General features: G+C 71.4%; 56 protein-coding genes and 4 pseudogenes (1 of these 60 only partly in view). 33 read left to right on the top strand and 27 right to left on the bottom strand.

All coding sequences use genetic code 11. The features are described from left to right. The 4 genes in view from ACFVJQ_RS22550 to ACFVJQ_RS22535 are tightly spaced (each overlapping or abutting the next) and all read right to left on the bottom strand, a layout consistent with a single transcriptional unit that may run on beyond the window. Nucleotides 1-354, bottom strand: partial view of a LacI family DNA-binding transcriptional regulator gene (locus tag ACFVJQ_RS22550; protein WP_385514093.1) — the beginning only. It extends 678 nt beyond the left edge of the window; only the first 354 of its 1032 coding nucleotides appear in the window; it begins with the start codon at nt 352-354; its stop codon lies beyond the left edge, outside the window. Next, a complete protein-coding gene (locus ACFVJQ_RS22545) occupies nt 351-1256 on the bottom strand; it encodes a carbohydrate ABC transporter permease (RefSeq protein ID WP_224740419.1) in 906 nt (301 codons plus the stop codon). The genes ACFVJQ_RS22550 and ACFVJQ_RS22545 overlap by 4 nt, the downstream gene beginning before the upstream one ends. After that, complete coding sequence (locus tag ACFVJQ_RS22540) at nt 1253-2179, bottom strand: carbohydrate ABC transporter permease (protein WP_385514094.1); 927 nt, start codon at nt 2177-2179, stop codon at nt 1253-1255. Before ACFVJQ_RS22540 ends, ACFVJQ_RS22545 begins: the two co-directional genes overlap by 4 nt. After that, nucleotides 2176-3492: an ABC transporter substrate-binding protein gene (locus tag ACFVJQ_RS22535; protein WP_385786181.1), complete on the bottom strand. Its 1317-nt coding sequence runs from the start codon at nt 3490-3492 to the stop codon at nt 2176-2178. Before ACFVJQ_RS22535 ends, ACFVJQ_RS22540 begins: the two co-directional genes overlap by 4 nt. A gap of 230 nt (nt 3493-3722) precedes the next feature. On the opposite strand from ACFVJQ_RS22535, the gene ACFVJQ_RS22530 reads away from it, so the two are divergent. The 7 genes from ACFVJQ_RS22530 to crcB (ACFVJQ_RS22500) all read left to right on the top strand — a co-directional run bounded on the left by ACFVJQ_RS22530 (nt 3723) and on the right by crcB (ACFVJQ_RS22500) (nt 10347). Then, complete coding sequence (locus ACFVJQ_RS22530) at nt 3723-5744, top strand: beta-galactosidase (RefSeq protein ID WP_385786178.1); 2022 nt, start codon at nt 3723-3725, stop codon at nt 5742-5744. Nucleotides 5745-5853: 109 nt separating this feature from the next. After that, nucleotides 5854-7416, top strand: coding sequence for a glycosyl hydrolase 53 family protein (locus ACFVJQ_RS22525; RefSeq protein ID WP_385786175.1), 1563 nt, complete (start codon nt 5854-5856; stop codon nt 7414-7416). A 256-nt stretch (nt 7417-7672) separates the two neighbouring features. Beyond that, the gene (locus ACFVJQ_RS22520; RefSeq protein ID WP_385514098.1) at nt 7673-7960 is read left to right on the top strand and encodes an ArsR family transcriptional regulator; all 288 of its coding nucleotides are present in this window, start codon (nt 7673-7675) and stop codon (nt 7958-7960) included. A gap of 63 nt (nt 7961-8023) precedes the next feature. Further along, nucleotides 8024-8986 (top strand): SMP-30/gluconolactonase/LRE family protein, encoded by a 963-nt coding sequence (locus ACFVJQ_RS22515; protein WP_385786172.1) that lies wholly within the window; start codon nt 8024-8026, stop codon nt 8984-8986. Nucleotides 8987-9149: 163 nt separating this feature from the next. After that, on the top strand, nt 9150-9611 hold the full coding sequence (crcB, locus tag ACFVJQ_RS22510; RefSeq protein ID WP_385514100.1) for a fluoride efflux transporter CrcB: 462 nt from the start codon (nt 9150-9152) through the stop codon (nt 9609-9611). Continuing rightward, nucleotides 9608-9976: a DUF190 domain-containing protein gene (locus ACFVJQ_RS22505; protein ID WP_385514101.1), complete on the top strand. Its 369-nt coding sequence runs from the start codon at nt 9608-9610 to the stop codon at nt 9974-9976. The genes crcB (ACFVJQ_RS22510) and ACFVJQ_RS22505 overlap by 4 nt, the downstream gene beginning before the upstream one ends. Then, a complete protein-coding gene (gene crcB / locus ACFVJQ_RS22500) occupies nt 9973-10347 on the top strand; it encodes a fluoride efflux transporter CrcB (protein ID WP_385514148.1) in 375 nt (124 codons plus the stop codon). The genes ACFVJQ_RS22505 and crcB (ACFVJQ_RS22500) overlap by 4 nt, the downstream gene beginning before the upstream one ends. Before the next feature lie 53 nt (nt 10348-10400). Here the strand turns inward: crcB (ACFVJQ_RS22500) and ACFVJQ_RS22495 are convergent, their stop codons facing one another. After that, complete coding sequence (locus ACFVJQ_RS22495) at nt 10401-11462, bottom strand: fatty acid desaturase family protein (RefSeq protein WP_385786168.1); 1062 nt, start codon at nt 11460-11462, stop codon at nt 10401-10403. Between the two features lie 208 nt (nt 11463-11670). Between ACFVJQ_RS22495 and ACFVJQ_RS22490 the strand changes: the two genes are divergently transcribed. The 7 genes from ACFVJQ_RS22490 to ACFVJQ_RS22460 all read left to right on the top strand — a co-directional run bounded on the left by ACFVJQ_RS22490 (nt 11671) and on the right by ACFVJQ_RS22460 (nt 18806). After that, nucleotides 11671-12345 (top strand): FadR/GntR family transcriptional regulator, encoded by a 675-nt coding sequence (locus ACFVJQ_RS22490; RefSeq protein WP_385514150.1) that lies wholly within the window; start codon nt 11671-11673, stop codon nt 12343-12345. Further along, a complete protein-coding gene (locus ACFVJQ_RS22485; RefSeq protein WP_385514102.1) occupies nt 12342-12500 on the top strand; it encodes a hypothetical protein in 159 nt (52 codons plus the stop codon). Before ACFVJQ_RS22490 ends, ACFVJQ_RS22485 begins: the two co-directional genes overlap by 4 nt. Before the next feature lie 44 nt (nt 12501-12544). Continuing rightward, nucleotides 12545-13561, top strand: coding sequence for an asparaginase (locus ACFVJQ_RS22480; RefSeq protein ID WP_385786405.1), 1017 nt, complete (start codon nt 12545-12547; stop codon nt 13559-13561). Nucleotides 13562-13593: 32 nt separating this feature from the next. After that, entirely contained in the window at nt 13594-15003 is a 1410-nt protein-coding gene (gene aspA / locus ACFVJQ_RS22475) for an aspartate ammonia-lyase (RefSeq protein WP_385786165.1), read from the top strand. Nucleotides 15004-15039: 36 nt separating this feature from the next. Beyond that, on the top strand, nt 15040-15972 hold the full coding sequence (locus tag ACFVJQ_RS22470; protein ID WP_385786402.1) for a glutaminase: 933 nt from the start codon (nt 15040-15042) through the stop codon (nt 15970-15972). Nucleotides 15973-16062: 90 nt separating this feature from the next. Further along, the gene (mptB, locus tag ACFVJQ_RS22465; protein ID WP_385786162.1) at nt 16063-17457 is read left to right on the top strand and encodes a polyprenol phosphomannose-dependent alpha 1,6 mannosyltransferase MptB; all 1395 of its coding nucleotides are present in this window, start codon (nt 16063-16065) and stop codon (nt 17455-17457) included. Continuing rightward, complete coding sequence (locus ACFVJQ_RS22460) at nt 17454-18806, top strand: glycosyltransferase 87 family protein (RefSeq protein ID WP_385786159.1); 1353 nt, start codon at nt 17454-17456, stop codon at nt 18804-18806. Before mptB ends, ACFVJQ_RS22460 begins: the two co-directional genes overlap by 4 nt. Nucleotides 18807-18889: 83 nt before the next feature. Here ACFVJQ_RS22460 and ACFVJQ_RS22455 read toward each other — a convergent pair. Both ACFVJQ_RS22455 and rho read right to left on the bottom strand, forming a co-directional pair. After that, nucleotides 18890-19726, bottom strand: a pseudogene (locus tag ACFVJQ_RS22455) (D-alanyl-D-alanine carboxypeptidase family protein); the annotation flags it as partial. A gap of 103 nt (nt 19727-19829) precedes the next feature. Continuing rightward, a complete protein-coding gene (gene rho, locus ACFVJQ_RS22450; RefSeq protein ID WP_385786156.1) occupies nt 19830-20975 on the bottom strand; it encodes a transcription termination factor Rho in 1146 nt (381 codons plus the stop codon). A gap of 395 nt (nt 20976-21370) precedes the next feature. Between rho and ACFVJQ_RS22445 the strand changes: the two genes are divergently transcribed. After that, nucleotides 21371-22096, top strand: coding sequence for a class I SAM-dependent methyltransferase (locus tag ACFVJQ_RS22445; protein WP_385786153.1), 726 nt, complete (start codon nt 21371-21373; stop codon nt 22094-22096). Nucleotides 22097-22150: 54 nt separating this feature from the next. On the opposite strand, the gene ACFVJQ_RS22440 is transcribed toward ACFVJQ_RS22445, so the two are convergent. From ACFVJQ_RS22440 to ACFVJQ_RS22420, 5 genes are all read right to left on the bottom strand, one after another. Next, the gene (locus ACFVJQ_RS22440; RefSeq protein ID WP_385786150.1) at nt 22151-23317 is read right to left on the bottom strand and encodes a serine hydrolase domain-containing protein; all 1167 of its coding nucleotides are present in this window, start codon (nt 23315-23317) and stop codon (nt 22151-22153) included. A gap of 98 nt (nt 23318-23415) precedes the next feature. Then, on the bottom strand, nt 23416-24384 hold the full coding sequence (locus tag ACFVJQ_RS22435) for an acetylxylan esterase (protein WP_385514109.1): 969 nt from the start codon (nt 24382-24384) through the stop codon (nt 23416-23418). A 149-nt stretch (nt 24385-24533) separates the two neighbouring features. Then, nucleotides 24534-25118 carry a hypothetical protein gene (locus tag ACFVJQ_RS22430; protein ID WP_385514110.1) on the bottom strand — a complete coding sequence of 195 codons (585 nt, stop codon included), beginning with the start codon at nt 25116-25118 and terminating at the stop codon, nt 24534-24536. Nucleotides 25119-25279: 161 nt separating this feature from the next. Next, complete coding sequence (locus ACFVJQ_RS22425) at nt 25280-26035, bottom strand: ferredoxin reductase (protein ID WP_385514111.1); 756 nt, start codon at nt 26033-26035, stop codon at nt 25280-25282. Continuing rightward, nucleotides 26028-26633 (bottom strand): sulfite oxidase-like oxidoreductase, encoded by a 606-nt coding sequence (locus ACFVJQ_RS22420; RefSeq protein ID WP_385786145.1) that lies wholly within the window; start codon nt 26631-26633, stop codon nt 26028-26030. The genes ACFVJQ_RS22425 and ACFVJQ_RS22420 overlap by 8 nt, the downstream gene beginning before the upstream one ends. 264 nt (nt 26634-26897) lie before the next feature. Here ACFVJQ_RS22420 and ACFVJQ_RS22415 point away from each other — a divergent pair, with 264 nt between their 5' ends. Next, complete coding sequence (locus ACFVJQ_RS22415; RefSeq protein ID WP_385514113.1) at nt 26898-27707, top strand: putative protein N(5)-glutamine methyltransferase; 810 nt, start codon at nt 26898-26900, stop codon at nt 27705-27707. A 6-nt stretch (nt 27708-27713) separates the two neighbouring features. Here the strand turns inward: ACFVJQ_RS22415 and ACFVJQ_RS22410 are convergent, their stop codons facing one another. After that, on the bottom strand, nt 27714-28559 hold the full coding sequence (locus ACFVJQ_RS22410; RefSeq protein WP_385786142.1) for an LLM class flavin-dependent oxidoreductase: 846 nt from the start codon (nt 28557-28559) through the stop codon (nt 27714-27716). Between the two features lie 253 nt (nt 28560-28812). On the opposite strand from ACFVJQ_RS22410, the gene ACFVJQ_RS22405 reads away from it, so the two are divergent. After that, a complete protein-coding gene (locus tag ACFVJQ_RS22405; RefSeq protein WP_385786139.1) occupies nt 28813-29754 on the top strand; it encodes a hypothetical protein in 942 nt (313 codons plus the stop codon). Nucleotides 29755-29767: 13 nt separating this feature from the next. Here ACFVJQ_RS22405 and ACFVJQ_RS22400 read toward each other — a convergent pair whose 3' ends face one another. Beyond that, nucleotides 29768-31846 carry a SpoIIE family protein phosphatase gene (locus ACFVJQ_RS22400; protein WP_385514116.1) on the bottom strand — a complete coding sequence of 693 codons (2079 nt, stop codon included), beginning with the start codon at nt 31844-31846 and terminating at the stop codon, nt 29768-29770. A 260-nt stretch (nt 31847-32106) separates the two neighbouring features. On the opposite strand from ACFVJQ_RS22400, the gene ACFVJQ_RS22395 reads away from it, so the two are divergent. The 4 genes from ACFVJQ_RS22395 (at nt 32107) to ACFVJQ_RS22380 (ending at nt 36175) form a co-directional block, all read left to right on the top strand. Continuing rightward, nucleotides 32107-32988, top strand: a complete 882-nt coding sequence (locus tag ACFVJQ_RS22395) for a hypothetical protein (RefSeq protein ID WP_385786135.1) — start codon at nt 32107-32109, stop codon at nt 32986-32988. A gap of 131 nt (nt 32989-33119) precedes the next feature. Next, nucleotides 33120-33491 carry a hypothetical protein gene (locus ACFVJQ_RS22390; RefSeq protein WP_385514118.1) on the top strand — a complete coding sequence of 124 codons (372 nt, stop codon included), beginning with the start codon at nt 33120-33122 and terminating at the stop codon, nt 33489-33491. 87 nt (nt 33492-33578) lie between these two features. After that, the gene (locus tag ACFVJQ_RS22385; RefSeq protein ID WP_385514119.1) at nt 33579-35594 is read left to right on the top strand and encodes an FAD-dependent oxidoreductase; all 2016 of its coding nucleotides are present in this window, start codon (nt 33579-33581) and stop codon (nt 35592-35594) included. A 29-nt stretch (nt 35595-35623) separates the two neighbouring features. Further along, nucleotides 35624-36175, top strand: coding sequence for a PadR family transcriptional regulator (locus ACFVJQ_RS22380; RefSeq protein ID WP_385514120.1), 552 nt, complete (start codon nt 35624-35626; stop codon nt 36173-36175). 13 nt (nt 36176-36188) lie between these two features. On the opposite strand, the gene ACFVJQ_RS22375 is transcribed toward ACFVJQ_RS22380, so the two are convergent. After that, nucleotides 36189-36722 carry a hypothetical protein gene (locus ACFVJQ_RS22375; RefSeq protein WP_385514121.1) on the bottom strand — a complete coding sequence of 178 codons (534 nt, stop codon included), beginning with the start codon at nt 36720-36722 and terminating at the stop codon, nt 36189-36191. A gap of 165 nt (nt 36723-36887) precedes the next feature. Continuing rightward, a complete protein-coding gene (locus ACFVJQ_RS22370; RefSeq protein WP_385514122.1) occupies nt 36888-37871 on the bottom strand; it encodes a fibronectin type III domain-containing protein in 984 nt (327 codons plus the stop codon). 369 nt (nt 37872-38240) lie between these two features. Between ACFVJQ_RS22370 and ACFVJQ_RS22365 the strand changes: the two genes are divergently transcribed. After that, nucleotides 38241-38951, top strand: coding sequence for a glycoside hydrolase family 75 protein (locus ACFVJQ_RS22365; protein ID WP_385514123.1), 711 nt, complete (start codon nt 38241-38243; stop codon nt 38949-38951). 7 nt (nt 38952-38958) lie between these two features. On the opposite strand, the gene ACFVJQ_RS22360 is transcribed toward ACFVJQ_RS22365, so the two are convergent. Further along, a complete protein-coding gene (locus ACFVJQ_RS22360) occupies nt 38959-39720 on the bottom strand; it encodes an SDR family NAD(P)-dependent oxidoreductase (RefSeq protein WP_385514124.1) in 762 nt (253 codons plus the stop codon). 133 nt (nt 39721-39853) lie between these two features. Here ACFVJQ_RS22360 and ACFVJQ_RS22355 point away from each other — a divergent pair, with 133 nt between their 5' ends. Next, on the top strand, nt 39854-40492 hold the full coding sequence (locus tag ACFVJQ_RS22355) for a TetR/AcrR family transcriptional regulator (protein ID WP_385786127.1): 639 nt from the start codon (nt 39854-39856) through the stop codon (nt 40490-40492). Between the two features lie 50 nt (nt 40493-40542). On the opposite strand, the gene ACFVJQ_RS22350 is transcribed toward ACFVJQ_RS22355, so the two are convergent. Genes ACFVJQ_RS22350 through dhaK form a run of 3 tightly spaced genes read right to left on the bottom strand, consistent with a single transcriptional unit; the run spans nt 40543 to nt 42598 of the window. Beyond that, nucleotides 40543-40953, bottom strand: coding sequence for a PTS-dependent dihydroxyacetone kinase phosphotransferase subunit DhaM (locus ACFVJQ_RS22350; RefSeq protein WP_385514126.1), 411 nt, complete (start codon nt 40951-40953; stop codon nt 40543-40545). Beyond that, nucleotides 40946-41545 carry a dihydroxyacetone kinase subunit DhaL gene (gene dhaL, locus ACFVJQ_RS22345; protein WP_385514127.1) on the bottom strand — a complete coding sequence of 200 codons (600 nt, stop codon included), beginning with the start codon at nt 41543-41545 and terminating at the stop codon, nt 40946-40948. The genes ACFVJQ_RS22350 and dhaL overlap by 8 nt, the downstream gene beginning before the upstream one ends. A gap of 60 nt (nt 41546-41605) precedes the next feature. Then, complete coding sequence (gene dhaK, locus ACFVJQ_RS22340) at nt 41606-42598, bottom strand: dihydroxyacetone kinase subunit DhaK (protein ID WP_385514128.1); 993 nt, start codon at nt 42596-42598, stop codon at nt 41606-41608. A 134-nt stretch (nt 42599-42732) separates the two neighbouring features. Between dhaK and ACFVJQ_RS22335 the strand changes: the two genes are divergently transcribed. Next, nucleotides 42733-43116, top strand: coding sequence for a hypothetical protein (locus ACFVJQ_RS22335; protein ID WP_385786123.1), 384 nt, complete (start codon nt 42733-42735; stop codon nt 43114-43116). A 77-nt stretch (nt 43117-43193) separates the two neighbouring features. Here ACFVJQ_RS22335 and ACFVJQ_RS22330 read toward each other — a convergent pair. Both ACFVJQ_RS22330 and ACFVJQ_RS22325 read right to left on the bottom strand, forming a co-directional pair. Further along, nucleotides 43194-43376 (bottom strand): annotated as a pseudogene (locus ACFVJQ_RS22330) (transposase family protein); the annotation flags it as partial. Between the two features lie 456 nt (nt 43377-43832). Further along, nucleotides 43833-44036 (bottom strand): cold-shock protein, encoded by a 204-nt coding sequence (locus ACFVJQ_RS22325; protein WP_129803571.1) that lies wholly within the window; start codon nt 44034-44036, stop codon nt 43833-43835. A 91-nt stretch (nt 44037-44127) separates the two neighbouring features. Here ACFVJQ_RS22325 and ACFVJQ_RS22320 point away from each other — a divergent pair. The 3 genes and pseudogenes from ACFVJQ_RS22320 to ACFVJQ_RS22310 all read left to right on the top strand — a co-directional run. Further along, a pseudogene (locus tag ACFVJQ_RS22320) lies at nt 44128-44454 on the top strand (hypothetical protein); the annotation flags it as partial. A 29-nt stretch (nt 44455-44483) separates the two neighbouring features. After that, nucleotides 44484-45155, top strand: a complete 672-nt coding sequence (locus ACFVJQ_RS22315; RefSeq protein WP_385514132.1) for a hypothetical protein — start codon at nt 44484-44486, stop codon at nt 45153-45155. A gap of 230 nt (nt 45156-45385) precedes the next feature. Next, complete coding sequence (locus ACFVJQ_RS22310) at nt 45386-46369, top strand: alpha/beta fold hydrolase (protein ID WP_385514133.1); 984 nt, start codon at nt 45386-45388, stop codon at nt 46367-46369. Between the two features lie 122 nt (nt 46370-46491). On the opposite strand, the gene ACFVJQ_RS22305 is transcribed toward ACFVJQ_RS22310, so the two are convergent. Both ACFVJQ_RS22305 and ACFVJQ_RS22300 read right to left on the bottom strand, forming a co-directional pair. Continuing rightward, the gene (locus tag ACFVJQ_RS22305) at nt 46492-47520 is read right to left on the bottom strand and encodes a hypothetical protein (RefSeq protein ID WP_385514153.1); all 1029 of its coding nucleotides are present in this window, start codon (nt 47518-47520) and stop codon (nt 46492-46494) included. Then, entirely contained in the window at nt 47408-48223 is an 816-nt protein-coding gene (locus tag ACFVJQ_RS22300) for an FAD-dependent oxidoreductase (protein WP_385514134.1), read from the bottom strand. Before ACFVJQ_RS22300 ends, ACFVJQ_RS22305 begins: the two co-directional genes overlap by 113 nt. Before the next feature lie 124 nt (nt 48224-48347). Between ACFVJQ_RS22300 and ACFVJQ_RS22295 the strand changes: the two genes are divergently transcribed. Continuing rightward, entirely contained in the window at nt 48348-48767 is a 420-nt protein-coding gene (locus ACFVJQ_RS22295) for a CBS domain-containing protein (RefSeq protein WP_385514135.1), read from the top strand. Nucleotides 48768-49007: 240 nt separating this feature from the next. Next, nucleotides 49008-49445: an ATP-binding protein gene (locus ACFVJQ_RS22290; protein WP_385786117.1), complete on the top strand. Its 438-nt coding sequence runs from the start codon at nt 49008-49010 to the stop codon at nt 49443-49445. A gap of 345 nt (nt 49446-49790) precedes the next feature. On the opposite strand, the gene ACFVJQ_RS22285 is transcribed toward ACFVJQ_RS22290, so the two are convergent. Genes ACFVJQ_RS22285 through ACFVJQ_RS22275 form a run of 3 tightly spaced genes read right to left on the bottom strand, consistent with a single transcriptional unit; the run spans nt 49791 to nt 50967 of the window. Then, nucleotides 49791-50261 (bottom strand): IS3 family transposase, encoded by a 471-nt coding sequence (locus ACFVJQ_RS22285; protein WP_385786114.1) that lies wholly within the window; start codon nt 50259-50261, stop codon nt 49791-49793. Then, nucleotides 50243-50662, bottom strand: a complete 420-nt coding sequence (locus ACFVJQ_RS22280) for an IS3 family transposase (RefSeq protein WP_385514138.1) — start codon at nt 50660-50662, stop codon at nt 50243-50245. Before ACFVJQ_RS22280 ends, ACFVJQ_RS22285 begins: the two co-directional genes overlap by 19 nt. After that, entirely contained in the window at nt 50659-50967 is a 309-nt protein-coding gene (locus ACFVJQ_RS22275; protein ID WP_385786111.1) for a transposase, read from the bottom strand. Before ACFVJQ_RS22275 ends, ACFVJQ_RS22280 begins: the two co-directional genes overlap by 4 nt. A 340-nt stretch (nt 50968-51307) precedes the next feature. Here ACFVJQ_RS22275 and ACFVJQ_RS22270 point away from each other — a divergent pair. The 4 genes and pseudogenes from ACFVJQ_RS22270 to ACFVJQ_RS22255 all read left to right on the top strand — a co-directional run. Beyond that, nucleotides 51308-51507 (top strand): annotated as a pseudogene (locus ACFVJQ_RS22270) (hypothetical protein); the annotation flags it as partial. A 324-nt stretch (nt 51508-51831) separates the two neighbouring features. Continuing rightward, on the top strand, nt 51832-52206 hold the full coding sequence (locus ACFVJQ_RS22265; RefSeq protein ID WP_385514140.1) for a relaxase domain-containing protein: 375 nt from the start codon (nt 51832-51834) through the stop codon (nt 52204-52206). Beyond that, the gene (locus ACFVJQ_RS22260) at nt 52154-52531 is read left to right on the top strand and encodes a relaxase domain-containing protein (RefSeq protein ID WP_385786108.1); all 378 of its coding nucleotides are present in this window, start codon (nt 52154-52156) and stop codon (nt 52529-52531) included. Before ACFVJQ_RS22265 ends, ACFVJQ_RS22260 begins: the two co-directional genes overlap by 53 nt. Nucleotides 52532-53408: 877 nt before the next feature. Next, the coding region (locus ACFVJQ_RS22255; RefSeq protein WP_385786105.1) for a hypothetical protein at nt 53409-53736 on the top strand (328 nt) is incomplete at its 3' end.

The following is a 53736-nucleotide window of genomic DNA, read 5'->3' as shown; positions in this document are numbered from 1 at the left end:
TTCGTCCTCGGTGCCGGCCAGCATCAGCAGCAGCGGGATGTCATGCCGGGCCAGCGCCTGGGTGCAGCCGCGCAACAGGACGTTGAAGTTCGGATCCTCGAAGAACCGCTCCTGCGGCTCCGTCAGCAGGAAGCCGATCGAGTCCGAACGCCCGGTGATCAGCGAGCGGGCATGCCGGTTCACGACGTAACCCGTCCTGCGGATGGCGGCGTTGACCGCCTCCTGCGCGGCCGGGCTGACGTAGTGCCCGCCGTTGAGCACGCGCGAGACCGTGCCGCGCGAGACACCCGCCTCGCGCGCCACGTCGTGAATCGTCGGCGGTCTGCGCCGGCCCCCCGTGTTGCTCATGGTCATGACTTTACGGCTCCGGAGAGCAGATCGAGGCTCCAGAAGCGCTGGATGACCAGGAACAGCGCGACCAGCGGGAACACCGCGAGGAACGCGCCCGTGATCACCAGTGTGTACAGCGCCGGGGTGTTGGCACCCTGCTCCAGGAGCGTGTGCAGGCCGAGGGTGATCGGGAACTTCTCGTCGTCGCTGAGCATGATGTACGGCAGCAGGAAGTTGTTCCAGATGGCCACGAACTGGAACAGGAACACCGTCACCAGCCCCGGGATCATCATCGGCAGCGCGATCCGGGTGAAGATCCGCCACTCGCTCGCCCCGTCCATCCGCCCGGCCTCCACCACGTCGGACGGGACCGCGGCGGCGGCGTAGATCCGCGCGAGGTAGACGCCGTACGGGGAGAGGATCTGCGGCAGCAGCACGGACAGGTACGAGTCCGTGAGGTCCACCTTCGCCAGCAGCAGGTACTGCGGGATGGCGAGGATCACCGGAGGCATCAGCACGCCCGCGAGCAGCACGTTGAAGATCGCCTCGCGGCCGCGGAAGCGGTAGATCGCCAGCGCGTAGCCGCTGAACGACGACACCACCGTCGACAGCAGGGCGCCGAGACCGGCGTAGAGGGCCGAGTTGCCCATCCACTGCCAGTACACCCCGTCGCGGTAGGCACTCAGATCCGACAGGTTCTCGGCGAAGCCGGTGCCCGGCAGGAAGGTGAACGTGGAGAACAGCTCGCTGCCGGACTTGGTGGACGCGATCACCACCCAGGCGACCGGCAGCAGACAGTAGATCGCGCCGATGAGCAGCGTGATCGTCGGGACGAGCGCGATCCGGCGGCGCAGCGGCGGACCCTGGGCGGTGCCCGGGGTCGTGCCGGCCGCCGGGGCGGCCTTGCGGACGGCAAGAGAACTCATCGTGCTGCCTCCTGCTTGTTACGACGGTTCGCGGCCCGCAGGAAGCCGAAGGACAGGAGCAGCGTGACGAGCGCGATGATCGTGGCCTGCGCCGCGGCGGCGTGGATGTCGCCCTTGCCGAAGGCGTCCTGGTACACCTTCATCAGCGGACTCCAGGTCGTGGACACGGAGTTGGTGAGCGGCTTGAGAGTGGTCGGCTCGCTGAACACCTGGAGCGTCGCGATGATCGAGAAGAAGAAAGTCAGCACCAGCGAGGGCGCCACCATCGGAATCTTGATCTTCAGCGCGATCTGCAGCGGCGTGGCGCCGTCCAGCTTCGCCGCCTCGTAGACCTCGCCCGGAATGGACTGCAGCGAGGTGTAGATGACGATCATGTTGAAGCCGGTGCCGCCCCACACCGCGATGTTCGACAGGGCGAGGAACAGCGGACCGCCGTCCAGCAGGTCCGGCTGCGGCAGGCCCAGCTTGTCGAGCACGAAGTAGAAGGGACTGACGTCCGGCAGGTACAGGAAGCCCCACAGCAGCGCCGCCACGACGCCGGGAATGGCGTACGGCAGGAAGATCGCGAGCCGGGAGAAGGGTGCGAGCCTGACCTTCTCGGAGTCGAGCATCAGGGCGAACAGCAGGGCGAGGCCGAGCATCACCGGAACGACGATGCAGCCGTAGCCGAGGACGCGCAGCGCACCGTCCAGCAGCTCGCTGTCGGTGAAGGCGTCGGTGTAGTTCTCCAGCCCGGCCCAGACCTCCTTCCGGGCACCGGCGCCCAGGCCGAGGCCCGAGACCTGCACCTTGCGGAAGCTGAGCCAGATCGCGTACCCGATGGGCAGCGCGAAGAACAGGACGAAGAGGATCGATGCGGGGATGAGGAAGCCGTACGGGGCCCCCTTGACCCCGTACGACTTCCGGCGTGCCGTGCTGGTCACTCGGCGACCTCGAAGCCCTGCTTCTTCATGTCGGCGACCGTGTCGTCCTGCATCGTCTTCAGGGCGGCGGTGAAGTCCGACTTGTTCTTGGCGGCGGCGCCGAAGGCGTCCTTGAAGGACGTGTAGGCGACGTTGACGTTCGGGCCCCACGCGGAGGGCGCGGTGGTGTTCGCGATCTCCGCGGCCTGGGTGTAGAAGTCCGCCTGGTTCGAGAAGTAGTCCGGCGGCGTGGTGAAGGCGCCGCTGAGCTGCGCGGAGGTGGAGGCCGGGTAGATGCCGCTCTCCTTGGCCAGTGCGTTCAGGGCCTCGCCGTCGGTGTTCAGCCAGGCGGCGAACTTCGCGGCGGCCTCCTTGTTCCCGGAGTCCGTGGTGACCGCGGTGGAGGAGCCGCCCCAGCTGCCGGTGACGTTCTCACTCTCGGACCACTGGGGGAGCGGAGCCATGGCCCACTTGCCCTTGGTGTCGGGCGCGGCGGTGCTCAGCGTGCCCGGCGCCCACACGGCGCTGACCCAGGCGATCTGCTTGCCGGTGTTGAGCGCCTTGTTCCAGGCCGGGGTGTACATCGGCTGGTTGTCGATGGCGCCCTCCTCGACGAGGTCACCCCAGAACTTGGCGACCTTCTGCGTCGCCGCGTCGTCGATGCCGACCTTCCACTTGTCGCCCTCGGTGGTCCACCACTTGGCGCCGGCCTGCTGCGCGAGGCCCGCGAAGAGGCCGGAGTCGTTGGCGGAGAAGGTGGTGAGATCGGTGTCCGGGGACGCCTTCTTCAGCTTGCGCGCGGTCTCGGCGAACTCGTCCCAGGTCGTCGGGACCGTCAGGTCGTACTTCTTGAAGAGGTCCTCGCGGTAGTAGAACATCATCGGCCCGACGTCCTGCGGGACCGCGTAGACCGCGTCCGTGCCCAGCGTCGTCTGCTGCCAGACGCCCTCGGCGAACTTGCCCTTCGCGTCCCCGACTTCGCCCGATATGTCGGCGAGCGCGTCATTGCTGACCAGCGTCGGCAGCGCCTGGTACTCGGCCTGCACCAGGTCGGGCGCCTTGCCTGCCTTGTGCGCGGTGAGGATCTTGGTGACCAGCGTGTCGCCGGACGCCTGCTTCTTCACCGTGACGGTGATCTGTTCCTTCTTGCCCGGCCCCTTGTTCCACAGGTCGACGACCTTGTCCATGCCGGGCGTCCAGGTCCAGTACGTCAGCGAGACCGGGCCCGACTGGGCGTCGCCGTCGTCCTCGGAACCGCAGGCGGCGAGTGCGGTGGCGCCGAGCGTGACGGCGACGGTGGTTGCCACGAGGCGACGGCGCTTCGTGTTCGGCATGGAACTCTCCCCTGACCAGGGTCCCCGCCCGCTGCGGAGACCTGCCATGCAGATGCCTGCTGACCTGGGTCCTCGCCCGTCGCGAGGCCCTGTCATGCTTCTGTGAGCGTTCACAGTAGAGAAACATCCCAGACACTTGTCAATGGTTGTTGCTGTGCGGTTATGTTGGGCTCGCACCGCCGCAGCTGTGTGTGCACGTTCCCAAATGATCGATTAAACGGGAGAGATCCATGCCGGAGACCACCCCCAGGGGCCTCACCAGGCTCGCCTTCGGTGGGGACTACAACCCCGAGCAGTGGCCGGAAACCGTCTGGCAGGAGGACGTCCGGCTGATGCGGGAGGCCGGCGTCTCCATGGTGAGTGTCGGGATCTTCTCCTGGGCGCTGTTGGAGCCCGAACCCGGGGTGTACGACTTCGGCTGGCTCGACCGCCTGCTCGACCTGCTGCACGAGAACGGCATCCGCGTCGACCTCGGCACGCCCACCGTGGTGCCGCCGGTGTGGTTCTACCGGGCCCACCCCGAGGCCCTGCCGATGACCGCCGACGGCACCCGCTACGAGTTCGGCTCGCGCGGCGCCATCTGTCACAGCAACGCCGACTACCGCGCGGCCGCCGCGAACATCACCACCCGGCTCGCCGAGCGCTACGGCAGCCACCCCGCCCTCGCGATGTGGCACGTGCACAACGAGTACGGCGTCCCCGTCTCCGCCTGCTACTGCGACTCCTGCGCCGCGCACTTCCGCCGCTGGCTGGGGGCCACGTACAAGACGGTCGACGCGGTCAACGAGGCCTGGGGCACGGCGTTCTGGGGCCAGCGGTACACCGACTTCGAGCAGATCAACCCACCGCGTCTCACCCCCACCGTCGGCAACCCCGGGCAGGCGCTGGACTACAAGCGGTTCGCCGACGCCACCATCCGCGAGAACTTCCGCACGGAGCGGGACATCCTGCACCGCCTCTCACCGGGCGTGCCGGTCACGACCAACTTCATGACCGCGCTCAGCCAGTGCGACTCCATCGACTACTGGGCCTGGGGCCGCGAGGTCGACCTCGTCACCAACGACCACTACCTGATCACCGACGGCCGCCGCACCCACGTCAACCTCGCGATGGCCGCCGACCTGACCCGCTCCGTCGCCGGCGGTGCCCCCTGGCTGCTCCTCGAGCACTCCACCTCGGGCGTCAACTGGCAGGCCCGCAACCCGGCCAAGGCGCCCGGCCAGATGGCCCGCAACTCCCTCGCGCACGTGGCACGCGGCTCCGAGGGCGCCATGTTCTTCCAGTGGCGGCAGTCCCGGCGCGGCGCGGAGAAGTTCCACTCGGCGATGCTGCCGCACGGCGGCACCGACACGCGCGTGTGGCGCGAGGTCGTCGAACTCGGCGCGTCCCTCGACACGTTGGGCCCGATCCGCGGCACCCGCACCCAGGCGGACGTGGCCGTCCTGTGGGACTGGCACTCCTGGTGGGCGCAGAACCTCGACTGGCGCCCCACCGAGGACCACGACGCCCGTGAACGCGCCGACACCTTCTACGAGGTGCTCTACGACCGCCACCTCACCGTCGACTTCGCCCATCCGGAAGCCGACTTGTCGGCGTATCCCCTTGTCGTCGTGCCCGCGCTCTATCTGATGACGGAGGCGGCCGGGCTCAACCTCAAGGAGTACGTCGAGAACGGCGGCACCCTCGTCGTGTCGTACTTCTCCGGCATCGTCGACGAGCACGACGCCGTCCACGAGGGCGCCTATCCCGGCCCGCTGCGGGAGGTCCTCGGCCTGACGGTGGAGGAGTTCTCGCCGCTCCTGAAGGGCGAGAAGGTCCGGATCACCGGCCCGGACGGCGCCGAGCTCGGCGCCGACGTGTGGACGGAGTTCGTGGTGCCGCGCGGCGCCGAGGCGGTGTGGACCTACGCCGACGGCCTCACCGCCGGCCGCCCCGCCGTCACCCGGCACCGCCTCGGCGAGGGCACCGCCTGGTACGTCTCGACCCGCCTCGGCACCGACGGCCTCGACGCGCTGCTGGGCCGGGCCGCCGAGGACGCCCGCATCGCCCCGCGCGCCGACCTGCCCCACGACGTCGAAGTCGTGCGCCGCACCGGCGAGTCGGGCACCTTCCTGTTCGCCGTCAACCACACCGCCGCCGACGCCAAGGTGCCGCTGGACACGTCCGGAACCGAGCTGCTGACCGGCGAACGCGCCGCCGGCCGCCTGGCGGTTCCGGCGGGAGCCGTACGAGTCGTACGACTCGACGGCTGAGCCGACTCCCCTCCGCCCGTGTGTGCCACGAGAGCCGCGGGCGGAGGGGCCCCTCATCCCCACGAGAGGGGCACCCCCCATCCCCATCACGTCGAAGGGACGACGGACGATGAAGTTCCATCCCAGACGCACCCTCAGAGCCCTGCTGTTGCCGCTCACGGCCGGGCTCGCCCTGACCACCCTGCCCGTCCCGACCGCGGCTGCGGCGAGCACGCTCACCAACGGCGGTTTCGAGACCGACGGCACGGGCGCGGCCACGCCCGGCGGCTGGTCCGAGTACGGCTCGACCGGCGCCTCGTACGTCGAAGCCGGTGGCCGCAGCGGCAGTTACCGGCTGAGCCACTGGGCGTCCACCGCCTACAAGGTGGAGACGTACCAGTACCTCTCCGGGCTCACCAACGGCAACTACAAGCTGACCGCGTGGGTCCGTTCCGGCGGTGGCCAGAAATCCGCGTACATAGCCCTGAAGAACTGCGGCAGCGCGGAGCAGCGCACCGATCTGCCGGTGTCCGCCAGTGGGTGGATCCGGATCGTCGTGCCGGTCAATGTGACGAACAATCAGTGCACCATCAGCATCAACAGTGACGCGAACGCGGGCAACTGGATCAATGTTGACGACCTGACCTTCACGTCGGGCACGTCCAGCACGTCGATCAAGGGTGCCGACATCTCCTCCCTCGCCAAGAGCGAGGCCAAGGGCGGTGTCTACAAGAACAGCTCCGGCACCACCGGCGACGCCCTCGCCATCCTCAAGTCGTCCGGCATGAACTACGCGCGCCTGAAGGTGTGGGTCAACCCGGCCGACGGCTACAACAACAAGACGCGTGTGCTGGCGATGGCCAAGCGCATCAAGGCGCAGGGCATGAAGCTCCTGGTCGACTTCCACTACTCGGACACCTGGGCCGACCCCGGCGCCCAGTCCAAGCCGGCCGCCTGGGCGGGCCACTCGTACAGTCAACTCAAGACGGACGTGTACAACCACACGTACGACGTGTTGAACGCGTTGAAGGCGCAGGGCACCACCGCCGACATGGTCCAGGTCGGCAATGAGATCAACGGTGGCATGCTGTGGAACGAGGGATCAACCAGCAACTGGACGCAGCTCGCCGGGCTGCTCAACAGTGGATACGACGCCGTCAAGGCGGTCAACTCGTCCACCACCGTCGCGCTGCACCTCGCCAAGGGCGGTGACCTGTCCGGCACCCGCTGGTGGTTCGACAGCGCGGTGGCCAATGGCGTGAAGTTCGACGCGATCGGCCTGTCGTACTACGGCTACTGGCACGGCACGCTCCACGACTTCCAGACCACGCTGGACGACGCGGCCGCCCGCTACGGCAAGCCGGTCTTCGTCGCCGAGACGGCCTACCCCTTCCGCCTCGACAGCGAGGACGCGCACGAGAACATCATCGACCTCTCCAGCGAGCTCGTGTCCGGCTACGCGGCCTCGACGGCCGGGCAGACGCAGTGGATGAAGGACATCGCGAGCATCGTGGAGGCGGTCCCGAACGGCCGCGGACTCGGCGTCTTCTACTGGGAGGCGACCTGGACCGCGGTGGGCGGCAACGGCTGGGACCCGACCGACGCCGCCTCCGGCAACGGCTGGGAGAACCAGGCCCTGTTCGGCTACGACGACAGGGCGCTCCCGGCGATGGCGTGGTTCAGTCACCGCTGAGCGGATTCTGCGGGGATCGCCGGGGGCGGCTGGGCTGAGGTGAGGACCCCATCGCGTTGATCCCGGGCGGATCCCAGGACCCGAGGACCCGGCCGTGAGAGTGCGCACCTCCGCGGCCGGGTCCTCGCTGTTCCGCGACATTGAGTCGAAGGCCCGTTCGATCCCGGTCAAGTCCGGCGGTGTGCCGAGCATGGCGGCTTGCCCGGCGCCACAGTGGGCAAGTCGCATGTAGAGGGCCCGGACCAAGGGGGATGTGATGCTGAGGACTCCCGCCCACGACATCCGCCTGCGCATCCTGGAGTGGCTGAAGGATCCGGTCGCCCACTTCCCCCGCCGGCGGCACACCGACCTCGTGGCGGACGGGGTCTCCGCCGACGCCGTCGCCGCGAAGCTCGGCGTCCGCCGCGCGGTGGCCCACACCCACCTCACCCTCCTCGCGGACCTCGGCATGCTGCACGCCAAGCGCGTCCGGCGCCGCACCTACTACCGCCGCGACGAGGTCCGGATCGCCGAGGTGGCCCGGATGTTCGAGAAGGGCTGGTAGGGAAGCGGTCACGACGGGTACCCACCCGAGGATCACGCCCCCGACCGCGAAGGTCCGCCGCCCATGCCCAGCCCCGCTCCTCTCGTGCCGCTCCGCTATGTCGACGTCGGCGCGCGCGGCCCCGAGGACGTCGTCGCCGATGTGCAGGGCCGCGTCCTGACCGGGGTCGAGGACGGCCGCATCCTGCGTCTCGACGGCCTGGCCGACCCGACGGCGACCCGGGTCGAGACCCTCGCCGAGACCGGCGGCCGTCCACTCGGCCTCGAACTCCTCCCCGACAACGCCGTGTTGGTCTGTGACGCCGAACGCGGACTGCTGCGCGCCGACCTCGCCGACGGCGCCGTACGCGTCCTCGCCGACTCGGTGGCGGGGGAGCCCCTGCGCTTCTGCAGCAACGCGGTCGCCCTGCCGGACGGCAGCGTCTGCTTCACCGTCTCCAGTCACCGCTATCCGCTGGAGCACTGGATCGGCGAAGTGGTCGAACAGACAGGCACAGGCCACCTCCTGCGGCTGGAGCCCGGCAGCGACCGGCCCGAAGTGCTGCTGGACTCCCTGCAGTTCGCGAACGGCCTCACGGTGAGCCGGGACGGGTCGTTCCTGGTCGTCGCCGAGACCAGCGCGTGCCGGCTCACCCGCTACTGGCTCACCGGCCCGCGCGCCGGTCGGCACGAACCCCTCGTGGAGCACCTGCCGGGCATGCCCGACAACATCTGGCGCGGCGGCCCCGACAGCCCGATCTGGGTCGCGCTGGCCGGGCCCCGCGTGCCCGCCCTGGACCTGCTGCAGCGCGCGCCCGACCCCGTACGCCGCGCCGCGGCCCGGACAGCCGTGCACGCCCCCTTCCGCCCTCCGGCCGCGGCCGGTGTCCTGGCGGTCGACGACGACGGAGACGTCGTCCACCACCTCACCCACCACCGCACCGGCTTCCGCATGATCACCAGCGTCTGTGAAGTGGGCGACCTGCTGATCCTGGGCAGTGTCTGGGAGCGCGGCGTCGCGGTGTGCGAGGCACCGGCCCCGAAGTGACGGGTGCGCGGCCCCGGAGCTAGTCTGGCGTGAGCCGCGTTCCCCCGCGGCGCGGCGGTGGGGCCCGCCGTACCCGAACCGCGGCGTCGGTGCCGCCAACGGTCCCTACTTGCGACGACAGGCGCCCGCAGTCAGGGCCCCGGCGAGTAGGAGACGTACCGTCATGACAGCCCCGGAGACCGAGAGCCTCCCCCTGGACACGCGTCCCCCACGGCGGCGCGCCTGGCGCGCCCAGGTGCCCGTCGTCGCGGTGGTCGCCGTCGGCGGGGCGATCGGCGCGACGGCCCGGTATGCGGCCTCGGTGTGGTGGCCCGCGCAGACGGGCGGGTTCCCCTGGCCGACCTTCTGGGTCAATGTCATCGGCTGCGCCGTGATCGGCGTGTTCATGGTGATCATCACCGACGTCCGGGTCGCCCACCGCCTGGTCCGCCCCTTCGTCGGCACCGGAGTGCTCGGCGGCTTCACGACCTTCTCGACGTACGCCGTCGACATTCAGCGGCTGGTCGACGCCGGCCACCCGCGCACCGCCCTGGCGTATCTGGCCGCGACCGTGTCGGCGGCGCTCGCCGCGGTGTGGCTCGGCGCGACCGCGACCCGCCGTTTCCTGACCTGGAGGCAGCGATGACCCGGCTGACCGGCAACGCCACGCGCGTGACCGTCTTCGTCGGTGAGAACGACACCTGGCACCACAGGCCCCTCTGCTCCGAGATCGTGCACCGGGCCCGCGCGGCGGGGCTGGCGGGCGCCAGCGTCTTCAAGGGCATCGAAGGCTTCGGTGCCTCGTCCGTGATCCACACCTCCCGGCTGCTGTCCCTGAGCGAGGACCTGCCGGTGGCCGTCGTGATCGTCGACACCGAGGAGCGCGTCCGGGCCTTCCTGCCACAGCTCGACGAACTGGTCACCGAGGGACTCGTGATCCTCGACGACTGCGAGGTCATCAGGTACGTCGGCCGGGGCGCATCGGGCACGCAGGGGGAGAAGCCGTGGTGAACTGGCTGCTGGTCGTCGCGGGCGCCATGATCGGCGCCCCGCTCCGCTATCTCGCCGACCGGGCGGTGCAGTCCCGGCACGACTCCGTCTTCCCCTGGGGCACCTTCGCCGTCAACGTCGTCGGCTGTGCGGTCCTCGGCCTGCTGGCGGGCGCGGCAGCGGCGGGCGCCGCGGACTCCCACCTTCAGCTGCTGCTCGGCACCGGCCTGTGCGGCGCCCTGACCACGTACTCGACCTTCTCGTACGAGACACTGCGGCTGGCCGAGACGGGGGCCGGGCTCTATGCCGCCGTCAACGTCGTGGCCAGCGTGAGCGCGGGTCTCGGCGCGGCGTTCGCGGGGGTGTCGATCGCCGAGGCCGTGTGGTCGTGACGGGTGCGGGCGCGAAGACCCCGCCCTGGGCACCGGCACCCAGCGGTTTCGAGTCAGTCGCCCGCGTCCCGCAGCGGCTCTCCGACGCTCCTGAGGTGGCGCAACGCCTCTCGGTGCGAGGCGAGCAGCCCGGTCTGGTGGTACGGGATGCCCAGCTCGGCGCAGTACCGCTCGGTGATGACCTGGGCCCTGCCGAGCGCCGGCGTCGGCATGCTGGGGAAGAGGTGGTGCTCGATCTGGTAGTTGAGCCCGCCCATGAAGACATCGATGAGCACGCCGCCCCTGACGTTGCGCGATGTGAGGACCTGGCGACGCAGGAAGTCCAGCCGCATCCCCTCCTCGATCATCGGCATCCCCTTGTGATTGGGTGCGAACACCGAGCCGAGACAGATCCCGAACAGGCCCTGGTGGACGGCGACGAAGGCGAGCGCCTGGGCAGGGGAGAGCACGGTGAACAGGGCGCCGAAGTACACGACGAAATGGACGACGAGCAGCGCCCCCTCCAGCACCGGCCGTTTCATCGACGCGTTCCCCAGCGCCTTGAAGCTGGCGAAACTCAGATTCAGCCCTTCCAGGGTGAGCAGCGGAAAGAAGAGCACGGCCTGGTGTTTTCCGATGAAACGGGGCAGCCCCTTTGCCTTGCGTGCCTGCCGCTGTGACCACACCAGAATATCGGGGGAGACGTCGGGGTCCTTCCCCTCGTGATTCGGATTCGCATGGTGCCGGGTGTGTTTGTTCATCCACCAGCCGTAGCTCATGCCCAGCAGCAGATCGGCGACCAGCAGACCGCCGACCTCGCTGGGGCGTCGGCGGGAGAAGACCTGCCGGTGGGCGAGGTCGTGGGCCGCCAGCGCAAGCTGGCCGAAGATCACGGCCAGGAAAGCGGCGACGATCAGCTGGCTCCAGCTGTCCCCCAGCGCGAGAAACGCCCCGATGCCTCCCGCAAGAGCGAGGGTCACCGCCCCGAAACGCACGGTGTAATACAACGGCCGGCGCCGCAGAAGCCCGGCTTCGGTTATGCGGCGCGACAGTTCGGAAAAGTCGCTTCCCCTTTGCTGTTCGCGTTGTTCTTCGTGCGTGGACGAGTTCCCCGGGAGCACCATTGGATTGGCCATGCGCTTCAGTATGTGAACCATTTCCCGGAAGCAGAATGACGTCTTCCCCCCACGTGGGGTGCGGGTAGCCCCACTGCCGAAACGGGGGGTCCACCGGTTTGCGGTGCGCTCGGCCCGCTTGACACCACCCGCCGGCCACCCGGAGTATCACCTCGTGAACCTGTCAGACAGCCAGACAGGTGGAGTGGGCCCGCGGCGCGTCAGCGCGATGGAAGCGGTGCTCTCCCACCTTCGCGGCGCCATCGAGCGCGGCGAGTACGCGATCGGCGACAAGCTCCCCTCCGAGGCGGAGCTCTGCCGCACCCTCGAGGTGTCCCGCCCGGTGCTGCGGGAGGCCCTGCGCGCCCTGCAGACGATGGGGCTGACCGTGGCCAAGACCGGCAAGGGCACCTTCGTCGTCGCGAGCAGCGTCGAGGACCCCACGTTCGGCGACTACTCGGCCAGTGACCTCTTGGAGGTGCGCCGGCACGTCGAGATCCCGGTCGCCGGGTACGCGGCGCTGCGCCGCACCCCGGAGAACCTCGACCACCTCGCCCACCTGCTGGACCGCATGGAGCGGGAGACGGACACCACCGCGTGGGTCGCGATGGACACCCTCTTCCATCTGGCCGTGGCCGAGGCCGCGCAGAATCCGGTGTTCCGCCGGGTCATCGAGGAGATCCGGGACGCGCTCGCCCGCCAGTCGGCGTTCCTGAACGAGCTGGGCGGACGCCGGGAGCAGTCCAACCGTGAGCACCGGGCGATCGTCGAGGCGCTGATCGACGGTTCCGAGCACGACGCGCTCGAGGCCATGTCCCACCACCTCGACCGAGTCGAGACCACCCTCACCGACATCGTGCGCTCCGCGCGCACGGACACCATGGAAGGCGGACCCGAGGCGTGAGCGAGCAGTCCCCGCGCGACGCTGTGCAGAAACGTTCCGGCCATGTCGACGCCGGAGACGTGCTGTGCCTGCCGCTGATCGTCGCGGCGCTGGTCGCGGGCCGGTACGGCATGCGCGGCCGGATACGCACCACCTCCACCAGGGCCGACGCGTGAACCGCGCCCCGGCCGACGACACCTCGCCGATGAACCAGGCAGTGATGTACAGCAGCTCCGTCGCGGACGCACCCCCAGTCCGTGAGCCCCTCCACGCCCCCGTCGCCCACCTCATACGCGGCGGGATGGTCGAAGGCATCCACTACGGCTCCGTCGTCGTCCTCGGTGCGGACGGCGAGGTCCAGCTCCAGCTCGGCGACATCGAGGCCGCCTTCTACCCTCGGTCGGCACTCAAGCCCGTCCAGGCCGTCGCCATGGTGCGGGCCGGGCTCCCGCTCGACGGCGAGCTGCTCTCGCTCGCCGCCGCCAGCCACTCCGGGGAGGAGCGCCACCTCGCCGGCACCCGGCGCATCCTCGAGATCGCCGGACTCGCCGAGGACGACCTGCGCAACGTCCCCGACCTGCCGTTCGACCCGGTCGTCCGGGACGCCTGGGTGCGCGAGGGCCGCATGCCCTCCCGGCTCGCCCAGAACTGCTCCGGCAAGCACGCCGCCATGCTCTACACGGCCAAGCTCAACGGCTGGCCCCTCGACGACTACCTCGACCCCGCCCACCCCCTCCAGCAGGCCATCGCCGAGATCGTCGAGGACCTCACCGGTCGGCGCATCGCCAGGGTGACCGTCGACGGCTGCGGCGCACCCCTGTTCGCCGTCTCCCTGCACGGCCTTGCGCGGGTCGCCGCCCGTATCACCACCGCCGCTCCCGGCACCCCCGAGGCACGGGTCGCCGACGCGATGCGCGAGCACGCCGAGATGGCGTCCGGCTCCGGCCGGGACGTGGCCGCGCTGATGCGGGCCGTGCCCGGACTGCTCGCCAAGGACGGCTTCGAGGGCGTCCAGGTCGCCGCGCTCCCGGACGGCCGGACCGTCGCCGTGAAGATCGCCGACGGCGCCGACCGGGCCCGGATCCCGGTCGCCGCCGCGGCGTTGGCCCGGGCCGGTGTCGACCCGGCGCTGCTCGCCGAGTTCGCGGGCGAGCCGCTGCTCGGCGGCGGACAGCCGGTCGGCAGCGTCCGGCCGGTGCGTGCGCTCGATCCGCTGCCCTCCGCCTCGTACGCCTGACTCGCACCTCTCCGACACCACAGAGGACCTTCATGACCGCCGCCACCCGCAGCGAACACGATCTGCTCGGAGACCGCGACGTCCCCGCCGAGGCCTACTGGGGCATCCACACCCTGCGCGCCACGGAGAACTTCCCCATCACGGGCACGCCGATCTCCGCCTACCCGCACCTGATCGACGCCCTCGCCGCCGTCAAGGAGGCCGCCGCTCTCGCGAACGAGGAACTCGGCCTGCTCCCTTCGGACAAGGCGGACGCCATCGTCGCCGCCTGCCGGGAGATACGCTCCGGCAAGCTGCACGACCAGTTCGTCGTCGACGTCATCCAGGGCGGCGCCGGCACCTCCACCAACATGAACGCCAACGAGGTCGTCGCCAACCGGGCGTTGGAGCTGCTGGGCCACGCCAGGGGCCGGTACCGGTACCTGCACCCCAACGAGGACGTCAACCTCGGCCAGTCCACCAACGACGTCTACCCGACCGCCGTCAAGATCGCGACGGTGTTCGCGGTGCGCGGCCTGCTCAAGGCGATGTCCGTGCTGCAGGACGCCTTCGCCCGCAAGGCCGTCGAGTTCCGCGGCGTACTCAAGATGGGGCGCACCCAGCTCCAGGACGCGGTGCCGATGACGCTGGGGCAGGAGTTCTCCGCGTACGCCGTGATGCTGGACGAGGACCGCAGCCGGCTCGCCGAGGCCGTCGAGCTGATCCACGAGATCAACCTGGGCGCCACCGCGATCGGGACGGGGCTCAACGCCCCCGCCGGGTACGCGGAAGCCGCCCGCCGCCATCTCGCCGACATCACCGGGCTGCCCCTGGTCACCGCAGCGAACCTGGTCGAGGCGACCCAGGACTGCGGCGCGTTCGTGCAGATGTCCGGCGTGCTCAAGCGGATCGCCGTCAAGCTGTCGAAGAGCTGCAACGACCTGCGCCTGCTGTCCTCCGGGCCGCGCGCGGGCCTCGGTGAGATCAACCTGCCGCCCGTGCAGGCCGGTTCGAGCATCATGCCCGGCAAGGTCAACCCGGTGATCCCCGAGGTCGTCAACCAGGTCGCCTTCGAGGTGATCGGCAACGACGTCACCATCACCATGGCCGCCGAGGCCGGACAGCTCCAGCTGAACGCCTTCGAGCCGGTCATCCTGCACTCCCTGTCGGAGAGCATCACCCATCTCGAGAGCGCCTGCCTGACCCTCGCCGAGCGCTGCGTGGACGGCATCACCGCCAACACCGAGGCGCTGCGCGCCAGCGTGGAGAACTCCATCGGACTGGTGACCGCGCTCAACCCGCACATCGGGTACACGGCCGCCACCGACATCGCCAAGGAGGCCCTGGCCACCGGCCGCGGGGTCGCCGAACTCGTCCTGGAGAAGGGCCTGTTGCCGGCCGAGCGGCTGGCCGCGCTGTTGCGGCCGGAGGTCGTCGCGGGCAGCGGTTCGCCGGTCGTCTGACCTGCGGATGCGCGCCAGGACCGACCCGGAGGCACACTGGTGATCATGACGTCGTCGCTGACCTTCCAACCGGTCCTGGAGCGCATCGCCGAGGAGATCGAGCACACGCCCGGCCGCGGTCGGCCCGCCGACTACATCCCGGCGCTCGCCGCCTGCGACCCGCGCCGCTTCGGCATGGCCGTCGCCGAGCTGGACGGCACGGTGTACGGCGTGGGGGACTGGCGTGAGCCGTTCTCCACGCAGTCCGTCACCAAGGTCTTCACCCTCGCCCTCGACCTGGCCCGCGAGGGCGACGAACTCTGGGAACACGTAGGCCGCGAGCCGTCCGGCAACCCCTTCAACTCCCTGGTCCAGTTGGAGTACGAGAACGGCATCCCGCGCAACCCGTTCATCAACGCCGGTGCGCTGGTCGTCACCGACCGCCTCCAGACCCGTACCGGCGACGCGGCGGGCACCCTCCTCGACTTCCTGCGCACCGAGAGCGGCAACCCCGGCCTGGACTTCGACCACGAGGTCGCCGCCTCCGAGGCCGCGCACGGCGACCGCAACGCCGCCCTGGCCCACTTCATGGCCTCGTACGGCAACATCGACAACCCGGTGCCGCTGCTGCTCGACCAGTACTTCAGACAGTGTTCCGTCCGGGCCTCCTGCGCCGACCTCGCCCTCGCCACCGTCTTCCTGGCCCGGCACGGCGTCCGCGCCGACGGCTCGCGGCTGTTCACGCGCAGTCAGGCCAAGCAGGTCAACGCGGTGATGCTGACCTGCGGGACGTACGACGCGGCCGGCGACTTCGCCTACCGCGTCGGCCTGCCCGGCAAGAGCGGGGTCGGCGGAGGAATCGTCGCCGTCGTGCCGGGGCGCTGCACGTTGTGCGTGTGGAGCCCGGGCTTGGACGAACGCGGCAATTCAGTCGCCGGGGTCGCTGCCCTGGACCGTTTCACGACGCTCACCGGACTGTCGGTGTTCTGATCACGCGGAGGTCATGCGCAGGTCTTCCACCGGAAGGGGGAACGTCGTTTTCCGGCCACCCGGCGTTGACACGCTGACCGAGTGTTGGCCATGGCTTCCTCCGTCGATCTCCGCCGCTGTCAGGTACTCGGTCTGGCCGGTACCGCCTTTCTCGCACTGGGCGGTGAGACGGCCGGAGCCCTTCCCGTCCGCGAGCTGTTGTCGCCCTCCACGGCCGGCGCCGCTCTCGGGCTGGTCGGCGTGTACTTCGGCGTCGTCCTGCTGATCGCGGCCTGGGCCCTGCTCGGCCGGCTGATCCGCAGTCCCGAACCACCCACGCCACGCGCGTTGTTGCTGGTCCTCGCCGTCTGGGCGGCCCCGCTGCTGCTGGCCCCGCCGCTGTTCAGCCGGGACGTCTACAGCTACCTCGCCCAGGGGGCCATGGTGGACGCCCAGATCGACGTGTACGCCCACGGACCGTCCCGTCTCGGCGGCCCGCTCGCCGACGAGGTCTCGCCCGTGTGGCAGCACACCGCGGCACCCTACGGCCCGGTGTTCCTCGCCGCCGCCTCCGCGCTGTCCGGCCTGACCAGCGGCGAACTGCCCGCCGGCCTCATGGGGATGCGGCTCCTGGCCCTGCTGGGCGTGGCCCTGATGGCGGCCGCGCTGCCCCGCCTCGCCCGGCACAGCGGCGCCGACCCGGCCGCCGCGCTGTGGCTCGGTGCCCTCAACCCGCTGGTGCTGCTGCACCTCGTGGCCGGCGCGCACAACGACGCCATGATGCTCGGCCTGCTCGGCGTCGGCCTGGTCGCGGCGCTCGGTCGCAGGCCGGTCCTGGGTGCCGTGCTCATCACGCTGGCCGCGCTGGTGAAGGCGCCCGCGGTGCTCGGGCTCGCCGCGATCGTCGTGCTGCAGATGCGCGCGGGCCGCCACCCGGTGCGGGCGGTGCTGACGACCGCCGCCGCCTCCGCGGCCACGACGGTCGCCGCGACGGCCGTGGCCGGCACGGGGTACGGCTGGATCGCCGCCCTCAACACGCCCGTCTCGCCGCACAACTGGGCGCTCACCAGCCTGCTCGGCCGTGCCACCGGCGCCCTGCTGGAACGGCTGGGCAGCGATCTGGCGCCGCTCGCCGTCCCGGTGTGGCACGCGGCCGGACTGGCGATCACCGCGGTCGCCCTGCTCGTCATATGGCTGCGGCTGCGCCCCCGCCCGGTGTACGCGCTGGGGCTCAGCCTGGCGGCGGTCGCGGCCTTCGGCCCGGCGATCCGGCCCTGGTACGCGCTGTGGGGGCTGTTCCTCATCGCCGCCGCGGCGCCCACCACCTCGGTACGGCACCGGGTGGCGGCCGTCACCTGCGTTCTCGCGCTCGCCGTACTGCCCAGCGGCGGCCCGGCGGATCTCGGGCAGCTGCTGCTGGCCGTCTCCGGCGGGGTCCTCGCGGTGGTCGTGCTGTGGCAGGCCCACCAGGCCGCGCAGGCCCCGGTCCTGGGACGTACGGCATGAGGGCGCCCCGCACCGACCGCGGGCGACTGCCGCTCGTGCTCGTCCTCGCCGCCGCCGTGACCGTCTTCACCGCGACGGTGCCGCTGCTGCGGGACTGGTTCGACCTGCGCGTCTACCACGGCACCGTCCACAGCTGGATCCACGACGGCGGACGCATCTACGACTACCGGGTGCCGGGGACCATGTACGGCTTCACCTACCCGCCGTTCGCCGCGGTCGCGATGCTGCCGATGGCCCTCGTCGGCCTGCACACCGCGGTCGCGATCGCCCTGCTGCTCAATCTGACCGCCCTGGGCGTGTCGCTGCGGGCGCTGACCGGCAAGGCGTGGCGGCGCTACGGCTGGTACGGCTGCTCCCTGGCCGCCTGTGCGCTCGCGTTGTACGAACCGCTCCGCGACACGTTCAGCTTCGGCCAGGTCAACCTGCTGCTCCTCGCACTCGTGCTGGTCGACGCCTGGTTGCTCGCCACCGGGCGGGGACGCTGGGCCGGTGTCGGCATCGGACTCGCGGCGGCGATCAAGCTGACGCCCGCGATCTTCATCGCGCTGCTGCTGCTCGCCCGGCGGTGGCGGGCTGCGGCCGTCGCGACGGTCGTCGCCGCGGGGGCGACGGGGCTGGCGGCGTGGGTGACGCCGGACGCGTCGCGTTTCTACTGGACGCATGCGCTGTGGGACACCACCCGGGTGGGCCAGCTGGACTACGTCTCGAACCAGTCCCTGCAGGGCGTCCTGGCCCGCCTCGGCCTGGAGGGCAAGTCCGTCTGGGCGGTGGTGGCCCTGCTGGTGATGGGCGTGTGGGCCTGGCGCGCCCGCAAGGCCGTGGCGGCGGGGGACTGGTACGCCGCGTTCGCCCTGACCGGGCTGACGGCGTGTCTGGTCAGCCCGATCACCTGGGTGCACCACCTCGTATGGCTGCTGCCGTCCTTCGTGGTGCTGGTCCGGGCCGAGCAGCCGCGGATCGCGGCCGCGCTGTATGCGGTGCTGTGCACCAGCGTGGTGTGGCTGTGGTTCGACGACGCGTCCGGCGTCGACGGGTTTCTCGGCAGCAACACCTATACCTGGATCACCCTCGGGCTGCTGGTGTGGCTGCCGGTCGGTCACTCCGGCGCCGTGCGGACGCCCATGAGCCGCAGCGCCAGCTCGACCGCCCCCGCGCCCAGACAGGCTGCGGCCGCGATCGCCGCCGTCGCCGGCCAGCCCGGCCCGGTGTCCGGTGTGTCCGGCGCGGCCACAGGCAGGGCGGGAGGGCCGGGCCGCGGTCTGCTGCGCAGGGCGTCCAGTGACCCCACCGGATCGACCCGGCCGGCGGCTTCGAAACCCCAGTCGAGCAACGACCGCGCCTCCTCGTAGACGGTGAAGGCGTCGCCCGACTGAGGGTTCATCACCGAGACGACGAGGGTGCGCCCGTCGCGGCGGGCGGCGGCGATCAGAGTGTGGCCGGCGTTGCTGGTGTAGCCGTTCTTGATGCCGATCAGTCCCGGGTAGGGCGCCACACCGTCCTTGCCGGTGAGCAGCCGGTTGGTGTTGTGGATGTCGTACGCCGAGCCGTCGGCCTCCGGGAACTTGGCCTCGGCCGTGGCGCAGTACCGCGCGAAGTCGGCGTTGCGCAGCCCCGCGCGGCCGAACACGGCCAGATCGTAGGCCGACGACACCTGGCCCGGCGCGTCATATCCGTCGGGTGACCGGACACGGGTGTCGTGCGCACCCAGGGTGCGGGCCTTGGCCTCCATACGCGCGGCCGTGGTGTGCCAGCCCCCGTTGAGCTCGGCCAGGACACGCACGGCGTCGTTGCCGGAGCTGAGGAACACTCCGCGCCACAGGTCGGTGAGGCGGTACGCGCCCCCCTCCTCGACCCCGACCAGGCTGCTGCCCGACCCGATGCCCGACAGCTCCGCGTCCGTGACCCGGTGCCGGATTCCTCCGGGCAGCGCCGGCAGCACCGTGAGGGCGAACAGGGTCTTCAGGGTGCTGGCGGGCGGCAGTTTGCGGTGGGCGTCGTGCGCGGCGAGCACCTCGCCGGTGTCGGCGTCGGCCACCAGCCACGACAGGGCGGAGACATCCGGGACCTGCGGTGCCCCGGGGCGCGGCCGCGCCTGTGTGCCGGAGCGGTACAGCAGGGTCGACACCGGGGCTGTCCCCCGCGGCGCGCCCGGTGCACCGGGGTCCGGCTCTGTCTGGGCGGCCGCCGCGACGGGGGCGAGCGCCAGGATGCCGGCGACGCAGAGACCGCAGGTCGGCACGGCCACCCTGGAAGGGAATCCGATCTTCATATGATCAACGTAGGAACGAAGTCCTGGCCACGCCGCGCTGTCAGGGCCGAATGCGGCAGGTGTGCACCCGGATGCCGCACCGAGGGATGCACGTGAACCGCCGTCAGTCTCCCTGGCGGGCGGGCAGCGTCGGCTGGATCCGGCGCAGGAACGTCGCGTTGTCGGGGGTGGCGCGCATCCGCTCCAGCAGGGTCTCCAGGCTCGCCTCGCCGTCGCGGGTGCGCAGGGCGCGCCGCAGCCCGTGTACGGCGGTCAACTCGGGCGAGGACAGGAGGAGTTCCTCGCGGCGGGTGCCGGAGCCGGTGATGTCGACGGCCGGGAAGACCCGGCGGGAGGCCGGTTCACGGCTCAGTCGGAGCTCCATGTTGCCGGTGCTCTTGAGCTCCTCGAAGAAGTAGTCGTCGGCGCGGGAGCCGGTCTCGACCAGGGCGGTGGCGAGGATGGTCAGCGATCCGCCCTCCTCGGCCAGGCGGGCGGCGCCGAAGAATCGCTTGGGGCCGTGCAGCGCGGCCGCGTCGACGCCACCGCTGAGGGTGCGGCCACCGGAGGCGGCCGCGTTGTTGTGCGCCCGGCACAGCCGGGTCAGCGAGTCGAGGAGGATCACGACGTCCTCGCCGGCCTCGACGAGCCGCTTGGCCCGCTCGATCACCAGCTCGGCGAGCGCGATGTGCTGCCTGGGCGTCTGGTCGAAGGTCGAGGCGTACACCTCGCCCCGCACCGAGCGTCGCATGTCCGTGACTTCCTCGGGGCGTTCGTCGAGCAGCACCACCATCAGCCGGCATTCGGGGTGGTTGCCGGCGACGGCGGCCGCGATCTGCTGGAGCAGCACGGTCTTGCCGGTCTTGGGCGGGGCCACGAGGAGCCCGCGCTGCCCCTTGCCGACGGGCGAGAGCAGGTCGACGACGCGTCCGGCGAGACCGGACGCCGGGTGTTCGAGGCGGAGTCGTTCGCGCGGGTGAAGGGGCGTGAGGTCGCGGAAGTGACGGCGACCGCGGGTCTCTTCGGGCGTGCGGCCGTTCACGTGCGCGACCTCGGTCAGGGTGCGCTGGGAGCCGCGTACGCCTTCGACGAGGTCGCCCTTGCGCAGTCCGTACCGGCGGATCAGCGCGGCCGGGACCTGGGGGTCGGCGGACGTCGGAAGGCAGTTCGCGGCGCGCAGGTGTGCCTTGCCGCCCGCGTCGATGTCGACGACACCGGTGACGGTCTGGGTCTGCTGCTGGAGGGGAGGGTGTTCGAGAGTGGCGGTCATGGTGGTCGGTCCTTTCACGGACGGAGGGCCTGGGACGCAGGCATGCGGGAGCAAGGGAGGGGAGAGCCGCAGGGGAGGGCGTACGTACGTGCCTCCGGGCGGCGGAGAACAGCACCTCGGCGACGGACCACAAGGTCTGCTGACGAGGGGGTGCTGAGAAGCTGCTGATCCGACCGGGATTACGGCGGGCGGTTCGGCGAGCTGAGGAAGGAAACTGCACCGGCGCCACATCGGGGCGTACACAAGTGCTCACCGCACCATACCACCCGATCCGCGACCACCGCTGTGATGTGCGCCTCAATACCCCGGTCGAGAGCCGGACCGGCGGGCCCGTTCCGGTGCCCAGATCCCGGCGACGCCGTTCCTGCTGCCCAGGCGTGACTAAGCTGATGCTGATGTTCAGCCCCGAAGGTCCCAGCCTCCGCGAACTCGCCGTACAGGCGCTGTCCTCCGTCGAGCGTGGCTACGACCTGCTCGCCCCGAAGTTCGACCACACCCCCTTCCGCACGCCGGACGCGGTGCTGGAGGCCGCCGCGGCGGCGTTGCGGCGGATCGGGCCGTTCGAGGACGGGCTCGACCTGTGCTGCGGCACGGGCGCGGGCGTGGATGTGCTGACGGGCGTGTGCCGGCGGAGTGTCACGGGGGTCGACTTCAGTGCGGGCATGCTCGCCGTCGCGCGGGAGCGCGGCCGGGCCGTCGGGCCGCGGGTCTCCTGGGTGCGTGCCGACGCCCGCGCCCTGCCGTTCCGGCCCGCGTTCGACCTCGTGGTCAGCTTCGGCGCGTTCGGGCACTTCCTCCCGGGTGAGCTACCGGGGCTGTTCCAGCAGGTCCACTCCGTCCTGCGGCCGGGCGGGTGCTTCGCGTTCCCCCTCGTCGCCCCGCCCCGCCCGGGATCCACCGCGTACTGGATGCTGGAGGGCTTCGACGCGGTGATGCGGGTCCGCAACGCCGTGTGGCGGCCGCCCTTCGTCATGTACTACCGGGCCGTCCGGTTCGGCGACGTCCTGCGGGAGCTGGACCGTGCCGGTTTCCGGGTGGATCTCCATGCGCTGCCCGAGTTCGGGCAGCGCAGCGACGGCAGCCCGCGCGTCCGCATGGTCGCGGCCGGACGGCCCGGGTAGGCGCTCGGTCCCCGGCGCCGGGACGGGTCCCGTAGCCGTGGGTCCACGCGGCTGTCACAGGGTGCTGTACAAGGCGTCGACCAGCGCCATCTTGCGTGGATCGTTGGCGATGTGCGGCCCCATGCGGTTCATCACGTAGCCCAGCGACACTCCCGCCTCCGGATCCGCCAGCCCGCAGGACCCGCCGAAACCGTCGTGCCCGAAGGCCCGCGGATCGGGCCCGTACGAGCCGTGCGGCCCGCTCAGCCACAGGCCCAGCCCGGCCTCCGTCTCGCCGTCGAACCCGGCGCCCAGCACCAGGTCCCGGCAGGCGCCCTGACCCTCGCGCACCCGCTCGGCCGCCTCGGGAGACAGGATGCGGTGGCCGTCGTACGTACCCCGGCCCGAGAAGATCCCGTACAGGGCGGCGACGGCCCGCGCGGTGCCGTGGCCGTTCGCGGCGGGGATCTCGGCGGCCCGCCACTCGGGCGTGTTGGCCTCGGTCGCGCCCACCACGGGATTGGTCAGTGCGGCAAGCGCGGCGGGCGCCAACTGGCTGAAGATCGCCGCCTGTTCGCTGCTGGGCGCGACCCGCGGATGCACCATCTCCGCCGCCCGCACGGCCTCCTTCTCCGGCAGTCCGATGGTGAAGTCGAGCCCGAGCGGCCCGGTCACCTCACGCTCCAGGAACGCGCCCGGCAGCAGCCCCGACACCCGCCGGACGACCTCGCCGACCAGGTGGCCGTACGTCAGCGCGTGGTACCCGGACCGCGTCCCCGGTTCCCACCACGGCTCCATCGCCGCCAGCCGGCCCGTCGTCACCTCCCAGTCGCACAGATCGGCGAAGGTGTGCGGCTCGCGCGGGCCGGAGAGTCCGGCGCGGTGCGACAGCAGATGCCGTACAAGGATCTTCTCCTTGCCGGCCGCGGCGAACTCCGGCCAGTACGCGGCCACCGGGGCGTCGAGGTCGAGCAGGCCCCGGTCGGCGAGGATGTGCGCGCACAGCGCCACCGGACCCTTGGACGTCGACCAGACGTTGACCAGCGTGTCGCGCTCCCAGGCCCGGGTGCGGGCCGCGTCGGCCCAGCCGCCCCACAGGTCGACCACGGTCACGCCGTCGACCGAGACGGCGACCGCGGCGCCGAGCTCGCCCCGCTCCCGGAAGTTCTCCTCGAACGCCGTCCGCACCGCGGCGAAGCGGGTGTCGCAGTGACCGTGGATGTCTGGCGTGCGCTCGGGCATGGCCCCTCCATCGTCCGTCGGAAGCCCGGTCCGCGGCCCTGCGGCCCGGGCTCCCTGAACGTACCGACTGGTCGGACCGGAGGGAAGTGGAGTTCCGCTCAGGCGTAGGACCGCAGCCAGCGCACCTTGGCGGCCTCCTGGTACGGGCCGCCGCCCTCGTGGTCGTTGAACTCGTACACCTCGATCGCCTTGTCCTCGTGCGCCCAGGCGTTGAAGGCGGCGAAGACGGTGGACGGCGGGCAGGTCTGGTCCTCCAGCGCCGCCGAGAACAGTGCGGGGGCCCGGCCGCGGGCGGCGAAGTGCACGCCGTCGAAGTAGGAGAGCGTGCGCAGGGCGTCCTCGCCGCGGCCGCGGTGGGTCTTGAGGTACAGGCCGATCTCGCGGTAGGGGTGACGGTCCGTCAGCGTCGCCGCCCGCGGGTAGTCGCACAGGAACGGCACGTCCGGCGCGACCGCGACCAGGTCGGGGACCAGACCGCCGACGGCGATGGTGATGCCGCCGCCCTGGCTGGCGCCGAGCGCCACGGTCCGGGCCGCATCGGTGAGCGGATGCGAGCGGGCCGCGTCGACGGCGCGCACCGCGTCCGTGAACACCCGGCGGTAGTAGTAGTTCTCCGGCGCGTCGATGCCGCGGGTCATGAAACCGGGGTACGCGGGCGCGCCGCCGACCGGATCGGGGGTGCCGCCACCGCCGCCCCAGGCGCTGCCCTGGCCGCGGGTGTCCATCACGAAGTGCGCGCGGCCCGTGGACGCCCACAGCAGGTGCTCGTGCGGCAGGCCGCGCCCGCCCCCGTAGCCGATGAACTCCACGACCAGCGGCAGTGGTTCCTCCGTCGCTGCGGGCAGCGTCAGCCACCCCTTCACCGGGTGCCCGCCGAATCCGGCGAAGGTCACGTCGTACACCGTCACCGTCGACAGTCCCGTGTCGACCGGTTCGAACCGGGCGTCCAGGTCGTACTCGCGCGCCTCCTGCAGGGTCTTGGACCAGAAGGCGTCGAAGTCCTCGGGCTCGGTGGAGGAGCTGTGGTACTCGCGGAGTTCGTCGAGGGGGAGGTCGAACAGCGCCATGTAGGACCGCCTTGGGTGAAGAGGACGTTGATGATCACACCGTACGCGGGTGGTCGGACCACTCGCCAGGTCTTCTCGTCCTCGATCGGGGCATGGACGGGGGAGGGGAGACAGACCGCCTGGTGGTCGGAGCACTCATGAACGCCCGGTCAGGTCCGCCGCCCGGTCCACTCCGGCTCCGTACGGGCCCACTCGCGCTCCCACTCGGCCATCCGGTGACCGGTCGCCACCCGGCGTACGACCGCACGGCCGAGGAGCACCACGGCGACCGTGCCGGCCGTGGCGCAGGTGCCGATGGCGAAGGTGTGTTGCCAGACCGCCGCGTCGTCCGGTGGCGGCGGCACGCTGCGGCCCCGCGCGTCGAACCACACGTCGACCCTCTCACCGGGCCGCGTGCCCGCCGGGACCTGCGCCGTGGCGGTCCGGGATCCGTCGCCCGGCTCCGCCCACCGCACGGTCGCCCGGTACGTGTACTCCCGGCCGCCGTGCAGGGCGGGCAGGCTGTCGGGGTCTCTGCCCACGACCTCGGCGCGGACGTGCCGGCGTTCGGCCCGCTGGGCCACCGCGGTCGACCGTGCCTCGTCGTGGGCCCACCAGGCCGCGACCGTCCCGGCCAGTGGAGCGCCCAGCAACAGCAGGACGGCGACGGCCAGCGCCGTCCACGCCTCGACGACGTCCGACCGGCGTCGCAGCGGATTGCGCCGCCACCGCCAGCCGCGCACCCGGGTTCCCATGCCCGCCTCCTCGCCGTCACCGGAGGCCCCGGGAGCCGTACCCTCGCTCCCTCGGGCCGCCACGTATGCGTGCGAGTGCCACATGGATCTCGTACCCCGTCCACGGGACTTCGTTCACGGTGACCGGCCGCCGCGTGGGACGAGCCGGGGAGCGCCGGGGCTCAGCCGAAGCGTTCGATCCGGATACGGTCCACCGGCTGGCCGGCCGCGACCAGCAGACGCGAGGCATGCTCGGCGAAGGCGTTGGAGCCGCACACGTAGGCCTCCCACCCACCGGGAGGCCGCTCGGCCAGGAGCGGCGCCACACGGGCGGCCGTCAGACGTCCCACGGGCAGACCCGGCGGGGCGTTCCGCGTGAACACGGGCGTCGTCTCCGGGCCGTACTCCGCCGCGTAGATGAGCTGCTCGGGACCGCGCGCGGACACCAGCAGCCGCAGCGGCACGGACAGGTCCCGTGCCCGGTGGTGCCGCACCATCGACATCAGCGGCACGACCCCGGATCCCGCGCCGATCAGCAGCGCCGCCCGGTCGCCCGGCCAGGCGAAGAAGCCGCTCAGCGGGCCGCGCACCTCGACCCGGTCGCCCGGCCGGGCCTCGGTGTGGAACCAGCCGGAGACCTCGCCGCCGTCGACATGGTCCAAGGTCAGCTCGATGTGTCCCGAGTCGTCCGGCGCGGACGCGATCGAGTAGTGGCGCTGGGCCGTGTAGCCGTCCGCGGCGGTCAGCCGCAGCATCAGGTGCTGCCCCGGCAGGTGCCCCGCCCAGGCGGGCACCGCGAACCGGAAGGTCGCGGCACGCGGGGTCTCGCGGCGGATCTCGGTGAGCGTGGCGGTCTGCCAGCGGTTCGCGGCCCCGTTGCCGACGGCGATGCGGCCGGGGACGGCGAACCGGGTCGGAGGAGTGAAGATCTCAGTCACCGGAGTACCGCTGCTCCTCCCAGGGGTTGCCGCGCGCGTGGTAGCCGTTCTGCTCCCAGAAGCCGGCCTCGTCGTGGTCGAGCAGCCGCAGGCCCGCGATCCACTTGGCGCTCTTCCAGAAGTACAGGTGCGGCACGAGCAGCCGCGCCGGACCGCCGTGCTCGGGCGTGAGCGGCCGGCCGTCGTACTCCCATGCGATCCAGGCACGTGAGCCGGTGAGGTCGGCGAGCGGAAGGTCCGTGGTGTACCCGGTGTGCGCGTACGCCACCGCGTGGGTGGCGGACGGCAGCGGCCGCACCCGCTCCAGGAACGCGTCCAGGGACACACCCCCGAACCGCACCCCGAACTTCGACCAGCTGGTCACGCAGTGGATGTCGCCCTCGTACACCGACGCCGGCAGCGCGTGTGCCGCATCCCAGTCCCAGGTGAGCGGCTCCTCGACTAGGCCGTCGATGCGGAAGGTCCAGTCGGCAGGCGTGAGGTCGGGTGTGACCTCGGCGGACAGGACGGGCCAGTCGTCGCCCGCGTCGTACTGCCCGGGCGGCAGCCCCGGGTTGTCGACGCGCGGGCGCCCGGTGAAGCCTCGGGTGACGTTCATGCGGGTGGTGCCTCCAGGCCGCCGGTGCGGCGGCCCGCCGTAGAGCGTGATCGGTGCGTACGCGGACCACCGTACGCGGTGAGCGTCCGGCCCTTCGGGTAGGGTGGCCGTCCGGCTGCGGGTGGTCCCGGCCGTTGCGAGGCCGAGGAGGTGAGACCCATTACCGCTGTGTCAGGTCGGGTGCTCTCTCCTCACGACAGCGCGGATCACCGGCTCTAGGTGACCGTGAGAGCGCCCTTCGGCTTCCGAAAGGCTCTCGGCTTCATGCCCGCTCCTCCTTCCGCTTCGCCGTCCCGCCCCTCCCGTTCCTCCGTCGTCGCCGCACTGCGTGCCGCGGGCTGCGTCTTCGCCGAGGACGAGGCGGAGCTGATCCTCGGCGCCGCCCGCACCCCGGCCGAGGCCGCCGCCATGGTGGACCGCCGCCGTGCCGGACTGCCCCTTGAACTCGTCCTGGGCTGGGCCGAGTTCAAGGGGCTGCGGATCGCCGTCGAACCCGGCGTCTTCGTGCCCCGCCGCCGCACCGAGTTCCTCGTCGACCAGGCCGTCGCCCAGGCTCCGGACGCGGCCGTCGTCGTCGACCTGTGCTGCGGCTCGGGCGCGGTGGGCGCCGCCCTCGCCGCCGCTCTCGGCCGCGTCGAACTGCACGCCGCCGACATCGACCCGGCCGCGGTGCGCTGCGCCCGCCGCAACATCGCCGGTCACGGCGGCCGGGTCCATCAGGGCGACCTGTTCGAGGCCCTCCCCGGCGAGCTGCGAGGCCGCGTCGACGTCCTCGCCGCCAATGTGCCCTACGTCCCCACCGCCGAGGTCGGCCTGCTGCCGGCCGAGGCCCGCGACCACGAGCCGCTGGTCGCCCTCGACGGGGGCGCCGACGGACTCGAGGTGCTGCGCCGGGTCGCCGCCGAGGCGGGCCGGTGGCTCGCGCCCGGCGGCTGCCTGCTGATCGAGACGAGCGAGCACCAGGCGCCCTCGGCCGTCGACGCCTTCACCCGCGCCGGCCTGACCACCCGACTGGCGGTCTCCGAGGAGCTGTACGCGCACGTCGTGATCGGGGTCGGGTCCCTGGCCGGCTGACGCCTCTCACAGGGCGTCGGACAGGCGGTCCACCTGCGCCGGGTCGAGGCCGTAGCAGTAGAGCATCACCTCGTCGGCGCCGAGATCCGCGAAGCGGGCGATCGCTTCGCGGACCCCGGCGGGTGTGGTGAGCAGCGCGGCGACCATGCGGTCGGCCGTGCCCGTGAAGGCGTAGTACTCGTGCATGCGGGTGCGCGCGTCGTCGAGCACGTCCTCGGGGCCGAGCGCGACATTGATCTGCGCGACGAGCCGGGGCCGGCCCTCGCGGCCGTACTCCCGCCAGTAGGTGCGCACGGTGTCGAAGAGCCCGCCCGCCCATGAGGGTGCGGCGGCGGCCAGGAAGCCGTCGCCCCAGCGGGCCACGCGTTCGAGCGCGGCGGGCTGGAAGCCGCCGAAGAGCACCTCCGGGCCGCCGGGCCGAGCGGGCGCCGGGCCGATCGGGCCGACGCCGTCGCCGTACGGCTCGCCCGACCACAGGCGGCACATCAACGCCATCTGCTCGTCCAGGCGCCGGCCCCGGGTGCGCAGGTCGATGCCCGCGGCCTGGTGGTCGTCGTCCCGGCCGCCGATGCCCAGGCCGAGGACGAGGCGGCCCCCGGTCATCCGGTCCAGGGTGGCGGCCTGCTTGGCCAGCAGGGCGCTCTCACGCAGCGGGGCGAGCAGCACCTCGGTCTGGATGCGGATGCGGGACGTGGCGCCCGCGAGGACGGCCAGGGCGACCAGGGGTTCGGGGTTGTCGTAGACGAGCCGGTCGAGCAGGCCGAGTGTGCTGAAGGGACCGGCGTCGGCGCGCCGCGCCCAGTCGAGCAGGAGGGGCGGGTCGCCGATGGGCAGGCCGATACCGATGTTCATGCGAGGTACCTCCGTAAGAGGGGTCGACAAAGACGACTGCCGCCCCTCCGGCACCTCGATGAGGTGGGACGCTCCCGCTCTGCGGCGTACTTCGGGGGAACGTCTCGTGTGAAGTGATCGCAGCCTAGGACGGAAGACGGCGGCCCGGCAACGGATTTCGGTGAACCCCGCCCGGGGCTCGGGCGTCACAGGAACGGTACGGTCTCCGGCCCGCACCCCCCCAGACTCCACATCTCCTCCCCGGGGAAGGCCCATGCGTAGGAAGATCAGCCCCACCAGGACCACCCGCGCGGTGCAACTGCTCGCCGCAGTCGCCCTGTTCATGGCAGGCACCGGTGCCCTCGCGGGCTGCGGAAGCGAGCAGTCCGGCGGCTCGGGAAACAAGGTGCGCGCCACCGGGCAGGCGCCCGAGGCCGCGGCCCGTGCCCGCCGGGTGGCCGGCGCCTGGGACGGCTCGAAGGCTGCCGAGGCGTGGCGCGCCGGTTACCACCCGATGGGCGAGGCGGTCGAGTTGCCCGAGGGCGGTTTCCATGACAAGGCCGACGAACGTGCCTACGCGACCCAGAACTTCGTCCTGCGCGGCCGCCTTCCCGCCGCGCCGGAGCGCGACGGACGGGTGACGTGGGACAGCGGCGGCTCGCTGACCCGGCCCCTGATGGGGGCGCGCGGCGCGTACGAGAGGTTCGCCCGCGGCGCCCATGACGGACCGCACCTCACCGTGACCGGGGCGCGGTTGGGCAAGATGACGCTGGCCACCAGCCGCGGCCCGGCGACGGTCCCGGCCTGGCTGTTCACCCTGGAGGGCTACGACACTCCGCTCAAGAGCGTCGCCGTCGGCCCGTCGAAGCTCCCCAAGCCGCCGATCGGGCCGGCCGCGAAGTCGCCCAGCGGCGAACTGTGGGAGCTGCGCGGCCTGGTCGAGGTGGCCGGCGACGGCCGGTCCGTCACCGTGGTCGGCAACCACGGCGCCTGCGACGACGGCCCGGTCGTCCATGTGCTGGAGACGGACGGCAGCGTGGTGCTGTCCGCGTCCGTCGACGGGCAGAGGGACGGTCTGTGCACCGATCAACTGCTCGGCAGGGAAGTGACGGTGAAACTGGACCGGCCGGTGGGCGATCGCGTCCTGCTGGACGCCGCCACCGGTCGGCCCGTGCCGTACGGAGGTCCGAACGGACGGTCACCGAGCTGGAGTTGACGAGCGATCGGCGTCAGTCCCCCGGCTGCGCGCGGGCGATGAGCACGGCCACGTCGTCGTGGTTGTCGGGGTGGTGCAGTGTGCGGACGAGCAGGTCGCAGACCTCCTCCAGGGGGCGGGTCGGGTCGTCGAGGAGGCCGAGCATGGTGGCGAGGCGTTCGTCCAGGGAGTGCCGGCGGGTCTCGACGAGGCCGTCGGTGTAGAGGACGAGTTCGTCGCCGGGGCCGAGATCGAAGACGGTGGTGGAGAACTCGACGCCGCCCACGCCGAGCGGCGCCCCGGTCGGCAGGTCGAGTAGCTCCGGGCGTGAGCCGACGCGGATGCGTGCGGGCGGCAGATGGCCGGCGTTGGCGATCCGGCACTGGTGCAGCCGGGGGTCGTGGACGGCGTAGAGGCAGGTGGCGATGGAGTGGTCCAGGCCCTCGGTGATCCGGTCGAGGTGTTCCAGCAGCCGTGCCGGATCGAGGTCCAGCGAGGCCAGCGTGTTGGTGGCGGTCCGCAGCCGGCCCATCGTCGCCGCGGCGGTGATGCCGCTGCCCATCACGTCGCCCACGACGAGGGCGGTCTTGCCGCCGTCCAGGGGAATGACGTCGAACCAGTCGCCGCCGACCTCGGTGGTGGCGCCGGCGGGCTGGTAGCGGGAGGCGACCTCGAGGCCGCCGGTGACGGACGGGTGGCTGGGCAGCAGGCTGCGCTGGAGCATCAGGGCGGTGTCGCGGGCGTTCTGGTACCAGCGGGCGTTGTCGATCTGCACGGCCGCGCGGGAGGCCAGCTCGCGGGCGAGCAGGAGGTCGTCCTCGGTGAAGGGCAGCGGATTGCTGGTGCGTTTGAGGTCGAGGGCGCCCAGCACCTCGCCGCGCGCGATGAGCGGGACGGCCAGGTACGAGTGGACGCCGGCGCGGGCCAGCAGCGCCGCCGCCTCCGGGGAGCGGGCGATGCGGGGCAGGTCCTCGTCCTTGACCTGCGCCACCATGACGGGCCGGCTCGTGCGCACGCACTCCGTGACGAGGCGGTCGGGACCGTAGCGGGCCGGCTGCCCGGGCGGGTCGGCCGCACGCAGGGCGTCCGGTGCCTCGTTCGCCTTGACGGCCAGGGCGCGGATCACCGCCGGTTCGGCGGGGCCGAGGCTGCGGCGGCGGCCGCCCACCACCGCGTCCAGCAGGTCCACGGCTGCGATGTCGGCGAGCTCCGGCACGGCGACGTCGGCGAGTTCCCGGGCGGTGCGGTCCAGATCCAGTGTGGTGCCGATCCGGGCGGACGCGTCGGCGATGAGCGCCAGGCGCCGTCGTGCGGACTCCGCCTCGACGCCCGCCCGGTACTTCTCGGTGACGTCCTCGATCGACAGGGCCACGCCCAGCACCGTGCCGAGCGAGTCCTCCAGCCGGTACAGCGACACCGACCAGGCATGGTCCTCGTCCGGGTCGGCCGGGGTGCGGCCGACGGTGGAGTGATCGACGAGCGGTCGGCCGGTCTCCAGGACCCGGCGGGCCGCGGACTCCAGGGTGTCGATCTCGAGGAGGGGCAGCACCTCACGCATCGTCCGGCCGGTGTGCTCCTCGGCGGGGATGCCGTTGATCCGCTCCAGCGCCGGGTTGACGGTCACGTACCGCAGACGGGTGTCCAGGACGGCCAGCCCGATCGGCGACTGCGAGATCATCCGCGTCGACAGCGCCACGTCCTGCTCCAGGCTGCGCACGGTCGTCTGGTCGGCGGCGAGCCCCAGGGCGTACACGTGCCCTCGGTCGTCGAGCAGCCGCATGTTGCGGAACTCCACCAGCCGGGTGGTGCCGTCCTTGCGCCGGATGGGGAAGGCCCCGGCCCAGCCCTGGCCGGTGGCCATCACGTCGGCGAACAGCTTCTTGACCAGGCCGACGTGCTGCTCGTGGACCAGCACCCGGGCCGCGTACCGGCCGAGCGCCTCCTGCGCCGGGTAACCGAACAGTTCCTCCGCCTGGGGGCTCCACAGCATGATCCGGCCCTCGGTGTCGAGCACCACCGAGGCCACGCCCAGCACGTCGAGCAGACCGCTGGGCCCCAACGACCCGCGGCCCGGTTCTGTCCCGTCGGCCACGGGAGGCCCGGTTGCACCCATCGCACGCACCGCCTTCGCCCATCCTCCCGGCACGCGGTCCCCCGTGCCGACTTGCTCGTTGTACCGCGCTCAACCATCTCTCTTACGCCACGACGGTCCTTCTCCACCATCCCTCAACACGACCGTTGTCGTCCGGCGAAGCGCAAGGGAGCGGTCGCCGAGCCGACAGATCGCGTTTTTCTATTGGTCTGTACATGACTACCTGATCGGGCCACACTGATGCGCCGAGCGCGCCCCACCCCCCGATCGAGGAGCCGACCATGCCCCTGCGCACCCGGCAACGTTGTCATGCAGCCCTGACCGGCCTCGCCGCCTTCGCTCTCGCCACCGCCGCCGTCCTGTCCGCCGCCCCGTCCGCCACGGCCGCCGCCACCTGGACCGAGGCCGGCTCCGACCGCGCCGACCCGCTGACCGAGAGCCAGGGCCTGACCTCCGTCGAGGTCCCGGCCGCAAGTCCCAACCGCTACACGGGAATCGGCACGATCCCCGCCGGCGTCGGCAGCCGCGGCTGGAACCACGTCGGCGACCCCGACGCCTCCTACGGCGGCTTCTACATCGAGCCGTACCAGCGGGACTCGGGCACCACGAAGATGTTCCGGGTGCAGGCCCCCGGCGGCACCTGGTCGGAGTACGTGCACACGCTCAGTGCCGGGGAGGCGCTGAACAACTCCTGGGTCGCCGTCTCGCCGGGCGGACAGTGGATGCTCGCGGGCGAGTGGGGCACCATGAACCGTCTGCTGGTCTTCCCCACCCCGGGCGTCAATCCGGGCACCTCCCCGGCGGCGAACCTCCCGCAGGCCTCCACCGTCCACCTCGACCACGCCGTGCGTGACGTGCAGGGCTGCGACTTCGTGAGCGCCACCCGCCTGCTGTGCTCCTCCGACGACCCGGCCGGCACGCTCTTCGGCATCACCAAGCCGCTGCTCCAGATCGACCTGTCGGCGGAGCCGAACGGCACGGCCGACGTGACCGGACATGTCACGGCGCTGCGCCAGCTGCCCTTGCGCAGTGGCTGCTCGGGCGCGTTCGAGACGGAGGGTATCGACTACGACCGCCGCACCGGCACTCTGCGCGTGATCGTCCTGTCGCCGGGCTTCTGCGTCCTGACGGACAGCATGACGTACCGCTTCACGAAGAGCTGACCCGTCGGACCGAGCGACGCTCCTCTCGGGGCTGTGCGTCCCGGAATGTGGTGGTTTTCTTGGAGTGCGGCGCGGTGTCGCGGGGGAACTCGCTGCGGTACCGCAGCGCGGCCACGAGAGGAGCGATCACGATGGACAGCGAGCGACTGCACCCGGAGTCCGTCTCGGTGGAGATCAGCGGATGCAGCAAGGAGGACGCCCGGATCGTGTTCGACACGCTGTGCGCGTGCTTCGACTCGGACCGGTGCTCCGACGACGTGCCGCAGGAGTGGCACCAGACCCGGCCGACGGTGTGGCTGGGCACGTTCGACGTCTCCGAACCGCACGAGGGCGCCCGCCCGGCCGCCCGGCTCACGTCCTCCGTGGAGGCCGACGTGCAGGGCGGCTACTGGGCCATCGACCGCTTCCGCACCACCCTGAACGACCTGTTCACGGTGCGCGACCTCTGCACGGCCTCCGGCGACCAGGAGCGGGAACTGCACGTACGGCTGGAAAGCAGGTGACCTGGCTCTCCCTTGTTGTGCAACTAGTTGCAAAAACCGTGCGCGGTGCTCTACAACTACGGGCACGACACCGCGCACGGAGGGGCCATGAGCCGTTACCCGCACCTGCTGAGCCCGCTCGACCTGGGCTTCACCACCCTGCCCAACCGCGTCCTGATGGGCTCCATGCACGTCGGCCTGGAGGAGGCCGAGCGCGGCTTCGAGCGCATGGCGGAGTTCTACGCCGCCCGGGCGCGCGGGGGAGTGGGCCTGATCGTCACCGGCGGTATCGCACCCAACGACGAGGGGCGGCCGTACGAGGGCGGCGCGAAGCTCACCACCGACGCGGAGGCCGAGCAGCATCGGGGCATCACCGAGGCCGTCCACCGTGAGGGCGGCCGGATCGCGATGCAGATCCTGCACTTCGGGCGGTACGCCTACCACCAGAACCTCGTCGCACCCAGCCCCGTCCAGGCCCCGATCAGCCCCTTCCCGCCCCGCGAGCTCACCGACGACGACGTCGAGCGGACCATCGACGACTACGCCCGCGCCGCCCGCCTCGCCCGGCAGGCCGGCTACGACGGCGTCGAGATCATGGGCTCCGAGGGTTACCTCATCAACGAGTTCATCGCCGCGCAGACCAACCACCGCACCGACCGCTGGGGCGGCTCGTACGAGAACCGCATGCGCTTCCCGGTCGAGATCGTCCGGCGGGTGCGCGAGGCGGTCGGCGAGGACTTCATCGTCATCTACCGGCTGTCCATGCTGGACCTCGTGCCCGGCGGCTCCACCCTCGACGAGGTGATCACCCTCGCGAAGGCCGTCGAGGCCGCCGGAGCGACCCTCATCAACACCGGCATCGGCTGGCACGAGGCACGGATCCCGACCATCGCCACCTCCGTGCCGCGCGGCGCGTACACCTGGGTCACCAAGCGGCTGATGGGCGAGGTGTCGGTCCCGCTCGTCACCACCAACCGCATCAACACCCCCGAGCTCGCCGAGGAGTTGCTCGCCGACGGCTGCGCCGACATGGTGTCGATGGCCCGCCCGATGCTCGCCGACCCCGACTTCGTCGCCAAGGCGGCGGCCGGCCGCCCCGAGGCCATCAACACCTGCATCGGCTGCAACCAGGCCTGCCTCGACCACACCTTCAGCGGCAGGATCACCTCCTGTCTGGTCAACCCGCGCGCCTGCCACGAGACCGAGCTGGTGCTCTCCCCGACCCGGCGGCGCAAGCGCGTCGCCGTCGTCGGCGCAGGCCCCGCAGGCCTCGCCTGTGCCGTCAGCGCGGCCGAACGCGGCCACGACGTCACGCTGTACGACGCGGCGAGCGAGATCGGCGGGCAGCTCAACGTCGCCCGCAGGGTCCCCGGCAAGCAGGAGTTCGACGAGACGCTGCGCTACTTCCGCCACCAGCTCGACGCGCACGGCGTGGCCGTACGGCTGAACACGCGGGTGACCTCCGACGATCTCGCCGAGTACGAAGAGGTCGTCGTCGCCACCGGCGTCACCCCGCGCACCCCGGACATCCCCGGCGTCGACCACCCGAGTGTCGTCGGCTACCTCGACGTCCTGCGTGACGGCGCCCCCGTCGGCGAGCGCGTCGCGATCCTCGGCGCGGGCGGCATCGGCTTCGACGTCGCCGAGTTCCTCACCGACGGCGGCGACAAGGCGCACGAGGACCCGGCGACGTACTTCCGTCACTGGGGCGTCGACATGACCTATGACGGGCCCGGCGGCCTTGCCGCCCCCGAGCGGCCCGCGCCGCCGCGCACCGTCCACCTGCTCCAGCGCAAGACCACCAAGGTCGGCGCGGGCCTGGGCAAGACCACCGGCTGGATCCACCGCACCGAGCTCAAGCACCGCGGCGTCAGCATGGTCCCGGGCGTGCGCTACGACCGCATCGACGACGCCGGTCTGCACATCACCGTCGGCGACACCAGCACCGTGCTGGAGGTCGACACCATCGTGCTGTGCACCGGCCAGGAGCCGCGGCGGGACCTCTACGAGGAGCTGCTCGCGGCAGGTCGCAGTGTGCACCTCATCGGCGGTGCCGACGTGGCCGCCGAACTGGACGCCAAGCGCGCCATCAAGCAGGGCACCGAGCTGGCGGCCACGCTGTAGGTCCCGGGGGCGTCCCTAGGATGACCCCCATGTCACTCCCGCACGCGATTCTCACCGCCCTGCTCGAAAAGCCGTCCTCGGGGCTGGAGCTGACCCGCCGGTTCGACAGGTCGATCGGCTACTTCTGGTCGGCGACGCATCAGCAGATCTATCGCGAGCTGGGAAAACTGGAGGCCGAAGGTCTGATCCGGGCTCTGCCGGCCGAGCAGCCGGTCCGCGGGCAGAAGAAGAGTTACGAGGTTCTGCCCGCGGGCCGCGCTGAACTGGCCCGCTGGACCGCCGCCGCGCAGGACCCCAAGCCGCACCGCGACACACTGCTGCTGCGGCTGCGCGCCGCGGCCATGGTCGGCACCGCAGGGCTGGAAGCCGATCTGCGCCGCCATCTCGACCTGCACCGGCGGCAGTTGGCCGAGTACGAGAAGATCGAGCAGCGCGACTTCCCGCCCGGCAAGGACAGCACCCAGGACCGGCTCCAGCACCTCGTGCTGCGGGCGGGCATCGACCTGGAGACCTTCTGGACGCAATGGCTCGAACACGCGCTGGCGGAGTTCGCCGAACTGCCGGGCCGCGACGCGAAGTGAGCGCGAGGGTGTCTCAGAGCCGGTAGGGCTTCGAGCGGCGGCGCAGGAACCAGGCTGCTGCGATGACACCGGTGCCCACCAGCGCCCCGCCCGCCACCAGGGTGATGGTGCCGTAGTCCCTGGTCGAGCCGCCGACCCCGCCGACCACACCGCGCGACGGCGAGGACGTCGTCGAGATCGTGGGCGTGGAGCTGGGGGAGACGATGACGGACTGGGTGCCGGCGGTGTTGTTGTTCGAGCACATGACGATGACGGTGTACGTACCGGGGCTGACGTTCGACCAGGCCGCGGACTGCAGACCGCTCGAGCCCGACAGCGACACCTGGCGGCCCTGGGCGAAGTTCGCCTGGTTGCTGTTGAGGAGCGAGGCGGTGCCCCAGCTGCCGTTGATCTGGGTGCACGCGCTGGTCGTCACCGAGACCGTCGAGCCGGCCGTGCTCACCGAGATCCCGTTGACCGCGACGGCCGGTCCGGCGGCCAGGGCCAGCGGCAGTGCGGCGGCGGCTGCGGTCAGCCCGGAGCGGAGAAGTGGCTGAGAAGTAGGCATGGGACTGTCCTCCGGCGGCACGGTTGGCGGTACATCCCTTGCGCCGCCTGGGGTCGGGAAACGCCCGTGCTGCCTCAGTGGCAGCCAACGTGGCCCCGGTCCGTCCCGCATGCGGGCATCCCCCGTGCAGGTGACGTAATCCACCGTCCGGCTCAGGCGGGCGGCTCACGGCCTTGCGGCAGCGCCCGTCGTGACCGTCCGTTCCGCCGAGAAGCCGCCCCAGGTGCCGTCCGGGAGCCTGGCCCGGATCCGCACCCGATGGGTCACCCCGGTCTCCCGGCCCAGGTAGAAGCTGTACGTCGCCCGGTCGCGCGGCGCCGTCCCGCCCCAGACGAGGGAAGTGGCCGGACGGCCGTCGAGGTGGACCTGGTACTCCGTGATCACTCCGTCGGCCTCGGGCGGCACCCAGGACAGGTCGAGGTGGTACGCCCCGTCGGCGCGCCGGGTCGTCGCCCGGAACCCGGTGGGCGCAGTGCCGCGTCCGTCGTCCGTGCCCGGCGCGGTGGTGAGCCGGACGACCCGGCTCGCGGACGAGACACGGCCGGCCGCGTCCCGCGCGCGGACGGTGAAGGAGTAGCGGGTGCCGGGCCTGAGCCCGGTCACCACGGTCGCGGTCTGCGCCCCGCTCACGCTGTGGATCTTCGTGGCGCCCTGATGGATGTCGTACGAGGCCACTCCACGATCGTCCGTCGAGGCGGCCCACGACAACTGCACGGCCCGGCTGCCGACGGCCCGTCCCCGCGCCGCGCCGGGCCGCGACGGGGCGGAGCGGTCGACCGGGTCGGTGGCGGGTGTGGTGGCCCGGACCTCGCGGCTGCGCGGCCCGAGCCGCCCGTCCGTGTCGCGCGCCCGCACGGTGAAGACGTACGTCGTCGACGGGGTGAGCCGGGTGACGTCGGCCATGTGCTCGGAGCCGGGCACCTCCTTGACCTTGGTGGCGTTCCGGTACACCTCGTAGGCGCTGGTGTCGGAGGACACCGCGTTCCACATCACATGGACGCTCGTCGCGCTCCCTGCCGTGGCGGTCACCCCCGTCGGCGCCCCGGGCAGCCTGCCGTCGTCGGCCGCTCCCGCGCCGCCCACGCCGCAGGAGGAGACCAGCAGCAGCGTGCCGCAGACGAGGACAGCGGGAACGGGGACGCGTCGCACCTCTGGGCCTCCGCTGACGGAGTGACGGCAATGGTCCGGACCAATATGACGCGGCTGGTGCGATCACATCAAGAGGGCGGTGGGTGCCGGACAGGCCGCGCGGTTACGTATGCTGAAGTTCCTCACGGCTGAACTCTCCCTGAGAACTGGGGAGTTCATGCCGATGGCGCGGACCGCTGTCGTCGCTGATCCCGCGCCGGCACGGGCGGCCGGGCGGCCGGAGCCGACACCGGCTCGGGCGCCCGGCCCCTGGTGGACAGTTCGGGGCGCGCGCGCCGTTTCCGGCCTCTTCGGGTGGCAATGTGATCGCATCGGCAGCAGATTGGGGCCGAATGTCCCTCAGTGTCCCCCAGTAGAGAGTCTCCTATCGTGCGTGTCCAGCACTTCACGCTCGCCGCGGCAGGCGCCGCCCTGCTCGCCACGACTGTGTCCACTCCCGTCCATCCCGATCCGGACTTCGCCATACGGCACCAGCGGACGACCGTGCCGCACGAAGGAGCCGTGACGGCCGCCGACCTGCTGGCCGAGGTGAGCGACTGCACCCCCGTCTCGAACGGCCGCTACCGCACCGACCGCGACACCCCGGCCACCGTCCCCGTCTGCGGCACACGCGATGCCGTCTTCTGGAAGGCGGACATGGACATCGACTGCGACGGCCGCCCCGGCGTCCACTGCAACAGCGCCACCGACCCGTACTTCCTCCCCAGTACGGCCTTCCAGCAGTCCGACGGACGCTACTTGGACGCCGAGCGCCTGCCCTACGTCGTCGTGCCCATGCCGAGCGGCATCTGGAACTACCGCGACCACGGCGTACGCGGCGGATCGGTGGTCGCCGTCGTCTACCGCGACCAGGTGCAGTACGCGGTCGTCGGTGACACCGGGCCGGCCGACATCATCGGCGAGGCGTCGTACGCCACCGCCCAGGCGCTCGGCATCCCGCCCGACCCGCGAGGCGGCGGCACGGACTCCGGTGTCACCTACATCGTCTTCAAAAACTCCCAGGCCTCGCCCATCGAGAGCCACGAGGCCGCAGTCTCGGAAGGGGAGCGGCTGGCGCGGCAGTTCGTCGGGGGCTCCTGAACTGCCGTCAGACGGCCGACCAGCCGTCGTCGACGGGCAGGATCGCCCCGTTGACGTTGCTCGCCGCGTCCGAGGCGAGGAACACGATCGCGGCGGCCTGCTCCTCAGGCCGGGCCAGACGGCCGACGTTGACGAAGTGCGGGCCGAGGGCCGCGGGCCCGTGGGCGTCGGCCTCGGCCTCCACGACGATGCCGGTCTGCGTGCCGCCCGGCGCGATGGCGTTCGCCCGGATGCCCTGCTTGCGGTACATCACGGCGAGGGACTTCGTCAGGCCCACCACCCCGTGCTTGGACGCCGTGTACGCGGCGCCCGCGGCGCTGCCCCGCAGACCGGCCTCGGAGGCGGTGCTGACGATCGCGCCCCGGCCGGCCGCGAGCATGTGCGGCAGCACAGCCCGGGTGAGCAGGAAGGGCGCGGTGAGGTTGACCCGTATGACCCGCTCCCACTCCGCGTCGCTGACGTCCGCGAGCGCCGACATCCGGTCCATGATCCCGGCGTTGTTCACCAGGACGTCCACCCCGCCGAAGCGCTCGACCGCGGTCTGCGTGACCCGGTCCACGACGGCCTGCTCGCTCAGGTCGCCCGTGACGGCGACCGCCGTGCCGCCCGCCTGCTCGATCTCCTTGACGGTCGTGTCCGCGCCCTCGGCGTTGAGGTCCGCCACCACGACCCGGGCCCCTTCCCCGGCGAAAGCCAGGGCGGCGGCGCGCCCGATGCCCGAACCCGCTCCGGTGACGATGACGCTGCGGCCGTCCGGTCCAGTGGCCATGGGAGTGCTCCTAAGGGGTGAGGGGAGGGGCGCGGGGCCCGGTGCGGATCCACCGTACGACTTATTGTCTGCGAGTGACATAAAATCTTGGTGGAGAATTCCGGAGGACCGATCACCGGCGCCGGAGGAACAGATGACTGCAACCCGCGGACGGACGGGCCGACCGCCCCTGACCGAGGAACGCAAGGCCGAGATCCGGCTGGAGATCGCCCGGGCGGCGGTCGACCTGTTCGTGCGTCAGGGGGTCACCGCGACCACCGGCGAGCAGATCGGGCAGGCCGTCGGCGTCTCGGCGCGGACCGTGTGGCGGTACTTCCCGAGCAAGGAGAACTGCGTACGTCCCCTGTTCTCCGCGGGTATCGACCTGATCGCCGCATGCCTGCGCGACTGGCGGCCCGGGCAGCCCCTCGTGGCGGCCCTGGAGCGGGCGTTCAGCACCGAGCAGGAGCGGGTGACCGGGACCGAAGGCGCCACGCTGGGGGCGCTGGTACGCCTGACCCGAACGGAGCCGGGCCTGCGCGCGGTGTGGCTCCAGACCTACGACGAGGCCGAGCCGGCCTTCGCCCGCGCCCTCGCCGACCGGGCCGGGCTGCCCGCCGACGACCTGCGGCCGGCGATCCAGGCGGCGATGCTCAACGCCGCCCTGCGCGCCGCGGTCGAGCACCACGCCTGGCGCACCGCCGACGCGGACACCGACCGCCGCACGGCGCAGACCGAACTGGCCGGCGCCGTGCGCTCGGCTGTTGCGGTGGCGGCGGAGGGGGTGACCTGACCGGCATGCCGGTCAGTGGGGGAGGGACTACCCCCCTGTGGGTGCGTGCGTCACACCTTCCGGTATGTGTACGCCTCCCCGGCCGCCGTCTCCACCGCGTCGAGGTCGGCTCCGGTGGCCGCTGTGACGACCGCGGCGATGGCACCCTCCACGAACGGTGCATCCACCAGGCGGGTGCCGGTGGGGAGTTCGTCACCCTCGGCGAGGAGCGCCTTCACGGTGAGGACGGCACTGCCGAGGTCGGCGAGGACGGCGACCCCGGCGCCGCGGTCCACGGACGCGGCAGCGGCGGAGATCAGCTCCGCACTGGTACCGAGCTCACCGCCCTCGGTGCCGCCGGCCGGGGCGACGGGCACCGCCGTGCCGCCGCCCGACAACGCCTTCGCCAACTCGGCAACGGACGCGGCCACCTGCGCGCTGTGCGACACCAGCACGATCCCGACCAGCTTCGCGTCACTCATCGGCGGCCTCCACGAGCCCCGCGATGAGCAGCGCCGACGACGTGGCGCCCGGGTCCTGGTGCCCGATGCTCCGCTCACCGAGATAGCTCGCCCGGCCCTTGCGGGCCTGCAACGGAGTCGTCGCCAGGGCGCCCTGCTCGGCGGCGGCCCGTGCCGCGCCGAACGAGTCACCGAGCGCGTCCACCGCCGGCACCAGCGCATCGATCATCGTCTTGTCGCCGGGCGCGGCGCCACCGAGCTGCATCACCGCGTCCACGCCCGCCCGCAGCGCTTCGGCGAGCTGTTCCTCGCCGACCTCGACCGCGTCCCCGAGCGCCTTGCCGGTCCGCCGCAGCAGCGTGCCGTACAGCGGCCCGGAGGCACCGCCGACCGTCGAGATGAGCTGCCGCCCGGCCAGCATCAGGATGGCCCCGGGCGTGTCCGGGGCCTCCTTCTCCAGCGCCGCGATCACTGCGGTGAACCCGCGCTGGAGATTGCTGCCGTGGTCGGCGTCCCCGATGGGGGAGTCGAGGGCCGTGAGCCGTTCCGCCTCGCGGTCCACGGATGCGGCGGTCGCCGTCATCCAACGGCGGAAGAAGTCGGCGTCGAGCACTGGATCTCCTTGCGTGGTAGGTACGGCGTGGTAGGTACGTTGATCACCTGGAACGCCCGGTCACACACCCCACCGCAGGCCGGGCGTGCGCACCGGCGCGTCCCACAGCCGCAGCAGTTCCTCGTCGATCTGGCAGAGGGTGACCGAGGCACCCGCCATGTCGAGGGAGGTGACGTAGTTGCCGACGAGGGTGCGCGCGACGGCGACCCCGCGCTCGGCCAGCACCCGCTGCACCTCGGCGTTGAAGCCGTACAGCTCCAGCAGCGGTGTCGCCCCCATGCCGTTGACCAGGACCAGGACGGGATTGCGCGGCGCGAGGTCCTCCAGGACGGCGTTCACCGCGAAGTCGGCGATCTCCCGCGAGGTCATCATCGCCCGCCGCTCCCGCCCGGGCTCCCCGTGGATGCCGATGCCCAGCTCCAGCTCGCCGGGCGGCAGATCGAAGGTGGGGGTGCCCTTCGCGGGCGTCGTGCACGCGCTCAGCGCCACGCCGAAGCTGCGGGAGGCCTCGTTGACCTGCCGGGCGATCGCCTCGACCCGCTCCAGCGGCTGGCCCTCCTCGGCGGCGGCCCCGGCGATCTTCTCCACGAACAGCGTCGCGCCCGTCCCGCGCCGCCCGGCCGTGTAGAGGCTGTCGGTGACCGCCACGTCGTCGTTGACCAGCACTTTGGCGACCTGGATGCCCTCGTCCTCGGCGAGCTCGGCCGCCATGTCGAAGTTGAGCACGTCACCGGTGTAGTTCTTCACGACGAACAGCACCCCGGCCCCGCTGTCCACGGCCGCCGCCGCCCGCACCATCTGGTCCGGCACCGGCGACGTGAAGACCTCCCCGGGGCAGGCCGCCGACAGCATGCCGGGCCCGACGAACCCGCCGTGCAGCGGCTCGTGCCCCGAGCCGCCGCCGGAGACGAGCGCCACCTTCCCGGCGACGGGCGCGTCCCGCCGTACGATCACCCGGTTCTCCACGTCGACGGTCAGCTCGGGATGTGCCGCCGCCAGGCCCCGCAGTGCATCGGCGACGACGGTCTCCGGGACGTTGATGAGCATCTTCATGGGTGCCTCCTGAAGAGATTAGCAGGCGGGCCCTGGACCTGTGTTTCCCGAGGTCAGAGCACATAAGGCCGGTTTTCGATCTTGGCGGTTCGTGACGGTCCGGGGCGGGTCCTGACGGTACTGATGCTGACCTGATGCTGACTTCGGTGACGGCCCGTCAGATCTTGCGGGTGATCGGTTGTCGGACGACTGCAGCTCCTGTTGACGGCAGTATCGGCCTTGCGGCAGCGAAGGTCACGCTGTCGGCTCCCGAGGAGCGGCAAGCTGTGCACAGGCAGGGAAGAGAAGATGACCACCACCGGCGGCTCGGCGCTGCCCAAGGACGGCGTCGCCCACCAGAGGGAGAAGCCCTCAAGGGCAGTGCTGACGAGGCCCCGGTGGACGCCAACAACGCGTCAGAGGGCGTGTTCACCGAGCTGAAGGGTGATGGCACCGCGGCGATTCGGCAGGCCAAGAAGAGGGCGGCCCAGAAGATCGGCACCCACTGCGGGAGAGGGTTGGTACCCGAGCCGGGGTAGACCACCGGCGCTACCTCCGCGGCCAGGGAGGCGACGCACGGATCATTCGTGCCGGAACTCCAAGCCAGTGAGCCGTTTCAGCGTTGTCGCTCCAGGGTGAGGACGGCGGCGGAGATTGACGACATTCGATTCGGGCTGCACCGGGCCCTGCGGAAGATCCGCCACGACTTCAGCCGTGCGACCCCGCGCTCGACCGGTGCCCGTGCCGCGGACAGCGCGCGGTTGACGGAGCGCTGGGTCGGCGTGAGGTCGCGGCCTGGCGGGCGTCTGGGGAGGTTCTGCCAGCGGCCGATGGCCAGTTCCTGCCAGGTGTCGGCCCGGGCATAGCGGCGGACGGTGTTGCGGGCCAGTCCCCATCGGCGGGCGATGGCCCTCACACTCAGGAGGGCAAGAGGCGTTCGCTGCCAGCCCGCTGCAGCCGAGCGCGCGGCGCACATCGCCGCCAGGCCGCCGGCCTCGCCGCTGCCCACCAACAGGGCACCGGCCACCGCGACATCAAGTCCGCCAACCTCCTGCTGGACGTCGAAGCGAGCTCGGCCGCCTGCTGCGACCGGGCGCCCTCGGGTAGCCCGGCCACGCACCGCCCGGACCAGCGATGATTGTTGGGCGGGCAGCTGGTTGCCTGACACCCGGGCCGCATCACGCAAGTGCGCTCGGGGATGGACAGAGGCGGCATCCCCGGACACAAGATGCCGCCTCTGTCATCGACGCAGGTTCTAAATGGGGCGGATGTTCTCCGCCTGAGGGCCTTTCTGGCCCTGGGTAACGTCGAACTCCACCTTCTGCCCCTCCTGCAGTTCGCGGTAACCCTGGGCGGCGATGTTGGAGTAGTGGGCGAACACGTCCGGTCCACCACCCTCCTGCTCGATGAAGCCGAAGCCCTTTTCACTGTTGAACCACTTCACAGTGCCCCTGGCCATGACTGTCTCCTTCGCGGGAACCGGCCCGCGCCCTGCGGGCCCGGGAGGTGATCGCCTTGGTCCGGAGAGACGCTGAAAAGCAAGAACGCCCATGAGCGCGATCACGGGCGAACGGAACTTCGGAACCACGACTGCTGGATCACGACGCTACTCGGGGTGGCTGGCAGCCGCTACCGCTGACGCGGGCGATGGATGGCCGCAACGAGGTGCCAGCCTGACTCAAGCGGCTCGCCGAGTCACTCACCGACAGACGAAGGACGGAGGGGAAAGCCACAGGTCAGGCAGCGTTTCTCCGCCCTGCGACGTGGTGATCACCCGCCTCGGCAGCGGTTGCTCCGCCTGCGCGGTGCGCGATGGACGCAGCGTCGACAGGACGATGGGCTATACGCCCCTGGAGGGGCTGGTGATGAGCCACCGCAGCGGCAGCGTGGATCCCGGCGCCCTGACGTGGCTGCAGACCCGACACCACCTGTCCCTCCGGTACCTCGGACGACACCCGCGACCTTGTCCGCAGCCGGGCCGAGGGGGACGAGCGCGCCGCCCTCGCCCTGGACGTCTTCACCCACCACTGCCGCCGCGCATCACCGCCATGGCAGCGTCCCTCGACGGCTCGACGGCCTCGTCTTCACCGGGGAGATCGGCGAGGACCAGCCGGAGGTACGCGAGGAGGTCTGCGCCCGGCTCACCGCGCTCGGCCGGTCGGGCCTGCGCACGCCCGACGCCGGTCGCCCGGAGATCGTCAGCGCCTCGGGAGCCGCGCTCCCGGTCGTCGTACCCACCGGAGAGATCCGGCAAGTCGACCGTGAGACCGGGGCCCTCCTGCGGGGACACCGAGGCGCGTTCCGTGTCGCCCCGCCCCGAGCGCGAACGGCTTGCGCCCGCCGGCTGGATGCAGGCGGAGGCTCCGTGGGACACGGCGGCCACGCCCCGATGCAAGCCCTGTGCCAAGGCACCCGTCCGTTCCAGGTCGCCGCGGGCAGACGCCAACGTCCGCTGGACCACCGCATCGGCGTCGAGGTGACCGCGGCGGGGTCCCCGTCACCTGACTACCGTCGACAGGCAGGACCAGCGAGGCGCCACATGGCGCTTCGCCCCGTTTCGGCACACGATCGCCTCTGACCATGCCGCTCGCGGTCGGCACCCGCTTGCCCCTCCGGCACTCGGCTCGGCGTTGAGTGCTCGCGAAGGCCCTCCCTGGTCAGGAATATGCATGGTGCGTCCTGAGTTGCTCTCATTGCGAGTCATGTCAGTGTCGCCCTGTGACGGAGTGAGTTACGGGGCGGGTGAGGTGTTCGGTGATGGCCTGGATGGATGCGCTCGTTTCCGCCGCTGGCCGAGGTGGTGGCCGCGTGGGCGAGATCGCGGCCGACGTGCGGGGTCTGCTGCTGAGCGGGCCGACGCTGCGGTGGGAGCCTGCGGCGGGGGCCGAGGAACAGCGGGGGAAGGTCGTTGTCGAGCCGCGGGCGGCACGGTTCGTGCAGGGCCGGGCGGCGGACCTGGAGCCGGTGACGGTGGCGTACGAGCGGCAGGGGGCCGGGGAACCCGTGGTCCTGCTGCACGGGCTCGGATGTCACCGGCAAGCATGGGATTCCGTCCTGCCGCTGCTGACCGGGCAGCGGGAGATCATCGCGATGGATCTGCCGGGCTTCGGCCAGTCCCCCGATCTGGATCCCGGCGTGCCCCGTGACCTTCAGACGGCCGTGGTGTGGCTGGGCTCGGTGTTCACGGCGCTGGGTGTGGAGCGCCCGCACGTGGTGGGCCACTCGCTGGGCGGGCTCATCGCGCTGCGCCTGGGGCAGGCCGGGCTGGCACGCAGCGTGACCGCGCTGGCTCCGGCCGGTTTCTGGACCGGCATCGAGCGGCGCTACGCCTACGCCGTACTGAACGTCGCCCACCAGGGTGTGCGGCTGCTGCCGGAGCCGGCGCTGACGGCTCTCGTCCACACCGCGCCCGCCCGCGCCGTGCTGACCGGCACCTTGTACGGCCGGGCGGACCTGTGCCCACCGCAGACGGTGGTGGCGGCCCTGCAGACGCTGCGGGACTCGGCCGCGTTCAAGGCGACCCTGCGGGCCGGGCGCACACCGCGTCTGTTCACCGGCGACATCCCCGATGTACCGGTGACGATCGCCTGGGGCACCCGCGACCGCCTTCTGCCGCCCCGACAGGCAGCCAGGATCCGCGACATGGTCCCGAACGCCCGCCTGGTGCCGCTGCACGGCTGCGGTCACGTGCCGATGCTGGACGCGCCCGGACAGGTCGCCGACATGATCCTGCGCGCCACCGAATCGGGAGATCAGTCCCACTCGGGGCTCGGGCGCACCGACGGGCTATGACGTCCACATACCGGGACAGCAACCCCGGTGTCAGGTGCCGAAAACCCCGCAAAGAGCATCGAAAGGCATGCGGGCGCCGCGGCGCAGCAGCCGAATCGCAGCAGTCTGGCTCCCGGTCATAGTCAGCTGGGGATGCGTTCCTCGGCGGCGGAGATGACCTCCTGGCGTTGCCGGTGGTGCCGCTCGTACTCCAGTGCCTGGCGGGCCACGCCGACGGGAGCGTCCTGCAGCCGCGCGGTGATCTCGGCCGGGCCCATGGCGTCGTAGCCGTCCCACGGCTCGCCTCCGCGCAGCCGTTCGATGGCGTCCAGAACGCCCTTGCGGTGTGCATGCGCCCGCTCGTAGCCCTCGATCACCGTCAGGTCCGACTGGGACAGCGTGCGCAGCCGCTGCTGGATCTTCTCCGTGGTGAGCTGGCTGAACCCGGGGATCGGCAGATCCTCCTCCCGTGTGACCGCTCCCTGGACCTCCTCGGCCATGCGGCCGGGCCGGGGCATCTCCCGCACCGCGCCCTCGGCCGCACCCCTGGCCCGCCGGCCACCGCGCTGGGCGACGTCACGCGTTCGCTCGAAAGCGGTCCGCATCGTCTGGCCCGCCGCGTCGGCCAAACCGGCGCCGCGGCCCTCGCCCGGACGGGAGCCGCTGGTGGATGCCGCCACGGCGCGAGCGTGCTCGGCGAGGCTGAGCTCCAGTGCCTGCAGCAGTTCCTCGTCCTGGCGGCGCACCGAGCCGAGCAGATCGGCGGTGGCCTGGTCGTCCACCTGCTCGGCGAGGACCTCTCCGGCCCGGGACGCCGCCAGCGCCCGCGCCGCGGTCGCGTACTCGTCCTCCACGTTCCTCAGCAGCTGCCGCGCATCGGCCGGGCCCCTGCCGCGCAGCATCCCCGTTACGACCTTCGAGCCCACCGCCAGTGGCAGCACCGCGGTGCGCGCGGCGCCCCGCGAGACGAACCGCGTCAGATCGACCGCGGAGCCGAGCACCCCCCGGGGCTGCAGCTGGCGCACCTGGTCCTGGATGAGATGGACACTGTCCCGGACTTCATCGGTCTGACGCTCGAGCATCTGCCGGTACGGACCCGGCGGCGTGACCGTCACATCCGCCCGGAACCGGTCGAGGACCGCGGCATGAGCCTGGCGCGCATCCTCCAGCACCGGTACGAGTTCCTCCGTCATCACAGCCATGCGGTGCTCCCTGAGTGAACAATGGGGCGGCAGTCGCCGCACACGGGAAACGGCTGCCCTCAGCGGTCTCCAGGGCCGGGCAACCGGCACCATCCTGCGGGACCCAGGCCAAGATCGCCCGACAGACAGCATCCGGAAGTTCCCCGGCTCGCCGAGCCGCACAGTGCTGCTGACGCGGATGAGGACAAGCCGCATTGACCTGTCCCGTTGATCGGGAAGCCGCCGTGCGGCACGCATGGGGGCCGCACCTGTCGTGAGCGCGGCACGGTCGGCGAAAGCCGAGCCGGCGAGGCCGTCGGAGACAGTGACGACGCGGTCGCGCACGCGGTTGATCAGCAAGTTGGTCAGCACCAACGTGCCCCACGAACTGCTGCCCGCCCGTCACGTCGCCCGCAGCGCAGATCCGCGGGTGGCCGGTGCGCAGCGACTCGTCCACGACGACCTCGCCGAGCGCCCCGGTCTTCACCCCGACCCGATCCAGGCCCAGTCCCTCGGCAACGGGGCGGCAGCCAGTGGCGACCAGCAGCTCCTCGGCACGCAGTTCCAACTCGGCGCCGTCGGCGATACGTACACGCGCCGCCTTCTCCCCGTCCCTCGTGCGTACGGCGGTCAGGGTGGCACCGGTGTGCACGGCGATGCCCTCGTCACGGAAGACACCCCGGACGCCCCGCACCAGGACAAAGGTCCGTCACCCGAGTGGCGTATCACGACACTGGGCCGCGGAGTGCGCAGGATTAGCGTGGAAGCGCCGTACGAGGCCCAGGGGGTACGTCAGACCCATCCCATCAGGAGGACTCATGCCGGTTGCCGGGCAGATCATGCACCGAGGCGCAGAGTGCATCAACAAGACGGAAACACTTACCCGCGCCGCCGAGATGATGAAACGACTGGAGGTCGGCGCACTGCCGGTCTGTGAGGACGACGGCAGGATGTGCGGCATCATCACCGACCGCGACATCGTGGTGAAGTGCGTCGCCGGCGGGCGCAATCCCGCCGAGACACAGTGCACGGAGCTGTGCCAGGGCACCCCGCAGTGGATCGACGTCAACGCCGACGTCAGCGAGGTGCTCGAGACGATGGAGCGGCACCAGATCAAGCGGCTCCCGGTGATCGAGAACAAGCAGCTGGTCGGCATGATCAGCGAGCGGGACATCGCCCAGCACCTCAACGAACACCAGATCGCCGAATTCGCAGAGCGGGTGTACGCCACGTCCTGAGCCGGGCTGGCACGCAGCGTGACCGCGCTGGCTCCGCCGGCTTCTGGACCGGCATCGAGCGGCGCTACGCCTATGCCGTGCCAGCCGTACTAAACGTCGCCCACCCAGGGTGTGCGGCTGCTGCCGGAGCCGGCGCTGAAGGCGCCGCAGACGGTGGTGGTGACCCTGCAGAGGCTGCGGGATTCGGCCCCATTCAAGGCGACATGATCCGATCTGTCCGGGGCAGACGGCAGGAATCCGATGACTGAGCCGCCGGAGACCGCGATGGTGCATTCCCAGGAGGAGGACCACGGACCCCTCGGTGACGGCAGCTTGCGGACGGCGGAGCAGGCCAGGGATGTGGCCCGCGGCTTCCTGGCCGTGGCCGCACCGGGGCCCGGCAGCGCGGTGGACGCGGTGCTGCTGGTGGTGTCGGAAGTGTTCACCAACGCGATGCGGCATGCCGGCGGGGTGACCAGGTTCTGGCTGGAGGCCGAGCCGGGAGCGGTGACGGTGGCGGTGCAGGACGCCAGCCCCGTCCCGCCGCGGCCCCTGTCGGTGGACGCCACCAGGCCGGGCGGGTTCGGCTGGCATCTGGTGCAGCAGCTGTCGGCGGACGTGCGGGTCCACGTCCATGCGGCGGGCAAGACGGTGACGGCCGTCGTGCCATGCCCCACCGGCGTCACACCGCAGGGCTGAAGCAACGGGCACGGATGCTGACATCCGGCCCGTGTTCTGCGGCGTGTCGCGTGTGTTCGCTATGTGCTGTGGGTGCACTGTGGTCAGCGGTGCCGATCTTCTCCCGGCGTCGGCTGGGACCGTGAGCCGGCCGTGGGCCGGGCAGCCGGGGGCCCTGGGTAGTCATCGCCCGGCAAGGCTCAGGGCCTCCACCCGCGCGGTCTGATGCGTGTCAGTAGTCCGCGCCACACTGGGCTCCTCGCCGATTGAAGCGGGGGGTCGATAGAGTTCCCGGCCGTGCACGCGCAGTGGGGACCGTCTTCGCCTGAACTTGTTCCGCTTTGACGGACACCATCGGTGTGGTGTTCAGGCCGCGAGGGCGGCCTCGTAGTCGGCGGGACTGCGGTAACCGAGGCTGCTGTGCAGTCGGTGCAAGTTGTACCAGCTCTCGATGTACTCGAAGATCGCGGTGCGGGCGGCGGCCCTGCTCGGCCAGGGCTGGGTGCCGATCAGCTCGTTCTTCAGAGTGGCGAAGAACGACTCGGCCAGCGCGTTGTCCCCGCACTGGCCTGTGCGGCCGACCGACAGCCGAATGCTCAACTTGCCTGCCAACAGGGTGAATTCACGGCTGGTGTACTGGCAGCCACGGTCGGAATGGAAGATCACCGAACCTGCGGGGCGGCGCTGGCGGCAGGCGGACCGCAGCGCGTCGGCGACCAGTTCGGTGCGCAGGTGGTCGGCGGTGGCCCAGCCGACCACCCGGCGGGTGGCGATGTCGATGACGGTGGCCAGGTAGAGCCAGCCCTCCTCGGTGGGGATTAGGTGATGTCGCCGCACCAGCGGGCGTCGGTCGCGGTGGGATCGGGCCGGAAGTCGCGCAGGACCAGGTCGGGGCGGGCGGCGGCGTGCGGGTCGGGGATGGTGGTGCGGTGTCGTCCTCTGCGGTGGCGGCCGGCGAGCCCGGCGGCCCGCATCAGGCGGGCGATGCGTCTGCGGCCGCAGGCCGTGCCTTCCCGCTCGAGGACGGCGTGGATGCGCGGGGCTCCGTAGGTGCCGCGGGATTGCCCGTGGACGGCGGTGATCTGCTCGGTCAGCTCCGCATCGCGCACGGCCCGGGGGCCGGGGGCGCCGGTGCGGCGGGCGTAGAAGGCGGCACGGGAGACCTTCAGCAGCTCACATGCGCGTTTGACGCTGTGGCCCGCCTGCTTCTCCGCCTCGATGAACGGATGCACCGTCACCGGGTCTCCTTCGCGAAGAAAGCCGTGGCCCGCTTGAAGATCTCCACGTCCTCCCGCAGGCGGCGGTTCTCCCGCCGCAATTGGGCCAGTTCCTCGCGTTCGCTACTGGTCAGGCCGTCGCGCTCGCCGGCATCGACCTCGGCCTGCTTGACCCAGTCGCGCACCGCGGTCTCGGTCAGGTCGAAGTCCTTGGCGACCTGGCCGACCGAGCGGTCCCCACGTCGGCACAGCTCGACGATCTCGGCCTTGAACTCCGGCGTGAACGAGCGGCGAGGACGCGGCTTCTTCTTCCCCATGCTCTCCATGGTGGACATCCTTCCGGGGACTCAACCCCTGATCTCGGATGTCCGCCAAAGCGGATCAAGCCCAGTACCGGCACATCACGCTCTCCATGGCGGCGCGCTCGCCTATCTGACCGCCGTCCGTGCCTCGGAAGCCGCAAAAGGGGCACAGCAGAGGACGAACACGACCTCGTACCGCTCAGTGTCCCGGAGATCCGCCGACTGATCGGGCAGGTCGTCATCACATCCCGCCGTCATACCAACGACCACTATCTGCGCTGGTCACGCTTCCGCAGACGCAGTCAGGCCCGTGCCCGCCGCTCCCACTACAAACGCCGAGGTCACTACCCGCAGATGCGGTTGCAGTACTAACCGGCAGGCGTACGAGGCCGCCAACGCCGTACTCCTCGAACGCGGAGACCGGCTGGTCGCCGTGTGGAATGGCGAGCCCCCAGGGGCAAAGGCGGCGGCACTGCCGGCACCGTCCGCGCCGTCATGGCCCGGCGGGCAGGTCGCGGGACGAAACGATCCGTCAACCGCTGGCCGAGTACGTCTCGTCGAAGAGGCCGTCGACTGCCTCACCGACGGCAGGGACGCCGCCGCACAGGCCCTCCTGGGCAACGTCCTCGACTCCTGGATGCGCGAATACGGCCACACCTGGCTGACAGGCCGCTTCGCCGAGAGTGATGACACTCGCTGTCCGGCCGCGGCCGCTTCCCACTCGGCAAGTAAGCTCGGCCCTCGCTCCCGCCCTGTGGCGTGACCTTCGTGATGGATATCAAGAAGATCAGCGCCGGGCAGATATACCGGTACTACCTGCGGCACGTCGTTGTCGGTGACGGCCGCCGCCCGGCCCGCACCCCTGGGTGACGCCACAGGAGGAGGCTGGTGTCCCGCCCGGGATATGGATGGGCCGCAGCCCTTGCGATCCTCGGCTTGTCGGCCGGGGACGAGGTCACCGAGGCGCAGCTGCGCAACCTGTTCGGTCAGGGGCGGCACCCGCACGCCGCCCGGATCGTCGCCGAACGGCTGGCCGCGGGGGACAGCCCGGCGGCGGCGTGGGGGGCGCTCGGTCGCAAGGTCAAGGTCACCGGAGTCGACCTCGTCTTCCGCCTGCAGCCGACCCTCTACCTGTTGTGGGCGCTCGGTGATGAAAAGACCCTGCGGGCGACGAGGTCGCGCACGAGCGCGCGATTGCCGTGGTGCTGGAGTGGATCGAGGGACCAGGGCGGGCGTCATCCGGCCCAGGGCCCGCGGCATTGATCGCACCCGCCCCGCACACGGCCTGGTCGCCGCGCGCTTCCGCCGCTACGAGGCCCGTTCGGGGATGCCCCTGCTCCACGACCATCTGCTGCTGTCGGGGAAAGCGCAGCGCGAGGACGGTACTTGGGGCTCCGTGCACACCGAGGTCCTGTTCGAGCACACCATCGCCTGCTCTGCGCTCTACGACGAGGTCGTGATGACGGAGGCGTGCGAGGCGCTGGTGCTGCGGCTCGCGCGCCTGGACGTGACCGTGCACGGCTCTCTTCCGACGACCGTCCGTGCGGCTGGGGCCCTGCTTCCCGCGGCACCCACCACCCGCTCCTGACCCACCGCGTACCGAAGGCGTGACGTACCAGGTGGGGTGAATCTGGTCGATGACCGGAACGCTGGTGTCCTGCCGAATCCATCCAGAGCGAGGTGACGGCGCGGCCCGTCCTCGACTCCAACCGGACACCGTCGGCACGGGCGGGATACAGGACGGGGACGGGCGCCCCGACGACCGGTGGCCGCTCCTGGCCGAACGGATCAGCACGGTGGCCGACCGGTGAGACGTCGTCATGCTTGGCGAGGTCATGGACTGGCACCGCTACGGGTACAAGCAGCTGGCGCGCGCCATGGAGGATCTCGCTCTCGATGCCGACGCCGCGGCCAGTCCGGGATACCGTGGCCCCCTTCGGCCCCCGGTCGGGAGGAGGCCGCCCAACTCGCTGCCTGACGCAGGCGGGTTGCCGAATGTCACCGCTCCGGCTGACCCACTGTGCGGTGTACCGCGGTGACAGCGTCCGGGGGTGTCGCGGCCGGCCGCCACGGGCGGCACATGAGGCACGGAACGTGACGTCGGCATGTGTGACAACACAGGGACTGTGCCGTTTCAGCACCAACGATGCACCGTTGTCCGGGCGTCAGACCACCAACGTGCAGTAAGGGGGCGGCGCGAAGGCCCACGCTGCCGACGTGAGGACCGGCCGCGCCGACCTGCTTCAGCGGGCCGAAGCGAATCTGGGGCCGAGGGGCCGCGGCGGGACCCCGCCGTGGTCCGGTGTCCGCACCTGCACCTTCCCGAAGCCCGTTGACATCTTCACCCTCGAGGAATAGGACAAAAGTAGTAACTCGCATGAAACCATGTGCTACTGGACCTCGGTGACGCCCGCGCGATCGACGCCAGTAGTCATTGACCATGCGCCGTGAGAGGAGGTGAACACATGAGCGACACTGAACAGGCGCCTCAGGAGCCTGAGACGACTCCGGTCGAGGGCGAGGAGCCGACGGCTGAGGCGGAGACCGCAGGGGCTGCGGAGGCGGAGGCTCCCGCGGCCGGCGAGACCGCGGAACCCGAGGCGGCCCCTGCCGAAGGCGAACAGCCCACAGCCGAAGCGGAGACCGAACAGGCGCCTCAGGAGCCTGAGACGACTCCGGTCGAGGGCGAGGAGCCGGCGGCTGAGGCGGAGACCGCAGGGGCTGCGGAGGCGGAGGCTCCCGCGGCCGGCGAGACCGCGGAACCCGAGGCGGCCCCTGCCGAAGGCGAACAGC

The sequence above is a fragment of the Streptomyces sp. NPDC127197 genome, from assembly GCF_042672405.1.
GTDB classification, from domain to species: Bacteria; Actinomycetota; Actinomycetes; order Streptomycetales; family Streptomycetaceae; genus Streptomyces; species Streptomyces flavusporus.
This window is presented reverse-complemented; position numbering and strand designations above follow the sequence as displayed.

Bases quoted from the DNA above. Each gene is read 5' to 3' on its own strand.
- ACFVJQ_RS22430 (WP_385514110.1), bottom strand. From the start codon at position 25,118: ATGGGAACCCGGGTGCGCGGCTGGCGGTGGCGGCGCAATCCGCTGCGA.
- ACFVJQ_RS22360 (WP_385514124.1), bottom strand. From the start codon at position 39,720: ATGGCCACTGGACCGGACGGCCGCAGCGTCATCGTCACCGGAGCGGGT.
- ACFVJQ_RS22380 (WP_385514120.1), top strand. From the start codon at position 35,624: ATGTCACTCCCGCACGCGATTCTCACCGCCCTGCTCGAAAAGCCGTCC.
- ACFVJQ_RS22505 (WP_385514101.1), top strand. From the start codon at position 9,608: ATGACCCGGCTGACCGGCAACGCCACGCGCGTGACCGTCTTCGTCGGT.
- ACFVJQ_RS22395 (WP_385786135.1), top strand. From the start codon at position 32,107: ATGCCCCTGCGCACCCGGCAACGTTGTCATGCAGCCCTGACCGGCCTC.
- ACFVJQ_RS22290 (WP_385786117.1), top strand. From the start codon at position 49,008: ATGACTGAGCCGCCGGAGACCGCGATGGTGCATTCCCAGGAGGAGGAC.
- ACFVJQ_RS22405 (WP_385786139.1), top strand. From the start codon at position 28,813: ATGCGTAGGAAGATCAGCCCCACCAGGACCACCCGCGCGGTGCAACTG.
- ACFVJQ_RS22435 (WP_385514109.1), bottom strand. From the start codon at position 24,384: ATGGCGCTGTTCGACCTCCCCCTCGACGAACTCCGCGAGTACCACAGC.
- ACFVJQ_RS22410 (WP_385786142.1), bottom strand. From the start codon at position 28,559: ATGAACATCGGTATCGGCCTGCCCATCGGCGACCCGCCCCTCCTGCTC.
- ACFVJQ_RS22440 (WP_385786150.1), bottom strand. From the start codon at position 23,317: ATGCCCGAGCGCACGCCAGACATCCACGGTCACTGCGACACCCGCTTC.
- ACFVJQ_RS22385 (WP_385514119.1), top strand. From the start codon at position 33,579: ATGAGCCGTTACCCGCACCTGCTGAGCCCGCTCGACCTGGGCTTCACC.
- ACFVJQ_RS22295 (WP_385514135.1), top strand. From the start codon at position 48,348: ATGCCGGTTGCCGGGCAGATCATGCACCGAGGCGCAGAGTGCATCAAC.
- ACFVJQ_RS22275 (WP_385786111.1), bottom strand. From the start codon at position 50,967: ATGGAGAGCATGGGGAAGAAGAAGCCGCGTCCTCGCCGCTCGTTCACG.
- ACFVJQ_RS22335 (WP_385786123.1), top strand. From the start codon at position 42,733: ATGCTGACTTCGGTGACGGCCCGTCAGATCTTGCGGGTGATCGGTTGT.
- dhaK (WP_385514128.1), bottom strand. From the start codon at position 42,598: ATGAAGATGCTCATCAACGTCCCGGAGACCGTCGTCGCCGATGCACTG.
- ACFVJQ_RS22460 (WP_385786159.1), top strand. From the start codon at position 17,454: ATGAGGGCGCCCCGCACCGACCGCGGGCGACTGCCGCTCGTGCTCGTC.
- mptB (WP_385786162.1), top strand. From the start codon at position 16,063: ATGGCTTCCTCCGTCGATCTCCGCCGCTGTCAGGTACTCGGTCTGGCC.
- ACFVJQ_RS22415 (WP_385514113.1), top strand. From the start codon at position 26,898: ATGCCCGCTCCTCCTTCCGCTTCGCCGTCCCGCCCCTCCCGTTCCTCC.
- ACFVJQ_RS22480 (WP_385786405.1), top strand. From the start codon at position 12,545: ATGTACAGCAGCTCCGTCGCGGACGCACCCCCAGTCCGTGAGCCCCTC.
- aspA (WP_385786165.1), top strand. From the start codon at position 13,594: ATGACCGCCGCCACCCGCAGCGAACACGATCTGCTCGGAGACCGCGAC.
- ACFVJQ_RS22400 (WP_385514116.1), bottom strand. From the start codon at position 31,846: ATGGGTGCAACCGGGCCTCCCGTGGCCGACGGGACAGAACCGGGCCGC.
- ACFVJQ_RS22525 (WP_385786175.1), top strand. From the start codon at position 5,854: ATGAAGTTCCATCCCAGACGCACCCTCAGAGCCCTGCTGTTGCCGCTC.
- ACFVJQ_RS22545 (WP_224740419.1), bottom strand. From the start codon at position 1,256: ATGAGTTCTCTTGCCGTCCGCAAGGCCGCCCCGGCGGCCGGCACGACC.
- ACFVJQ_RS22515 (WP_385786172.1), top strand. From the start codon at position 8,024: ATGCCCAGCCCCGCTCCTCTCGTGCCGCTCCGCTATGTCGACGTCGGC.
- ACFVJQ_RS22495 (WP_385786168.1), bottom strand. From the start codon at position 11,462: ATGGCCAATCCAATGGTGCTCCCGGGGAACTCGTCCACGCACGAAGAA.
- ACFVJQ_RS22325 (WP_129803571.1), bottom strand. From the start codon at position 44,036: ATGGCCAGGGGCACTGTGAAGTGGTTCAACAGTGAAAAGGGCTTCGGC.
- ACFVJQ_RS22350 (WP_385514126.1), bottom strand. From the start codon at position 40,953: ATGAGTGACGCGAAGCTGGTCGGGATCGTGCTGGTGTCGCACAGCGCG.
- ACFVJQ_RS22375 (WP_385514121.1), bottom strand. From the start codon at position 36,722: ATGCCTACTTCTCAGCCACTTCTCCGCTCCGGGCTGACCGCAGCCGCC.
- ACFVJQ_RS22420 (WP_385786145.1), bottom strand. From the start codon at position 26,633: ATGAACGTCACCCGAGGCTTCACCGGGCGCCCGCGCGTCGACAACCCG.
- crcB (WP_385514100.1), top strand. From the start codon at position 9,150: ATGACAGCCCCGGAGACCGAGAGCCTCCCCCTGGACACGCGTCCCCCA.
- ACFVJQ_RS22390 (WP_385514118.1), top strand. From the start codon at position 33,120: ATGGACAGCGAGCGACTGCACCCGGAGTCCGTCTCGGTGGAGATCAGC.
- ACFVJQ_RS22530 (WP_385786178.1), top strand. From the start codon at position 3,723: ATGCCGGAGACCACCCCCAGGGGCCTCACCAGGCTCGCCTTCGGTGGG.
- ACFVJQ_RS22535 (WP_385786181.1), bottom strand. From the start codon at position 3,492: ATGCCGAACACGAAGCGCCGTCGCCTCGTGGCAACCACCGTCGCCGTC.
- ACFVJQ_RS22490 (WP_385514150.1), top strand. From the start codon at position 11,671: ATGGAAGCGGTGCTCTCCCACCTTCGCGGCGCCATCGAGCGCGGCGAG.
- rho (WP_385786156.1), bottom strand. From the start codon at position 20,975: ATGACCGCCACTCTCGAACACCCTCCCCTCCAGCAGCAGACCCAGACC.
- ACFVJQ_RS22520 (WP_385514098.1), top strand. From the start codon at position 7,673: ATGCTGAGGACTCCCGCCCACGACATCCGCCTGCGCATCCTGGAGTGG.
- ACFVJQ_RS22355 (WP_385786127.1), top strand. From the start codon at position 39,854: ATGACTGCAACCCGCGGACGGACGGGCCGACCGCCCCTGACCGAGGAA.
- ACFVJQ_RS22445 (WP_385786153.1), top strand. From the start codon at position 21,371: ATGTTCAGCCCCGAAGGTCCCAGCCTCCGCGAACTCGCCGTACAGGCG.